The sequence below is a fragment of the Salinivibrio sp. MA440 genome, assembly GCF_001996265.1.
Classification (GTDB): domain Bacteria; phylum Pseudomonadota; class Gammaproteobacteria; order Enterobacterales; family Vibrionaceae; genus Salinivibrio; species Salinivibrio costicola.
Genome location: NZ_MUFI01000020.1, coordinates 1 through 57107, shown reverse-complemented (window position 1 = coordinate 57107; position 57107 = coordinate 1). Strand labels below are relative to the sequence as shown.

Sequence of the window (57107 nt, the reverse complement as noted above, 5' to 3'; positions counted from 1 at the left end):
TCTTGTGGTTAGAATCACGAATCATTTCCTCGATCTCTCGTGGGAATGAGTGTGTGTGTTTAGATGAAGTTGTATAGCGACCATTCTTTTTGTCGACACAAACAAGTTGTTTTGTATTTAAGTAGTTCGTTAGTAGCTCGTCATATCGTCCGTCCGTCGATTCAATGTACATGAGTTCACCAGCCATTTCTGATAGTGACTCTTGTTGTTGACCTTCATAACAGAAGCTGTTTGAGACCGCTAGTATCTCTGTGGGTACTCGTCTGGTTTGATTGTTGATCGGTAGTATGGTCGCGTATTCTTTTGGAGCTACTTTTCGAACGAAAGCATCAAGATCTTGGGGAAACTTGATGGCTTGTTTTGGATCTCCGATCATATACACATCAATATCGTTGCACCCTAGAACTTCGAAAAAACGTAGTGCATCTTTGTCTAAGTCTTGGACTTCATCGATGAATATCTTGTCAAAGCAGCTTCCTAGAATAGCCAATAGTCTGCGGACTTTTGCTTTCTTCGCTCTGTTATTGTGCTTGCTGATAGTTTCATCAACAATTTGTTTGGCGATGTTGTATACGCTCTCGGCATGAATGACGTTCTTATCTTTTAATCGTTTTAAGTGCCAGTTTTTGAATCTAGCATAGCTCGGTAACATCATTATTGATGCGTCGTTATACACATCCCCGAGAGTGAATGACGAGAATGGGTAGATGATTTCGTTTAACAGGAAACTATGTACGGTCTGTATACAGAGATTCGACGGAATAAAGCCATGTTGCTTGATTATCTCTTGCTCTATCTTCGCTGTTGCAGAGTTTGTGTACGTCAGTGCAAATGTCTTTTTGTGACTAGTACAAGCTTCGATGTGCTCTATCAAAGTCTTTGCTAAGCCATAAGTTTTCCCAGCACCTGCACCAGCAATCTGTACTTCTATCATGATACCGCCTCGATGACCTCAGCGATGTGAGCTGGTAACCTGATATCCAGTGGACTACCTTCATCAACCATCGCATCACATACATCAAGCATTCTTGCTGTCTTACCATTAATCATGTGCTTGGATACTGCGTCGAGGTCGCCTTCCATTTCGAATAAATCATTTAGTAAAGCTAGGTTGTCTTCTGCTTCTACTAAATCAATTTCAAGTGTGTAGTTTGTTGTTGTTCTTACAGTGACATTCGCATGTGCTGTGTCATAGGCATAATGTTTGGCTTTAGCCGCATCTGAATTGTCATAATCACGGACAACACCAATTTTCTTATTCTGGTTATCTTTGTTCAAGGCTAGCCATATATCTAAGAAAGTGGCGTAACCACGTTGACCGATTGGAATAATATCGATGTCGTTGAGGGCTGGTTGTTTAGACAGATAAGTGCTGATTAGCATTTCTTCAGTCGGCCCTTCTACGAGAATTACTTTGTTCGCAAACAGCAGCTTTAAGATGTCGAAGTTAGGTCTCTTTCTTAGGTAGTCAACTAGCTTAGTTGGAGTATCAGACAGACTAATTGCTTTCTCGCCAGTAAACGCCAACACATTAGAGATCTTCAACTTGTTGATGATCGATGGGTTATGGGTCGAAATGATAGTTTGTACAAGCGAGCCGCTGTTGCTTGAGCTTTTCTCGATGAAGTCTCTTACTAAACGAAGGTTGTTAACGCTCAAGTGTGCTTCTGGTTCTTCTATACAGCACAAGTTGAATGTATCACCACATGACTTGTAGTAAGCAAACAGGATGAGTACGTAGATAAGATTTCGTTGCCCTAAGCCTTTTTGGTACAGAAATTCATTACCGTATTTCAAAGTGATGTTCGATAAGATGTTCTTCAAATTAGGCAGGTTAGGAGTGCACTCAAGCTGTTTGATAATACTGTCGTAATTCTCAAAATCGTCATTAGCTCCAATGACTTTGTCGAATGTTTCAGTCTTTTCAATAGCACTAAAGAACTCAGAGTAGGCTGTATTGATCTGACCTTTGTCGTCATCGTTGAGAGTGTTCATAAGCAGCTTGGTGAAAATGCTATTGGACTTCATTGAACTGCTTTCTGAGAAGTCATCTCGCTCTGCATTGATACTATGGATACTGACGTGTTTTAACTCACTGTATGCGATAGGCTTTTCGTTGTTCACAGATACGACTTGGTAGTCGTAAAGCTCAACGGGTAGAGTAAACCAGTTAATATCATCTAAAGTCTTACCAGCGAGCGATTTCTTTACAACCTCAAGCAAGTCTTTGTCGTCTTTAGGCTTAAAGTCGTATCTAATTTTGTATGTTTCTTCGTCTCCATCAGCAACAATCCACTTAGCCAATAGAGATGTTTCATAAGCATCTTTCGGATCTGCGAACTCTACGGTTACGGATACTTTAGGGATCTTTGTAAGCTGATTCTCTTCAGTGTCATCATCGACAACAGACTTTAGAAAATCAATCACGGCATCTTTGTTAATGTCTGAGACACTCAATCGCTTCTGGTTGAAGTCTATTTGGTTGCCGCTTAACGGTAACGAAAGTGCGGTGAAAAAGTTCGTCTTACCAGTATCGTTTTCACCAATGACGACTGTTAGCTGCTGAAGCGGTGCTTCGAAAAAGCGGAAGCTACGGTAGTTTTTAATCGTTACCTTTTTGATGTACATAAGAATTTCCCTAAAAAGCATACAAGCGCATATGCCACTAATGTACTACAAGTCATGTGGTTACTGTATTGTTCCAACTACTTGTTGGTGCCTAAGTGTGATCGCACGTAACTCGGAAATGTCCAAAAATAATTTATAAATTGATTACTATAGCCCCTGCATTTGCCTTTAAAGAAGTCCACTCATTTCTTGCACGATGTTGGCTTGCTCTAGCAAGTATGCACACTCTGTTTGGATGAGTGACGCACATAGCTCTATGTGTTCACGCTCTCCATCATCTATTCCTTGAGCATCGGTAAGCTCAACCGCTTCCTTCAGGGCATTTTTTATAGCACCAACGATTTCTACCATTATGGAAGCCATTTTGGTACCTGAACAATCGAGCAGAGCGCCGATAACCTGGAGGTAAGTCAGTTGCCTGACAACCATCAATCACATGCTTTCGTTGAACGACATCACGAGTCGCGATATAGGCTCGATCGAACCGCTCTATGCTCAGTGTCCTCGTCTTCCCAATGCGAGTTAACTCAACATTAGCGACGTCCAAACCAGCTAGCTTGGCTAATGTCATGCAGAAGAACTCATTAACAGCAATACACTGTGCTTTACCGCTTTCAAACTTCAGAATGTAGTTTGAACTTAATTTGCCTTCCCCAAACCCCCATTCATCGCCGCGCTTAAGTACGTTTAACTTATTTTGCACACCTGCAACCGAAAGGCGAACCTTGCCATCCCAATAAACCAATGGCGCTAAGTTACGCTCTAATCGGTCTACCAACTCCTCATTAGGTACAGGTCTAAAGCTGGTTGCTTGAGGCTCCGAACCTGGCACTCGAAAAGATAATGCGCCAGATGTTTCTGCACCAAGCTTACGAATCAGCCCAAACGTGTGCCAATAAACACGTCTAGCTGTTGTAACTTACTCATACCAACCGTCCTCACTGCTTATCACGCTGTTTTCAGCGTGAGAGGTTATTTGGCTATGTGGACGAGCAAATAGGTTTAGGTCGATAAGGCGTAATGACAGCCCTAAGGTGTCCATGAGGACAAGTACATTGGCAAAGGTGACACTGGTATCGCCTTTTTCTATCTTCATGACTGTTCTGCGAGATAAATTGGCTTTTGAAGCGAGATCATCAATACGCCAGCCTCTATCGGTGCGCTTTGAGCGAATGGCGCTCCCCAGCGTTTCCATACTGAACTCGGTATTCAAATCAGGCATAGGTTGTGCCTTTACCCTCTTACCTTTTTTCATAAGTGCCTTTTAGTGTACTTTTGTCACTTTTAAGTTCGCCTCACCACATAAGTTCACTATAAATCACTTTTGCGATGAATGTATAAGAAATCACCTATAAGTGCATTTTAAGTTACTTATGATTGGTTTGCGAGTTCAATCTATCTTTGTGCGCTATGGGAGAGATTTATTCGCCAAAAGGACACATTTGGCAACAGCGTAATATTCGGATTAGTATTGGGAACAGACAGAGAAGAGTGCGTGATCGGGGCTTACCTGACCCATTACCTGACCCATTACCTGACCCAAAATCGTCAGGTATAAAAAAAGGTTAGTAAACACTACGCTTACTAACCTTCTAGAATCTGGTGGCCCCTCCCAGACTTGAACTGGGGACCAATCGATTATGAGTCGACTGCTCTAACCACTGAGCTAAGGGGCCGAGTGGATTGGGATTATAGGGGAAGGCAAACAGGGTGTCTAGTTGTAAGGGGGGTCAATTCAGTATGGTTTTTGAGCACTTAGCGCAATGGTGGCAAAACAAGCGCCGCCAGTGTGACGGCACTCATGCTTTGCTTACTGAGTTCTGTGACACCACTTACTGCATGGCGGGGTCTTCGCTGTTGTCATCGGCGGGCCAGGTTTCTTCTTCCGGTGGCCAGGCGCTGTTGTCGTCTTCTGGTATTGGCTGGGTGTCGCAATCCGTGCCACCTTCAGGGCAGGTTACCGCTGGCTGGCCGTCTGCAGGCTGCATAGGCTCGTCATTCGCCATTGCCGGGCCCGCTAGGCCAACTATCATCATCAGTGCGCTCAGAGTCAGTGCTTGGTTGTGTGTTTTCATGGTGTTCTCCTTCCTAATAGTGTCGTTGCCCTTGAGGACAGAAACACTATCTCGCACTCGTCGCACTGGCCTGTCATTCCCTCGCTATAAGGCGGTAAAAGGATTGTGTCGTTTGTCGCCAATTTATCAGCATTGTCAGTCCTTGATTAAATCCCCCTCCTGCGGTCAGAAAACCTTCAAAACGGTGTGTTAATGGTTAATTGATGGCCTTTACGCTCGGTTTTGTCGCTTGCATCTTGTTGACACGCACTTTACTATCAGAGAATAATTAAACATAAATATCGATTTAATATTCAATTTAGCGCGTTATTTAGGGATAAATATGAAAAGCGACCTCTACCAGCAATCACTGCTCACCTTACTCGACTTGTCACCTCAGCAAATCCACGATCTGATTGATGATGCCGCCGTCCTTAAAGCGGCCAAAGCCTGTGGTGAGGAAACCCCACAGCTGACGGGCAAAAACATTGCGCTGATTTTTGAGAAAACCTCAACCCGCACCCGCTGTGCGTTTGAAGTGGCGGCGTTTGATCAAGGCGCACAAGTCACGTATCTCGGCCCCAGCGGCAGCCAAATTGGCCATAAAGAGACCATGAAGGACACCGCGCGGGTGTTAGGGAGAATGTACGATGGCATTCAGTATCGTGGGTTTGGTCAAGAGGTGGTGGAAACCTTAGCCGCCCATGCTGGTGTGCCGGTGTGGAATGGCCTTACCGATGACTTTCACCCCACTCAAGTGCTGGCGGATTTACTCACCATGCAAGCGCACAGTGACAAGCCGCTCAATCAAATCGCCTTTGCGTATTTGGGTGATGCGCGCAATAACATGGGCAATTCGTTGATGGTGGGCGCGGCCAAAATGGGGATGGATTTACGCTTGATTGGTCCTAAAGCCTATTGGCCTGAGGCGGATTTGATTGCCACCTGCCAAGATATTGCCGCCAGTACTGGAGCAACGATCACACTCACGGAAGATACGGCGGCGGTGAAAGGCTGTGATTTTATTTATACCGACATCTGGGTGTCGATGGGCGAGCCAGAATCGGTTTGGGCGCAGCGGGTGGCGGATCTCACCCCTTATCAAGTCAACCCCGGTTTGATGGCCGCCACCGAGAACTCAGATGCCAAGTTCATGCACTGCTTGCCCGCGTTTCATAATGACGAGACCGGCGTGGGTAAACAAATTGCCGATCAATACGGGCTCAATGGCCTGGAAGTGACCGACGCGGTATTTGAATCGGCGCAGTCGATCGTCTTTGATCAAGCCGAGAACCGCCTCCATACCATCAAGGCTGTGATGATTGCCACACTCGTCAAAGCAAGCGCGTAAACGATTGCACTTTTGCTTGCACAGCACAAATAGGGGCGTATAATTCGGCCAGATTTCACTACACGGCCAGAAGTTATGTTGGTTATTCCACCCACAAACAGCGATTTATCCGCCCCATCGCGGGACGGCATTCGCATTGGTCGTGATCGTAAAAGCCTCCGTTTCGGAGGTTTTTTTTTGCCTGTAGCACACTGCAAAGAAAGGGACTCGCGTTATGGCCAATACGCTTTATCACAAACATATTATTTCCATTCCCGAGCTCAGCCGCGACGAGCTAGAGTTAATCGTTGCCACGGCGGGCGAACTTAAAGCCCGCCCGAACCCGACGCTGTTAAAAAATAAAGTGATTGCTAGCTGCTTTTTTGAAGCGTCAACCCGCACGCGGTTGTCCTTTGAAACCGCGATTCAGCGCCTTGGCGGCTCGGTAATTGGCTTTCCCGACGGCGGCAATACCTCGTCAGGCAAAAAAGGCGAAACCTTGGCTGATTCGGTCCGTGTGATTTCTTCTTACGTTGATGGCTTTGTCATGCGTCACCCAAAAGAAGGCGCTGCGCGATTAGCGTCGGAGTTTTCTGAAGGCGTGCCGGTGGTGAATGGTGGCGACGGCGCGAATCAGCACCCGACCCAAACCTTGCTCGATTTGTTCTCGATTTACGAAACCCAGGGCCGCTTGGATAACTTAAATATCGCCATGGTGGGAGATCTCAAATACGGCCGTACCGTGCATTCGCTGACCCAGGCGTTATCAAAGTTCGAGGGCAACCGCTTCTTTTACATCGCTCCTGATGCACTCGCCATGCCAGAGCACCTGCTTGATGAGCTTGCCGCGGGCGGCCACCCGTATAGCCTGCACAGTAGCATTAGCGATGTGGTGCCTGAGTTAGATGTACTTTACATGACACGGGTGCAAAAAGAGCGCTTTGATGAGTCAGAATACGCCCACATTAAATCAGCGTTTATTTTAAGTGCCGGCATGCTGCGTGATGCCAAGCCGAATATGAAGGTGATGCATCCGCTGCCACGCGTGGATGAAATTACCGTTGATGTCGATAAAACCCCGCACGCGTATTACTTTGAGCAAGCAGAAAATGGGGTGTATGCCCGAGAGGCTCTACTCGCGCTGGTGTTAAATGAACAGGTTGAAGGAGTTGCAAAATGAGCACGGATAATAAACTACAAGTCGAAGCGATCTGCCACGGCACTGTGATTGATCATATCCCCGCGCACATTGGCTTTAAGATCTTAAACCTGTTTCAAATGCATGGTAGCGATCAGCGGATCACCATTGGTTTGAATCTGCCTTCGTCGGCGCTCGGCAGTAAAGATTTGATCAAAATCGAGAACGTGGTAATCAGCGAAGATCAAGCCAGTCAGCTTGCCCTGTACGCGCCACAGGCAACGGTGAATCAAATTGAAGATTATCAAGTGGTCGCCAAGCTGCCGCTGACATTGCCTGAGGTGATTCAAGGGGTGTTTAGCTGCCCAAACTCTAACTGCATTACCCATGGCGAGCCGGCTGTCGATAGCTCATTCCGAGTGCTCACGGAGGCAGACGATGTGAAGCTCTGCTGCAAGTACTGTGAGAAGGTATTCTCACGCGAGATCATGACCGAGCGTCACTAGTCCTCGCTGTCTAGCCCTAGTGCGAGGGTGCTCGGTTGCGGGCGCGCTTGCACTGCGCCTGCCGCGCGCGTAACACATAAAAAAACCAGCATCGAGATGCTGGTTTTTTGTCATCGTTTTACCTGCCAAGTGGTTATTTCACCACGGTAAGCGTCGGCTTGCCTTTTTTACTCGGCGCCGCTGGCGCTTCTGGTTCGTCATCGGCCTGTGGCAGTGCGTCTGGATCGTCAACACTGTCAACAGAGACAAGCGATGGCTCGTCCTCTTCGGTCGGTGCCGGCTCGAACGTCTCGTCCTCGAACATCTCGTCATCAGCGTTGGCGTAGGCAGGCTCCATTTCAAACATGGTCCCGGCGCCATTTTCACGCGCATACAGTGCAAGCACGGCTGCCATTGGCACCATCACTTGCTGCGGTTTACCGCCAAAGCGCGCGTTAAAGCACACATGCTCGTTACTGAGTTCAAGATTACCGACTGCTCGAGGGGCGATGTTCAGTACAATTTGCCCGTCTTTGACGTAATCAAACGGTACTTGCGCCCCTGGTAAGGTCGCATCGACCACAATGTGTGGCGTGAGATCGTTGTCCAGTAACCAGTCGTAAAACGCCCGAACCAAATAAGGACGGCGCGGTGTCATGGCAAATTCAGATGTAGACATTATTGACCTGTTAGTCGCATTTCACGTTCAGCTTCTGTCAGTGAGGCGAGAAACGAATCACGCTCAAACAGACGCGTCATGTAGTCTTTGACTTGCTTTGAGCCCTGACCGGTCAGTTCGATACCCAGTGCAGGTAAACGCCATAAAAGTGGCGCTAAGTAGCAATCAACAAGGCTAAATTCTTCACTTAAGAAGTAAGGATCTTCGGCAAAGACAGGCGCCAGAGCCAGGAGCTCTTCACGTAATTGCTTACGGGCTTTATCCGCCTCATCCGCACTGCCCTGCATGATCTGATCCACCAAGGTATACCAGTTACGCTTAATGCGATACATCATCAAGCGGCTTTGTGCACGCGCGACAGGATAAACCGGCATCAATGGCGGGTGAGGGAAACGCTCATCCAAGTATTCCATGATGATGTCTGCGTTATACAGCGCTAACTCACGGTCAATCAAGGTTGGAACAGAGTTATAAGGATTTAAGTCAACCAGATCTTCTGGCAGATTATTCGGATCCACCAGCTCGATTTCTACACTGACACCTTTCTCTGCGAGGACGATGCGTACCTGATGACTATATAAATCAGATGCGTCAGAGAATAACGTCATCACCGAGCGTTTATTGGCAGCAACAGCCATCAACCCCTCCAGGATGTTCAATATCAATAGAAAGCAATGGGGACTCAAAGCCCCCATTGCGGATTAGCAACACACTAGATTAACCGATCAGTGCACATCGCGCCAATATTCTTTCTTGAGGAAGTAAGCCAAAATCAAGAATACCACGAAGAAACCGATCACCCACCAACCGAGTTGCTGGCGCTCAAGCTTCACCGGCTCACCGGAATACTCGAGGAAATTGACCAAGTCTCGGACGGCATTATCATACTCGCCCTCACTCAGCTCGCCATTGCCGTCAGACTGCAGGCCGACAAATTCCTCAACCGGCTCACCATCCACCATGCGTGTTTCGTACACTTTACGTGGGGTGCCTTGAAGCTCTTCAAGCACATGCGGCATGCCCACGTTAGGGAATACCGTATTGTTCACGCCAAACGGACGCGATGGGTCAACATAGAATGAACGCAGATAGGTATAGATCCAGTCAGTACCACGTACACGCGCGACCAGCGTCAAGTCAGGCGCTGGCGCACCGAAGTACTGTGCACCCGACTCTTGACTCATGGCGTTAGTCATTAACTCACCATAGTCCGCATTCTTGTCGACAATCAGGTGTTCTTCCATCAAGTCTTGTGGAATGTTCAGATCTTCTGCGACACGCTGATAGCGCTGATACTGCGTGGCATGACAGCCGAAGCAGTAGTTCATGAACATTTTTGCGCCACGTTGCAATGAGGCTTTGTCCGTTAAATCGTTGTTGGCGTCGTCCAAGTGAACGTTACCGCCCGCGGCCATTGCCAAAGAGGGCAACAGCGCGCACAAGATTACAATCCATTTTCTCATTTGAATGTCACCCTCTCTGGTAGCGGTTTTGTTGCCTCATTTTTGCTGTAGAAGAACAACAGCACAAAGAACATGAAGTAACAGAAGCTGAAGATCTGCGCCAGCAAGGTGTACGTTGGAGTCGCTGGCAACGCGCCCAGAATGCCGAGAGCTACAAACGCAATCACAAATTGCACAATGTTTGCCAAGTGCAGTTTGCTACGGTAGCGATACGAACGCACGCGACAACGATCTAACCATGGCAACAAGAACAGCACCACAATCGACGCACCCATGGCGATAACACCAATCAGCTTGTCAGGAATCGCACGCAAAATTGCATAGAAGGGCGTGAAGTACCAAACCGGAGCAATATGCTCAGGGGTCTTCAGCGGGTTCGCGGCCTCAAAGTTCGGTGGCTCAAGGAAGTAACCGCCCATCTCAGGGTTAAAGAAAATCACATACGCGAACAAGATACCAAACACACCCACGCCAATGAGATCTTTCACCGTGCCGTATGGATGGAAAGGAATCGAGTCGATGATCTTATATTTTTTGGTGTAATCAGGGTGGAACGTAAACTGTGACTGCTGGCCATCGTCATCCGCTTCGCCTTTAGGCAGTTTGGTGTCGATACCATCTGGGTTGTTAGAGCCCACTTCGTGCAACGCTAAGACGTGCAACGCGACTAACAGCAGCAACACAATCGGCAAGGCCACCACGTGAAGCGCAAAGAAGCGGTTCAAGGTTGCGCCTGATACCACGTAATCACCGCGGATCCAAAGCGTTAAGTCATCACCAATCACAGGAATCGCACCAAACAAGGAGATGATAACCTGTGCCCCCCAGTAAGACATCTGTCCCCATGGCAGCAGGTAGCCCATAAAGGCTTCTGCCATTAACACCAAGAAGATCAGCATCCCAAACAGCCACAGTAGCTCACGCGGCTTCTGGTACGAGCCATAAATGAGGCCGCGGAACATGTGCAGGTACACCACCACGAAGAACGCCGAGGCCCCAGTGGAGTGCATATATCGGAGCAGCCAACCGTACTCGACATCACGCATGATGTATTCAACAGAGGCAAACGCACCTTCCGCTGAAGGGTTGTAGTTCATGGTTAGCCAAATCCCGGTAACAATTTGGTTAACCAGAACAATCATCGCGAGCACACCAAACATATACCAGAAGTTAAAGTTCTTCGGCATTGGGTACTCGGTCATGTGCTTGCGATACGCATTCATCGCGGGAAGGCGTTTCTCAATCCAGTTAGCAAAACTTTCCATTACGCAGCCCCCTCATCTTGTCCCACCAGCACTCGCTTGTCGTCCAAGTACATATAAGGTGGAACGACCAGGTTAAGTGGTGCAGGTACGCCTTGAAAAACACGTCCAGCCATGTCAAATTTTGACCCATGACACGGACAAAAGAACCCGGCTTTCACTCCACTCACTTGCTCACTGAAGCTGTCTGGTAGATAGGTTGGTGAACAACCAAGATGGGTGCAGATACCAACCGCGACAAAAATTTCAGGTTTAATAGAGCGGAGCTGGTTGGTTGCATATTCCGGTTGTTGCGGCTGTGCTGATTGCGGATCGCGCAATTGGTCTTCAAAGCTTGAAAGCTCCTCAACCACGGCGTCGCTACGGCGCACAATCCACACAGGTTTTCCTCGCCACTCGACACGGATCATTTGTCCGTCTTGCAGCTTACTGATATCGACTTCGACCGGCGCGCCCGCCGCTTTGGCTTTCGCGCTTGGGTTCCATGACTTAATAAAAGGCACGGCAACTGCTACGGCCCCTAAACCGCCAACAACTGACGTCGTCGCAGTCAGGAAGCGGCGTCGGCCGGTATTCACTGGCGCATTGCTCATCCAACATTCTCCCATGTGCTCCCGCTTGGATTTTTATTTTGTCCTTTGCGTCCATGGAGCGTACGGCTTACTTAAAAACGAATATGTAATAACGGCTGACTGGGATCAGTTCGATTAAATCTTAGCTGCTATTACGTCGGCTAGATGATAGAGAAAACCCTACTTTTTGACAAGATAAAGCTACCTTTTTGTAACAAATGTGAGCGGTGTGCACAGAATTATGTAAAGGGTAATAAAAATGTTGGAAAGTGCGCGCTTATACACTGTTTTAAAAGGGAATAAAGAGGTAATGCCCTACCTTGTTACATCAGAAAAAATTGCATAAAAAAAGCCTGGCGTGAACACCAGGCTTTTTGTAGCAAATCTGACGATAACGTCGATTAACGCTTCGAGAACTGCGGGCTACGACGTGCTTTACGAAGACCCACTTTCTTACGCTCAACTTTACGCGCATCACGCGTCACAAAGCCAGCTGCACGTAGTGCAGGACGTAGTGACTCGTCATACTCCATCAAGGCACGAGTAATGCCGTGACGGATTGCGCCTGCTTGACCAGAGATACCACCACCAGAAACGGTGATGTACAGGTCAAGCTTCTCAGTCATTTCTACCAGCTCAAGTGGCTGACGAACAACCATGCGAGCGGTTTCACGACCGAAGTAAGTGTCGAGAGAACGCTTGTTGATCTCGATGTTGCCGCTACCCGGCTTGATGAAGACACGAGCTGCGGAGCTTTTGCGACGGCCGGTGCCGTAGTATTGTTCTGCCATTGCTTTATTCCTCTTAGATGTCTAGTACTTGCGGTTGTTGTGCCGCGTGCTTGTGCTCAGAACCTGCGTAAACTTTCAGTTTACGGTACATAGCACGACCTAGAGGACCGCGTGGCAACATACCTTTAACGGCTTTTTCAATCACCAGCTCAGGTTTTTGCGCGATCAGTTTTTCAAAGCTGATTGACTTGATGCCACCAATGTAGCCAGTGTGGCTGTAGTACATCTTGTCAGATTTTTTGCGGCCAGTTACAGCCACTTTTTCAGCGTTGATAACAACAATGTAGTCACCAGTGTCAACGTGAGGCGTGTACTCTGGCTTGTGCTTGCCACGCAGACGCGTTGCAATTTCAGTGGCCAGACGGCCTAGCGTTTTGCCTTCAGCGTCTACAACGAACCAGTCGCGTTTTACAGTTTCTGGTTTAGCAACGAAAGTTTTCATGCTAATAATTACCCGATTAATAAGTTTCACTTCAGGAGCCTAAGCTCCCACTGTTAAGCGTCCATACATCACCCCTTCGAGTGGTGGTACACCCGGCCAAAGCCTTTCAACAGTAACGGTGGGTCGCGAGATTATAGGGAAGAGTGGAGAAAAAATCACCTCCTTTTCGCAAAAAAATTCCGCCGTTTTTCTCAGTTGGTTATTGTTTGACTGTTCGCCAGCAGACAGCCTTAGGGCAAATGAGGCAATGCGAGATAGTCATGGCTTTGCATTTCAATCAAGCGTGACTGGCAACGCTTAAACTCAAACGCTAAACGGTCGCCATCATAGAGGCTATCGAGTGGCACCGCCGCTGAAATAATGAGTTTGACGCTACGCTCATAAAACTCGTCTACCAGCGCAATAAACCGACGCGCAGCATCGTCTTGTGTACTGTGTAATTGCGGCATGTCAGCGACTAATACCGTGTGATAAAGCCGCGCAATTTCCATGTAGTCGGTTTGACTGCGGGCGGACTGACACAGCTCAGCAAAACTAAAATGCGCTACGCCATCGCCATTTTCAATGGTCTGTAGCGGGCGGTTATTTACGTCTATCGCTTGGTCGCGCTGCCCCCCTTCCCCATTGAGTTTTTTGAAATACGCCTGCATCGTCTCGGTAGCGGTATCGCCAAGCGGGTGATAAAAAATAGCCGCTTGGGTCAGAGTACGCAGGCGATAATCAACGCCTGAGTCAACATTGACCACCTCACAGTGCTGATTGATTAAGTCAATGGCGGGCATAAAGCGTGCGCGCTGTAATCCGTTCCAATACAGTTCATCAGGCACGATATTTGAGGTCGCGACCAAGGTGATCCCGCGGGCAAATAGCGCTTCCATCAGGGTCCCTAAGATCATGGCATCGGTAATGTCCGAGACAAAGAATTCGTCAAAACACAGCACGCGGGTTTCTTGTGCAAACTTATCGGCGATTTGCGGCAATGGATCCGCTTCGCCATCCAGTATTCTTAGCTCTTGATGCACCCGATGCATAAAGCGATGAAAGTGCATGCGCATTTTGTTATCAAAAGGGAGTGCGTGAAAAAACGTATCCATTAAATAGGTTTTCCCGCGTCCCACACCGCCCCAAAAGTATAGGCCTTTTACTGGGGTTACAGAGGCCGGTTCGCGCTTTCGCCAAGGCAACCAGCTGCGCTTTTCCGGCGTAGTGGGGGTGATGGGATGAGCGAGTAAACGGTGGTAGAGCTCATCAAGTTTCTCGACCGCCATACGTTGCGCGGGGTCTTCGATATAATGGTGGTGGGTCAGATCGTTATTATAATGTTCTAAGGGCGTCATTCCTTGAAAGCCTCGTTGGTTATCGCCATCGTTTTCATAGTAACACGCGAGCGAGAAAGAGAAATACGCGCGTATAGGAGTACCACGTTCGCGATCTGGCATGTATAGTGAACACACGTTTCATCTTGCTAAGCCACCAGCAAATGTACGATATTATTATACGTAGGCAAGTGATTTCGCTTGCCCTGACTGACTCCCGGATACCCAGGGTGTTCAGTCAATGTGAGAGCACAAGGAGCAGTTATGGCCTGGATTAATAGCCTGATCTTTCTCGTCATCGGTATCGCGGTGGGCTTTTTTATTGCCCGTATGACCACGCGCGATCTCAAACAACAAAAAAATATGAAAAGGGAGCTAGAAAAGTCACGTTACGAGCTCGAGCAATACCGCCAAGAGTTGGTGGATCACTTTGCGCAAAGTGCTGAACTGCTTGATACCTTATCGAAAGACTACAATAAGCTCTATCAACATATGGCCAAGACATCGTCGGATCTGATGCCTGACTTGCCCGACCAAGACAACCCCTTTGCCAAGCGTCTAGGGAAAATCACCAACCTGGAAGTAGACACCGCCAGTCATCCACCTCGTGACTATTCTGGCAGCGCCTCGGGCTTGTTAAAAAGCGACGAAGGCTCGCGCGCCAGCTGATTGAGGATTGAACTTTTTCAGATTGCCCCCACTCTCAATTGGTACGTCGACAATTGGAGTTAACCCATGATGAAAAAGTCTTTACTCGCAATTAGCGTCGCCGCGCTGACTCTTGGCGCGGCCTTTTCTCCTCTACCGAGCTATGCCGCCTTGCCTCAAGCGGTTAGCGGTGAAGCCATGCCCAGTTTGGCGCCAATGTTGGAAAAAGTCTCACCAGCCGTGGTCAGTATTGCGGTGGAAGGCAACAAGGTGTCTAAGCAACGTATTCCTGATGCATTTCGGTTTTTCTTTGGTCCCAATGCCCCGTCTGAGCAAGTCCAAGAGCGCCCTTTTCGTGGTTTGGGATCGGGGGTGATTATTGATGCCGATAAAGGTTATATCGTGACCAACCATCATGTGATTGATGATGCGGATGAGATCCGTGTCCAACTCAAAGATGGCCGCGAATACGATGCGACCCTGATCGGCAGCGACGAAATGTCTGATATTGCCTTGTTGCAGCTCGATGAGAATGCGAAAGATCTGACGCAAATTCCACTCGCTGATTCGGATCGTTTACGTGTTGGTGACTTTGCCGTTGCGATTGGTAACCCATTCGGGCTCGGACAAACTGTCACCTCGGGGATCATCTCAGCACTGGGGCGCAGTGGTTTGAACTTAGAAAACTTCGAGAACTTTATTCAAACCGATGCGGCGATCAACAGTGGTAACTCCGGCGGTGCGCTGGTCAATCTCAATGGTGAACTGATGGGGATCAACACCGCGATTTTGGGCCCGAACGGCGGCAATGTCGGGATTGGCTTTGCGATACCGGTGAATATGGCGAAAAGCTTGGTCGACCAAATCATCGAATATGGCTCGGTACGACGCGGCATGCTTGGCGTGACCGGCCGTGAATTGACCGCCGAGTTAGCCGATGCCTTTGGGCTCGCCACCCAGCACGGCGCCTTTGTTAGTCAGGTAATGCCTGACTCTGCCGCTGACGATGCCGGGCTCAAAGCCGGTGACATTATTGTCTCTGTCAACGGTAAGAGTATTCGCAGCTTTAGTGAGTTACGCGCCAAAATTGCGACGTTAGGGGCAGGTAAAACCGTTGCGCTCGGCGTGATTCGTGACGGTGAAAGTCTCGAGATGGAAACAACCCTTAAAGAAGCGGCTCAAACGCAAACCAAAGCGGATAACCTGCACAAAGCTTTGGCTGGCGCAGAGTTGAAAAACCATGATGCGAAACCAGCAGGTGTCGAAGTTGCCACGATTGAAGAAGGCTCGCTTGCCGCTCGATATGGACTACGCGCGGGCGATGTCATTATTGGCGTCAATCGACACAAAGTAGAGAGCTTGGGCGATCTGCGCAAGCTGCTCGAGGATAAACCGGGTGTGCTCGCCCTTAATATTGTGCGTGATAACAGCTCGCTTTATCTCGTGATTCGATAAACCGGCGTCTATTCACACCTTAATATTGATGCCTGCCACGTCGGCAGGCATTTTTATTGGCTCATGGTTTTTTTATCCGCCCAGGACGGTGATGATTTCCACAACCCGACCTCACAATGCTATTCTCTAGCCTCGCTTTGTTTTGCTTGAGGATGGCATTGTTTATGCTGGCTTTACTTGTTCGTTCCGTGGTTATTGGCCTAGTCACGGCTGCCTTGCTATTAGTCGCGGTGCCTGATTTGCGCTCGGGCGTGTTATCCGAACTGTCTTTTATTGAAAGCGACGACCAAGACACGGCAGAACTGGTGTCATTTAGCTATGCGGTCAAGCGCGCCTCACCGGCGGTCGTCAATATCTACACCCGTAATTATACCGGTAACGATAAATTAGAGCTTAATACCCAAGGATTAGGCTCAGGGGTGCTCATGAGCGCTAAAGGCTATATCGTCACCAACTATCATGTTGTCGCCGAAGCCGACCAAGTGATCGTCGCCTTGCAAGATGGGCGCATTTTCACGGCACAAACAGTGGGTAAAGATGAGCGTACGGATTTAGCCGTGCTTAAAATTCAAGCAGACAATCTCCCCGTGATCCCGGTCAATCAAAACTATCAACCCACGGTGGGCGATACCGTACTCGCCATCGGCAATCCGTATAATTTAGGGCAAACCACCACCTATGGCATCATTTCCGCTACCGGCCGGACCGGGATGAGCTTTTATGGTCGCCAGGATTTTCTCCAAACCGACGCGGCCATTAACAGAGGAAACTCTGGCGGGGCACTGGTAAACAGTCGCGGTGAGCTCGTCGGCATCAATACCGCCTCTTTTCAACAAGCAACCGACCTTGAAACCTATGGCATTTCCTTTGCGATCCCTTACCGTTTAACCGCAAAAATCATGAATAAACTGATTGCCGATGGCCGAGTGATCCGCGGCTATATTGGTATTGATGGCCGTGATGTAAACCCGGTGATGGCCCGATTATTAGATGCCGAGCAGCAACGTGGGGTCATGGTCGCTGGGCTTGATAAAGACGGACCTGCAGAAAAAGCGGGGATTCAGCCTCAAGATTTGATTATTCAAATTAACGACAAGCCCGTGCGCGGTGCACGCGGTGCGATGGATATGGTGACCGATACACGTCCTGGCTCAACGCTTAACATTACGCTGATCAGAGACGGTGAAACCCTGACCTTGCCGGTCAAAGTGGGCGATGAACGCCAGCAGCGTTAATCAACGCATAGCGAAAATAGGCGCCCATAAAAAAACGCCAGCCTGTGAGGGCTGGCGTTTTTTGTGTTAAGGCATGAAGGCCAATTAGCCTGCGATATCACTGGACTCGTTCGCTTCATCGGCGTCAATGCGCTCTATTTTAGCTCCTAAAGCCTGCAGTTTATCTTCGATACGCTCATAGCCTCTATCGATATGATAAATACGATCCACCAAGGTTTCGCCCTTTGCAATACAGCCGGCAATTACCAAGCTGGCAGAGGCGCGCAGATCCGTCGCCATCACTTGTGCCCCGCTTAGGCTATCGGTGTCACCACAGATCACGGTATTGCCTTCAATCTCTGCATGAGCGCCCATACGTTGTAATTCCGGCACATGCATAAAGCGGTTTTCAAAGATGGTTTCGGTGATTATTCCAGTGCCTTTGGCCACCAAGTTCAGCAAGCTAAACTGAGCTTGCATATCGGTTGGAAAGCCCGGATGTGGCGCGGTACGCACGTTCACGGCTTTGAGCTCGCGGTCTGTCATATCTAATTCGATAAAGTCATCACCCGTCACCACCTTGGCACCGGCTTCTTCCAATTTATGAAGGACCGCTTCGAGTAACTCTGGCGAAGTATGGCGACACACAATATGCCCACCAGACACCGCGGCCGCGACCAAGAAGGTGCCGGTTTCAATGCGATCTGCCACCACGGTGTGCTTACCGCCGCCAAGACGCTCTACGCCTTCAATCTCAATGCGATCGGTGCCTGCTCCCGTGACGTTTGCCCCCAACATGTTGAGGAACTTGGCCGTATCGACAATTTCTGGCTCACGCGCCGCGTTTTCAATCACCGTAGTGCCTTGTGCTAACGTCGCCGCACTCATGATGGTGACTGTCGCGCCGACGCTGACTTTGTCCATCACGATATGCGCGCCTTGCAAGCGACCATCGACGGTTGCACGCACATAGCCCTCATCCAACGTGATGGTGGCACCGAGCTGTTCAAGGCCGTTAATGTGCAAATCCACGGGCCGCGCGCCAATCGCACAACCGCCAGGCAAAGACACTTCGCCTTTACCGAAGCGAGCGACTAACGGCCCAAGTGCCCAAATAGACGCACGCATGGTTTTCACGAGATCATAAGGCGCACAGAGCTCAGTAATCTCACTGGCATCAACATGCACTGACCCGTTGCGACTCACCTTGGCCCCTAAGCGTGATAACAGGGCCATCGTTGTGTCAATATCGCGTAACTTAGGGACATTCGCGACTTCGACTGGCTCTTCAGCCAGTAATGAAGCAAATAAAATCGGGAGGGCGGCATTTTTTGCGCCAGAAATGGCCACATCACCTTTAAGCGGGCCATTGCCCGTCACTCGAAACTTTTGCATCATATCCTCTTACAACTGCATCAGCTTTTTATCGCGTGCCCACTCAGCCGGTGTCATCGCTTTAATGCTGACCGCATGAATATCATTACGCGCAATATGATCCGTTAGCGGACCATAGATCGTTTGTTGCTTTTTTACGCGTGACATACCGTCAAACATCTCTGCAACAGCGATGACCTCAAAGTGGCTGCCATCACCTTTCACATGCAGCTCGTCCACTGACTGAGCCTGTTCTGAAAAAGCGGCCTCTAAAATGGCTTTAACGTCGCTTGCTTCCACGTTTAAACTCCTTGTTGATGCTCCGCATCGTCAAAAAATGTGTCTAAATTACTCAGCGTTAACAATAGTTTTAGCTGTTCAGGCATCCCTTGATACCGTACCTGCTGTCCTTGATGACGCAGCGTACGATCAAGGTGGAGCAACATCGCCATTCCTGCTGAATCCACACGTGATAACGCACTTAAGTCTAACGTTAAGGCGTTATCGGTTGGGATCCATTGGTGACGCTGACGCCAAAAGGCAGGCACTGTGTCACGATCAAGCCGTCCTGACAAGTGATAGTGCTGCTCGCTGCCAGCCGTCAAGTTGACGCTCATGATGCATCCTGTTTTTGTTTATCTTCACGACGGATGGGCCGCTTGGCGATCTCTTTTAATTGTTCGACCACGGCATCAATACCATCACGACGCAGTGGTGTCTTCCACTCAGACTGCTTCGATTGGATCATACTGACCCCTTCAGCCGTCACGTCATACGCTTGCCAATTTCCTGTCCGCGTATTTTTACGTAAGCTAAAATCCAGACGAATAGGCGGACGTGATGCGTCAGTCATATCGACGCGAACTTTGACAATTTTATCATTCGGATCAATCGGTTTATCCTTTTGAACCTCAATGGTTTGGTCGTCATATTCGAGTAAAATCTGTGCATAGGAGGCAATCATGTACTCGGTGAAGGCCTCGGTAAATGCATCGCGCTGTTCAGGCGTTGCCTTGCGATAATACTGGGCGCCTAATATCAGCGACGCCGCATAGCGCGTATGGATATAAGGTAGGAGTTCGTCTTTGACGACATCACGTAATAAATCGGGATCAGCACGGAGCAGGGTGCGATCTTTGCGTATGCGCGAAAACGTATTCTCTGCGACTTGTTCGATCAGCTGATATGGGTTGGATTGGTCGACCGGCTCACTGGCCTGTACCGTCTGTCCAAGGCTGACTAACATTAAGCTCAGCGCCGAGCCAAATGCGATAAGTGTCTTTCTCATGCCATTTACTCCTTGTCACCCATGCTGTAGAGGAACTGACCAATCAAATCTTCTAAGACAAGGGCCGACTTGGTGTCTTGGATTTTTTCTCCCGCCTCTAAATAGCCAATGCCGAGCGCTTCATCGACAAACCCTGGGGTAATACCGATATATTGCTCGCCCAGCAGCCCTGCAGTGTAGATCGACGCCGAGCTCGATTCCGGGAAACGTCCCGCTTCTTCACTGATTTGCAGTGTCACTTGTGGGACATAGGTGTCTGGATTGAGCGAAATATCCGTTACCTGGCCAACAGTAACGCCCCCCACTTTGACAGGGGAGCGCACTTTTAACCCACCAATATTGTCAAACTCAGCGGTGAGGGTGTAGGTGTCTGCCCGCCCCCAACGCTGAACATCGGCGACTTGAAACGCAAGGGCTAATAGCGCTGCAATCCCTGCGATCACAAAGCAGCCTACCCAAAATTCTGTTTTACGACTCTGTTGCATGATTAATTCCCAAACATGAGTGCAGTAAGGACAAAGTCTAAGCCGAGTACGGCCAGCGATGAATGTACCACAGTACGTGTGGTCGCGCGGCTGATCCCTTCCGAGGTTGGCGTGGCATCATAACCGTTAAAAAGTGCAATCCAGGTCACGGCGATAGCAAAAACGAGGCTTTTGATCAGCGCGTTACCCACATCGTAGCCAAGGTCGACCGATGCCTGCATCACCGACCAAAAGCTGCCATGATCAATGCCTTTCCAGTCTACCCCGACCAGCTCGCCGCCCCAAATCCCGACCAGCATAAAGATCACCGCCAGTAAGGGCATGGCGATGACGCCGGCCCAAAACCGGGGCGCAATAACACGACGCAGCGGATCAACCGCCATCATTTCTAAACTCGATAGCTGCTCGGTGGCTTTCATCAAGCCAATTTCAGCGGTCAGCGCGGATCCCGCCCGCCCAGCAAATAGCAGTGCTGTGACCACAGGGCCAAGCTCGCGCAGTAGCGATAAAGCAACCATTTGCCCAAGGCTGGTCTCGGCACCAAAGTCCGACAAGACTAAATACCCTTGCAGGCTTAATACCATGCCGATAAATAACCCGGAGACAATAATGATCGCGAGTGAGCGTACTCCGACAGAATAGAGTTGTTGAATAAGCAGTGGGAAAGTTTTACTCGGTTGAGGACGCCCCACCAGCGCACCGGTCATCACAAAGGTGGCGCGGCCCATTGACTCGGCCACACGCATGGTTCGACGACCCATGTCCGCGATTTGTGTTTTAACCACCGAAAATCTCCTGCTTTAACTCACCCGCGGGATAACGAAATGGCACGGGCCCATCGGCATGCCCTTCTAAAAACTGCTGCACCCAAGGGTCTGGATTATCTCGCAACGATTGCGGCGATCCACTGGCGATAATACGGCTATCGGCCAAAAGATACACTTTATCGGCAATGCTCATCACTTCAGGCACGTCATGTGAAACGACCACACACGTTAGTCCTAGTGCTTGGTTGAGTTGACGAATCAAGGTCACCAGCACGCCCATGGTAATGGGATCTTGTCCTACAAAGGGTTCATCAAACAAAATGAGCTCAGGATCAAGGGCAATTGAACGGGCCAGAGCCGCTCGACGGGCCATGCCGCCTGAGAGATCGCTGGGCATTAATGCGGCAGCCCCTCTTAATCCCACCGCCTCAAGCTTTAGCATTACAATGGTATGAATCATGGATTCATCCAAGTCTGTGTGTTCGCGCAGCGGGAAGGCAACATTATCGAATACCGACATATCGGTAAACAGGGCGCCTGATTGGAAGAGCATACTCATGCGCTGGCGGACATCGAATAATTGGCGACGCCCTAGCGAGGGAATGGAGTGGCCATCAAAAATAATATCACCGGCGTCTGGCTTTAGCTGGCCGGCGATCAAGCGTAGTAACGTGGTTTTACCGATACCTGAGGGCCCCATAATGGCGGTGATTTGCCCACGTGGTACCTGCAAGTCGACATGATCAAAAATGCATCGGTCACCCCGTGAGAATGTCATCCCATTGATATCTATCAGGCTCTTTGCTGCCATGGCCGCATCTCATGGTTGGAAAGGAACAAAATGAAGTGGCTGATAATAAGGTGTCACCCCGCCTAACACAAGCCAGCCTGCGTATCGGGCCAAGCAGGACGTGACCCACCCCTGATAATAGCAGCCAAGAAACGGTTTATATGTCAAGACGAGGTCAATGTGCGCCCCTTGCCCTGTGACGCGCCTTAGCCGCGATATAAGCCTTGGCGACGATACCAGCCTTAGCTGCAATACAAACCTTAACCGTGGCGCAATCGTTAATCGCGAGCAGGCGGCCGTTTATCGGTGGCCGTTCCACGGCGGCAACATCAAGATGATCCTGTCACAGCAACCCGCTTCATGGTGAACCATCTTTATCGTATCCGTAAGTCAGTGGGTGGAAAATGCCGGAATTGATAACTCACATGGGGGCTTTTTGCTTCACATTTCCCCCTTTAACCGTCAGAATTGCCCCTCATTTGAACCAAATTCACAACGCAAAGGATAAGTGTCATGGTTATAGCGGTTGCCATACTCATTGTTGGACTCATCGTGCTGGTATGGAGTGCCGATCGACTGGTCTTTGGCGCGGCTGCAATCGCGAAAAACTACGGCGTTTCGCCTTTAATCATCGGCATGACGATTCTCGCCATGGGATCGTCGGCACCGGAAATGATGGTATCTGCCAACGCAGCCCTCGCCGATAAAACCGATACCGCAGTGGGGAACGTTTTAGGCTCAAATATCGCCAACATAGCGCTTATTATTGGTTTTACCGCGCTGATCAAGCCGCTGTCGATTGGGTCGACCATTATTCGCCGTGAACTGCCACTGATGCTTGGGGTCACCGTCCTCGCGGGGGCCTTGCTTTGGAATAATCATCTAGGGTTTTTCGAAGGGGTGGGACTGATCACACTGTTTGTGATCTTTATTTTAATGATGATTAAAATTGGTAAAGATTCAGGTGATTCCGACCCAATATTGGCCGATCAGCAGTCTGACATTCCTAATGATGTTAGCAACCTGAAAGCGGCGATATGGATTATTATCGGCTTGCCTTTACTGTTGCTGTCATCGGATCAAGTGGTCGACTCCGCGGTTACCATCGCTCAGTATTTTGGCATGAGTGATCTGGTGATTGGCTTGACCATTATCGCCATTGGCACCAGCCTTCCTGAGCTTGCCGCTTCGATTGCCGGCGTCATGAAGGGTGAAGATGATTTGGCGGTGGGTAATATCATCGGCTCGAATGTGTTTAATATTCTCGCGGTCATGGCCATTCCTGGGTTACTCAACCCCTCAGCGATCAGCGAATATGCCATGAGTCGTGATTATTATATTATGCTGGTGCTGTCTATTATGTTGCTGGTGTTTGCGTTGGGCAAATCACGCAGTATTAATCGCATCGAAGGCGCCGTTTTCTTACTTTGTTATATCGGTTACCAAAGTTACCTATTTATTAACGCTGCCGCCTAAACGGACACAGTACAATGAGTGAATACAGTTTTGACTTTCGCCGCGCCGGGCTGGATGTCCTTAACATTGAGCAAGACGCGATTGCACAATTAAAAGCCGCCATTGATGATCGTTTTGAGGCGGCTTGCCAGCTGATGCTAAACGCCACCGGCAAAGTGGTGGTGATGGGAATGGGTAAGTCAGGCCATATTGGCAAAAAAATTGCCGCCACCCTCGCCAGCACTGGAACGCCTGCGTTTTTTGTCCATCCTGGCGAAGCAAGCCATGGTGATTTAGGTATGATCAACCAAGGCGATGTGGTGCTCGCGATCTCTAATTCCGGCGAGGCCGGTGAGATATTAACCTTGCTACCCGTGATTAAACGCTTGGGCATTCCGTTGGTCTGTATGACGGGCAATGCGCAATCTAGCATGGGGCAGTTAGCAAAAGTGAATCTCAACATTCATGTCCCGCAAGAAGCCTGCCCACTGGCATTAGCTCCTACCTCGAGCACCACTGCCACCTTAGTAATGGGCGATGCCCTTGCCATGGCCTTGATGCAAGCAAGGGGCTTTACCGCGAATGACTTTGCGCTTTCGCACCCGGGCGGTGCATTAGGACGCAAGCTGTTACTGCGCATTAGTGATTTGATGCATCAAGGCGCGCGTTTACCCGTGGTGCCCGAAACAGCCACCGTGCGCGATGCTTTATTAGAAGTGTCTGAAAAGGGCTTGGGAATGACCGCTATTGTCGATGCTGGACAACAGCTGACCGGCATTTTTACCGATGGTGACTTACGCCGCTTGTTAGATATGCGGATTGATTTGCATACCACCACCATTGGCTCGGTGATGTCAAAAGGCCCGGTGACGATTGAGCCGGAGTTGCTCGCGGCAGAAGGACTTAAACTCATGGAAGAGCGAAAAATTAACGGGCTGTTGGTTGCCAAAGACGGCCAGCTGCTTGGCGCCCTTAACATGCATGACCTTTTAAAAGCCGGAGTGATCTAATGGCCTCTACCGTAATTGAAACGCTGTACGGCCCTATCGCCGCCGATGTATTCCAGCGTGCCGCTGCCATTCAATTACTCATCTGTGATATTGATGGGGTTTTTTCTGATGGTCGCGTCTATATGGGCAATCAAGGCGAAGAGCTCAAAGCATTCCATACCCGCGACGGCTACGGCATAAAATCATTGATGAACGCCGGGATTGAAGTTGCTGTCATTACAGGCCGCCAATCTCAGATCGTTGAGAACCGAATGCGCGCACTGGGTGTCAAACATGTGTATCAAGGCCAAAGCGACAAGTTAGCCGCGTACCAAGATTTGTGTTCGCACTGTGATGTACTTCCCGCACACACAGCTTATATTGGTGACGATTTGATTGACTGGCCAGTGATGGAAAAAGTGGGGCTGTCTTGTTGCGTCGCAGATGGCCACCCACTGCTAAAATCGCGTGCTGATCATGTCACCCACATTGGTGGTGGGTTTGGCGCGGTGAGAGAGGTCTGTGATTTGCTGCTAGAAGCCCGTGGCGAGCTCGATCAACACAAAGGTTTGAGTGTATGACTCGGCGGCTAGGCCTGCTTCTGCTGATCGTGCTTTGTGCACTCAGCGGCTATTACCTATTGGCCCAGCACCGTTGGCAAAAGGTACAACAGGTCACCCCTGATGCAGAAAAGCCTTTGTTTACCGGCGAAGACATTGAAACGGTGCAGTATACTGCCGACGGTGTGCGTAGTTATACCGTTGAAGCCAAGCATCTTGAGCACTACGCCAAAATCGATGAGACCCATTTTAATGAGCCTGTACTTTGGACCTACCAAGACGGCCAAGATGAAGAGTGGCGTGTGAGCGCAAACTACGCCGTTTTATCGGACGAGCACCTGCTCACTATGACGGGCAATGTCCGTATTTTTAATTTACTGCCGAATGCACAAATTGATTCGGTAACCACCGACTCTGTGACCTTAAACCTCACAACACGAGATTTTTGGTCCGATAGTCCTACCACCATCACGGGCACCCGTTTTCAAACCACAGGAAAACGCGTGAAGGGCAACTTCGGTAGCCACCAGATGGAATTGTTAGACGATGTTAAAGGCCGATATGAAACGACCCCTCGTTAAAGCACTAGCAGGTGCGATGTTGCTATTTTCGCACTACTCACTAGCGCTGAGTAGCGACACCGAGCAACCTATTCACATTCAATCTGAAAGTCAGCATTTGGACATGGCCACCAGTACGGTGACCTTCACACAAGATGTCGTGCTCACCCAAGGCAGCATTAAAATCTTGGCCGATAAACTGATCGTTATCCGCCCGGAGGGGAAAGATGGCAGTGAAACCATCGAAGCCTATGGTAAACCGGCAACCTTTGAGCAAACCATGGATGACGGCAAACAGATTCATGGCGAAGCGAACAAACTGCGTTATGAAGTCGGTAATGAATATCTCAAAATGTCGACCAATGCGATGCTCGAGCAAAGTGGCAACCAGGTAGAGGGCAATGTGATCACCTACGAAATCGACAAACAACAATTGGTTGCCGAGAGTGATAGCAACAAACGGGTCACCACGATTTTACAGCCGACAAGTAAAAAAAATTCATCCAATAACGATTCATCTGAGTCAGACGCGGAATAAGAGGCCACATGGCAACACTGACAGCGGCCAACTTGGCAAAAAGTTATAAAGGGCGAAAGGTCGTCGCCGATGTAAGCTTGGAAGTGAAATCCGGTGAAATCGTCGGTCTGCTTGGCCCGAATGGTGCGGGAAAAACCACCTCATTTTATATGATTGTGGGCTTAGTGGCCCGTGATGAGGGGGCGATTTATATCGATGATAAAGACATCAGCATTCAACCCATGCACAATCGCTCTCGCTTGGGGATCGGTTACTTACCGCAAGAAGCGTCGATATTTCGTAAACTCAGCGTCTACGATAATCTCATGGCGGTGCTACAAACGCGTAAATCCTTGACTAAAGAAGAACGTCAGGACAAAGCCGAAGACTTGTTGGACGAGTTTAATATCCAACATATTCGTGACAGCTTAGGCATGGCGCTTTCTGGGGGCGAACGCCGACGGGTTGAAATTGCGCGCGCCCTCGCCGCGAACCCTAAATTTATTTTGCTTGATGAGCCCTTCGCTGGGGTTGATCCGATTTCGGTTATCGATATAAAAAAAATCATTGAACACTTACGTGACCGTGGTCTCGGTGTGCTCATCACTGATCACAATGTACGCGAGACGCTCAGTGTCTGTGAGCACGCTTACATTGTCAGCCAAGGTCACTTGATTGCACACGGCACGCCTGATGAGGTGCTCAATGATGATCACGTTAAACGGGTTTACTTGGGCGATCAGTTCAAATTGTAGGATCGGCTCACGCTAAAAAATGCCAATCAAGGCTATAGTTAAATAAAGCGCTTGCTCTGTCGACCAGAGCAAGCGTTTTTAACCTCTTTGGTCGTTGAAAAAGGAAAGGTGTAAAGCCTCTATGAAACCCACGCTTCAGCTTAAGCTTGGACAACAACTCGCAATGACACCACAACTGCAACAGGCGATTCGTCTGTTGCAGCTGTCGACGTTGGATTTGCAACAAGAGATCCAAGAAGCGTTGGAATCCAACCCTCTATTGGAACATGACGAAGGCCAAGAGCAAGACACGGATCAAAGTGATAGTCAGCACGATCAGCATGCGGCCTCACAAGAAACGGCAACCGCCAGTGCCGATACCATGGAAACATCCGATGCGTTCGAAAAAAACGAAATGCCGGATGATCTCCCAGTTGATACGACATGGGACCACTTATACTCTGCTGGCACCGGCAATACCGGTGTGGGTGGATATGATGATCAGCCCGTTTATCAAGGGGAAACCACGCAGACGCTATATGACTATTTAAAATGGCAGCTTGAGCTCACGCCATTTTCCGAAAACGATCACGTGATTGCCATGGCTATCATTGATGCGGTGGATGACCAAGGCTATCTCTCAGTCAGTACCGAGGATATTTTAGATAGCCTCGGCAGTGATGATATTGAACTGGATGAAGTTGAAGCGGTGCTTAAACGTGTCCAGCACTTTGATCCTCTGGGGATTGCGGCGCGTTCACTGCAAGAATGTTTAATGCTGCAACTGGCCACCTATGATGACAATACGCCCTGGCTGGCAGACGCGCGCAAGGTCTTGACCGAGCATATGGACTTACTTGCCAATCGCGATTATCGCCAACTCATGCGAGAAACCCGTCTAAAAGAGCCGGAGCTTAAAGCGGTGATGCAGCTCATCCACAGTTTAGAGCCTCGCCCGGGTAACTTAATTGTCACCAACGAAGCTGAGTACGTGGTCCCTGATGTATCCGTGTTTAAACACCAAGGCCAATGGGTGGTACAAATTAACCCAGATAGTGTGCCTAAACTGAAAGTGAACGAGCAATATGCCGCTTACGGACGCAATGGCTGCAGTGCATCTGATGGCCAATTTATTCGTTCACACTTACAAGAAGCAAAATGGCTGATTAAGAGCTTGGAAAGCCGCAATGACACCTTACTTAAGGTGACGCGCTGTATCGTTGAGCACCAACATGACTTTTTTGAATACGGCGAGGAGGCCATGAAGCCCATGGTCTTGAATGATATTGCCCTTGATGTGGATATGCATGAGTCGACCATTTCCCGTGTCACCACACAAAAGTATATGCATACGCCTCGCGGTATTTTCGAGCTGAAATACTTTTTCTCCAGCCATGTGAGCACCGACAATGGCGGTGAATGCTCATCGACGGCGATTCGCGCCTTCATAAAAAAATTGGTCGCTGACGAGCCGGCAAACAAGCCACTCAGTGATAGCAAGATTGCCGCATTGCTGGCCGAGCAAGGTATTAAAGTTGCAAGACGGACCATTGCCAAGTACCGAGAGTCACTTGGCATTGCGCCGTCAAACCAGCGCAAGCGTCTATTGTAGGCGCCTCAACAGAAGGAAAATGTGTATGCAAATCAACCTGACTGGACAGTCTGTCGACATCACGCCACCATTGCGCGAGTATGTGGAAACCAAATTTGCTAAACTCGAGCGCTTTTTCGAGCACATTAACAATGTCCATGTTGTACTGAATGTTCAAAAGCTTGACCAAATCGCAGAGGCAACGCTCCATGTAAATAACGGCGAGCTCCATGCGAAAGCACAGTCGCAAGACATGTATGCGGCCATTGACGGGTTGACCGATAAACTGGTTAAACAACTGAGTAAACACAAAGAAAAGCTCAAACAGCATTAGGCTATGGAACTTAAAGATGTACTTTCAGTGGACTGCACGCGTAGTGCTGTCCACTGCTCCAGCAAAAAACGCGCCCTGGAAATTATTAGTCAGGTTGCTGCGGATAAACTGGGCACTAACGCGCAAAAATTGTTTGAATGCATGCTAAGCCGTGAAAAACTCGGCACCACAGGCATTGGCGCGGGGATTGCTATCCCACATGGGCGAACACTTGAGAGCCAACAGGCTATCGGGGTGTTGTTGCAATGTGCGGAACCTATCGAGTTTGATGCAGTCGATAAACGTCCGGTGGATTTGCTATTCGCGTTACTGGTACCCGATGAGCAATGTAAGGTGCACTTACAAACCCTTTCGAGCATTGCGGAGAAGCTGAACGATAAACAGCTATGTCGTCAACTTCGCAGTGCTGACTCAGACCAAGAGCTCTACAACATTATTACGCAATAAGCCATCAGGCTAACGGGGAACATTATGATGCTAAAAATTGTCAGTGGCCGCTCTGGCTCAGGCAAGTCAGTGGCGCTAAGGGTACTCGAGGATCTTGGCTACTATTGCGTCGACAATTTACCCGTTAACTTACTGCGTGACTTTGTCGTGTCACAAGATGACGCCGACGCCAAAATCGCGGTGAGTTTAGATATCCGTAACCTTCCGAATGCGAAAGAGCCGATCGCGGATACCTTAGAGGCATTACGACAAGTCTGCGATGTGACACTTTATTATTTGGATGCGGATGACAAGGATCTGATCAAACGATTCAGTGAAACACGGCGTTTGCATCCGTTATCGCGACATAATTTGTCACTTGAGCAAGCGATCCAAGCCGAAAAGCAACAGATGGCACCGATAAAAGCTCATGCCGATCGCGTTATCAACACATCCGGGCTCTCTATCCACGATTTGAGTGAATCTGTGCGTGCCTTGGTGCTTGGCCGCACCAGCAGCGATCTTGTCATGGTATTTGAATCGTTCGGCTTCAAGCATGGCTTGCCCGCCGATGCCGATTATGTGTTTGATGTTCGCTTTTTACCCAACCCGCATTGGGAGCCCACGTTACGACCCCATACTGGCTTAGAAAAACCCGTCCGCATGTTTCTTGCCGCTCAGCCAGATGTCGCAATGGTGATCGCGCAAATTAAGGGCTTTTTAGAGTCTTGGCTCCCGGCGCTTAAAAATAACAACCGCAGTTATGTGACCGTAGCAATCGGCTGTACCGGTGGTAAACATCGCTCTGTCTATGTTGCCCAGTATTTATCTGATTATTTTCATGAGTTAGGCGAACAGGTGCAAATCCGTCATCGCACGTTGGAGCAACAAGGATGACCGCCTTGTCAGCACAGGTCTGTGTCCGTAATCGCCTTGGCCTCCATGCCCGCGCCGCGATAAAGCTGGTTGAGTTAGTGCAAGACTATGATGCGCAAGTCACCCTACAAACCGACACTAAGTCCGCTAATGCAGACAGTGTGATGGCGATGCTGATGCTCGAATCAGCACAAGGCGAAACGATCACAGTGTCGGCCGATGGCCCTCAGTCAGCGTTAGCCCTAGATGCAGTCAAAGCGTTATTTGATGCGGGATTTGACGAAGACACGGTCACCTCTCACGCCACGACGTAAGCCTGTGCGTTCATTGCCCACAATTCCCGCCTTCAACCGATTTGTCATGAGACAGACACCCCTGATTGGGTTAGAATTTTAGTCATTGCATTTGGGGGAGTGACCGATGGCAGAGTCAACAGAACAAGAACAAAGTAACCAAACCCACCAACGTCTCCAAGAAGTCACTCAACTCCTTGAGCAAGGGATGTTCGTACGCGTACGTCGCATGCTTGAGGACATGGAGCCGGAAGATACCGCCCACCTGCTAGAAGCATCGCCGCCAAAAGGGCGTCTTGTTCTGTGGCAATTAACCGATCCAGAGGATCAGGGGGAAATCCTTGATGAGCTCTCGGAGGACGTTAAAGACGGCATCATGGTGCGGATGGCGCCCGATCAGCTTGCGGCAGCCACCGAGGGCATGGAGACCGATGATGTCGCCTACTTGCTGCGTAGCTTGCCTCAGGACGTTTCTCAAGATGTGCTAGCGCAAATGGATGCCCAAGATAGGACGCGGGTGCAACAAGCCCTTTCCTATCCTGAGGAGTCTGCAGGCGGGATCATGAACACCGACGTCGTCACTATTCGTGATGATGTCACCGTGGACGTGGTCTTACGCTATTTGCGCATGCGCGGTGAGTTACCCGATACCACCGATACCTTGTACGTAATTGATCCCAATGGCCGATTAATCGGTAATTTGCCTATCAGTGCCCTCTTGGTGAATCAGCCGGATGTCGCCATTGCTGACATCATGGAGGATCCTGATGAAGCGATCAGCGTCACCATGGATGATGGCGATGTCGCCCATTTGTTTGAGCGTCGTAACTGGGTTTCCGCCCCTGTTGTCGACGAGCGTAATCACCTCGTCGGTCGGATTACCATTGATGATGTCGTCGATATTATTCGTGAAGATGCCGAGCATTCGATGATGAGTATGGCAGGCTTGGATGACGAGGAAGACACCTTTGCACCGGCTTTTAAAAGTGCACGTCGTCGTAGCATTTGGCTTGGGATCAATGTGCTCGCCGCCCTAACCGCGGCGTCCGTCTCTAATATGTTTGAAGGCACCCTGGATAAAATGGCGGCAATCGCCGTTTTAATGACCATCGTCCCTTCTATGGGTGGTGTAGCGGGTAACCAAACGGTCGCACTGGTGATCCGAGGGCTTGCCGTCGGCCATATCGGTGATTCCAACACCCGCTGGTTACTGGCCAAAGAAGCCACCGTGGGGTTGATGAACGGGCTGATTTGGTCCGCTATTATTGGTGGCATTGTGGTGGTTTGGAAAGGCAGTATTGAGTTAGGGTTAATTATTTCCGGTGCAATGCTGGTCAACCTATTTATCGCGGGCATTGCTGGGGTCGCAATACCGACATTGCTGAAAAAATACAATATCGATCCGGCGTTAGCGGGCGGCATGGCGCTCACCACCATCACCGATGTGGTCGGCTTGCTTGCCTTTTTAGGCTTGGCGACGTTGTTTATTACTTAACGCAGATAAGGTTAATCGGCCACGATGTGTGGGGTTGGTCCACGAGAAAAATCACGACAATAAACCCAAAAAAAGGCGAGCCACTGGCTCGCCTTTTTGTTATTACACTAAACCGCTGCTGTGCTAAACAGCTGTTACGCTTAACCGCTGTCCGCTAAACAGGTATCACTTTATTCGTCCAAGAAGCTGCGCAGTGTTTCTGAGCGGCTTGGATGACGAAGTTTACGTAGCGCTTTCGCCTCAATCTGACGAATACGCTCACGAGTCACATCAAACTGTTTACCCACTTCTTCCAGCGTATGGTCAGTATTCATTTCAATACCAAAGCGCATACGCAGTACTTTCGCTTCGCGTGGCGTAAGACCGGCTAAGACATCATTGGTTGCCATCTTAAGGTTGTTCGACGTCGCCGAATCCATAGGCAGTTCCAACGTGGTGTCTTCGATAAAATCACCTAAGTGTGAATCTTCATCATCACCAATCGGTGTTTCCATCGAGATCGGCTCTTTGGCAATTTTCAGCACTTTGCGGATTTTATCTTCTGGCATCAGCATCCGCTCTGCCAATTCTTCCGGTAACGGCTCGCGGCCCATTTCCTGCAGCATTTGGCGCGAAATACGGTTGAGCTTGTTGATGGTCTCAATCATATGCACCGGAATACGAATGGTCCGTGCTTGGTCTGCAATCGAGCGTGTGATCGCCTGACGAATCCACCAAGTAGCATAGGTTGAGAATTTATAACCACGGCGGTATTCGAACTTATCCACCGCTTTCATCAAGCCAATGTTACCTTCTTGAATCAGATCCAAGAATTGTAAGCCACGGTTGGTGTATTTTTTCGCAATCGAAATCACCAAACGCAAGTTCGCCTCAACCATTTCTTTCTTGGCACGGCGTGCTTTCGCTTCACCAATGGACATGCGACGGCTAATATCTTTGATACGCTCGACCGACAGGCCAGTTTCGTCTTCGATAATTTTTAGCTTCTGCACACAACGGCGTAGATCTTCTTCGTAACGTGCGACACGCTCTGCGTAAGGCTTGCCTGAATTAAGTGCTTGGTCAATCCATGCATCTGACGACTCGTTACCGCCAAACAGTTGCACAAAGGTTTTCTTCGGCATTTTCGCCTGATCGACACAAAGACGCATCACCAAACGCTCTTGGGTGCGAACCTTGTCCATGGTCTGACGCATGTCTTTTACCAAACGATCAAACTGTTTGGGGATCAGACGGAACTGTTTAAATGTCTCAGACAATTCTTCGATCGATGATTTAGTGCGGTCGTCATAACGCCCGTACTTCTGAATCGCGGTTTCCATTGCCGAATAAGTACGACGCAATTCGCTGAACTTTTCACGTGCGAGCTCAGGATCGATACCGACATCTTCCTCACTCTCATCGTCTTCGTCGCTATCGTCTTTGTCGTCGTCTTCATCTTCGTCATCCAGCTCTTTTTCACTGAGTTCGGAGCCGATATGGGTCGCGGTCGGGGCGACATTGTCCTGTTCGGGATCGATAAATCCCGAAATGATGTCGGTTAAGCGAAGCTCTTCGGCTTCAACTTTGTCGAATTGATCAAGCAGTGAAGCAATCGAGGCCGGATATTCCGCCACCGAACACTGCACCTGATTGATGCCATCTTCGATACGCTTGGCAATATCGATCTCGCCCTCACGGGTCAACAGCTCGACTGTCCCCATTTCACGCATGTACATGCGAACGGGATCCGTGGTGCGACCAATCTCGCTCTCCACACTCGATAGAGCTGCCGCCGCGGCTTCTGCTGCATCTTCGTCGGCCACGGTTTCTGACATCATTAACTCATCGGCATCTGGCGCGGCTTCCACCACTTGAATGCCCATGTCATTAATCATCTGAATGATGTCTTCTATTTGGTCGGAATCGACAATGTCTTCCGGGAGGTGGTCATTAACTTCGGCATAGGTCAGATAGCCTTGCTCCTTGCCTTTTGCGACAAGCAACTTTAGCTGTGACTGCGGATTTTGATCCATAGACGATATCCAACTTCGGGTCTGAGTGAAGAATTTAGTATGCGGAAACGCAAACCGCCAATTTTAACAAATGTCACCTTTGCTGGCTACTTTCTAAACGGACTGGCTCTGTATAAGGAGCATCAGTTCCCGCTTCTCTTCGACTGATAAGCCGACGGTATTTGACTTCGCTTGCAACTTGGCTATTTGTTGTTCGACACACTGGGCGAGTATTCTATCCAGTGAATCGCAAAAAAGTTCTGACGCATTTTCATCGTCAACATGTAGGTCCCAGCCAGCCAAACGGGCTAACAAGGCTTCTTGTTTGGTTCCCCGCCAGTGCTCTAGCAACTGGCCGGTAGTGATATGGGGGCGCTGTCGACAGATCTCAAGGATCGGGTTTAACAACGCTAACCCGGGTAAATCAATGGTGTCTGCCGAGGGTAACGGCGGCACTTCTTGACCAAGCATGGGGTACTGCACCAATAAGGCAATCACCTCACGCATGGGTGTACGCTTAATGTCAGGCTGACCATGGACCTTAACAGGTTGTCCTTGCCGGCTGATTAGCGTATCCAACTGGTGATCATCCATAATACCGAGCTTTTGCCCTAACGTATTACGTAAATAAAGACGCAACGTATCACCCGGCACTTTCTCAATCAGTGGCACGGCTAAGTTAGCTAGCTTGGCTTTGCCCTCTCGGCTACTGGTATCCACCTGCTTGAGCAAGGTATTAAACATAAAGGTCGATAAGCTTTGCGCCTCGCTTAAGCGCTGCTCAAAACCTTCTTTCCCTTCTTGGCGGATCATGGAGTCAGGATCATCGCCATCGGGCAAAAACATAAACTTCAGCTGCCGACCATCATGAATATAAGGCAGGGCTTGCTCCATCGCACGCCATGCCGCATCACGACCGGCACGATCACCATCGTAGCAACACAGTATAGTACTGGTTTGCCGGAACAGGGTTTGAATATGTTCACCTGTGGTAGAGGTCCCCAATGAGGCAACCGCATAGTCAACGCCAAATTGCGCCAACGCCACCACATCCATGTAGCCTTCAACCACCAAAATACGTTCGGGGTGGCGGTAAGACTGCATCACCTCATACAAACCATACAACTCACGACCTTTATGAAAGATCGGGGTTTCAGGTGAGTTAAGGTATTTAGGCGTGCCATCTCCCAATACCCGGCCACCAAAACCAATCACACGACCACGTCGATCGCGAATCGGGAACATAATGCGGCCACGAAAACGGTCATAAGTATGGCCATTGTCATTTTCAATCAGCATCCCTGCCGTTAACAGTTGCTGCTGATCGGCTTGGCTGCGCCCAAAACGTCGCTTAATCGTATCCCATTGGTCAGGAACGAACCCGACACCAAACTGTTTTACCACTTCTCCGGATAATCCGCGCTGTTTGAGATAATCGATGGCCACTTGCCCAGCATCGGTGCGTAATTCACCGCTGTAGGTACGCGCAATGGCTTCCATCATCTCGTAGATTTGGCGCTTATCATCACTTGGCATGCTGGGCCGTGCGGAACCACCCGACGATTGCTCGCGAGGTACCTCTAAACCCAGACCACTGGCTAGCTCTTCGATCGCTTCCGGAAATTCGAGCCGTTCGAATTCCATCATAAAGTCAATCGCATTACCGTGCACACCACATCCGAAGCAGTGATAAAACTGCTTATCCTGGCTCACACTGAATGAGGGGGTTTTCTCGTTATGGAACGGGCAACAGGCACTATAGTTTTTGCCTTTTTTCTTGAGCTTGACCCGTGCATCTATGATCTCAACGATGTCGAGACGTGAAAGCAAGTCATCAATGAATGCGCGCGGGATTCTGCCTGCCATAACCTGAAATTTATAAGGAGAGAAGCAAACAAGCCGCGCCGTCCATAATGGAAAGCACGGCTTGTTATAAAGTGAGGAATATCTAGCCTAGGTGCGCTTTAACACGCTGGCTTACTTTCCCCATATCAGCACGGCCCTGCACTTGGGGTTTTAATACCCCCATGACGTTGCCCATGTCTTGCATTGACGAAGCACCCGTTGTTTCAACGGCTGCTTTCACCAATGCGTCGACGTCGTCATCGCTCAGAGGCTGGGGTAGAAATTCTTCTATCACCGCGATCTCAGCAAGCTCTACATCGGCAAGGTCGTCACGACCGGCTGCTTGGTACTGGGCTACGGAATCACGGCGCTGCTTTACATTTTTGGTCAACACAGCCAGGATTTCATCATCGCTTAGCGACTGACGCGTATCCACTTCTTGCTGCTTGATTGCTGCCATTACCAGACGAAGCGTACCGAGGCGCGCTTTGTCTTTTTGTTTCATCGCCGTTTTTTGCGCGTCTTTTAGACGTTCAAGCAATTCCATAGCATTTTCCTGAATCTATCGTTATTAGTACATACGTACGCGGCGTTGGTTTTCGCGTGCCAACTTTTTCAGGTGACGCTTTTGAGCAGCGGCTTTAGCGCGTTTGCGAACGGTAGTTGGCTTTTCATAGTTCTCACGACGGCGAACTTCAGAAAGAATACCTGCTTTTTCACAAGAGCGCTTAAAGCGACGCAGTGCTACGTCAAATGGTTCGTTTTCACGTACTTTAACTACTGGCATGTGCCTTTCACCTCGGGGGTTGTCAGTTACTGCTGGCGAACAATTGGCCAGCCTTGATTAAAAATGGTGCGAAATTCTAATCCGAAGAAGGGGTGAATGTAAAGCGCATCTAGCGAATTACTTCTAAGCCATGTAAGATTGCGCGCACGGTCAGTCTATTCTGACCCTCTCTTCTCCGCTTCGATCATCACATTATATCATGTGGGCAATGATCTTAAATACACAATCTATTGGCTGTTAACCTGAGGTTATGATGCGCATTTTAGGCATAGAGACATCTTGTGACGAAACCGGCGTTGCGATCTACGACGATCAGGCAGGGCTTTTGTCACACCAACTTTACAGTCAGGTAAAACTGCATGCCGATTATGGCGGCGTTGTTCCCGAGCTGGCCTCACGCGATCATATCAAAAAGACCTTGCCCTTAATTAAAGCGGCCATGGCGCAAGCGAACCTTACGCCCGACCAACTCGATGGCATCGCCTATACTGCCGGCCCAGGTTTAGTGGGTGCGTTACTGGTTGGATCCACCATTGGCCGCAGTCTTGCGTATGCATGGCAAGTGCCCGCCGTGGGTGTTCACCATATGGAAGGTCATTTACTCGCGCCCATGCTTGAAGACAATCCGCCCGCTTTTCCTTTTGTCGCCTTGCTGGTGTCAGGCGGCCACACCTTATTAGTAGAGGTGAAAGGCATTGGCCAATACCGTATTTTAGGTGAATCGATTGATGATGCTGCCGGTGAGGCGTTTGATAAAACCGCCAAGCTAATGGGCCTTGACTATCCGGGAGGGCCCTTGCTGTCGAAACTCGCCGAAAAAGGCACCCATGGCCGCTTTACCTTTCCGCGTCCGATGACTGACCGCCCAGGGTTAGATTTCAGCTTTTCTGGCCTGAAGACCTTTGCGGCCAACACCATTGCGGCCAACGACACCGATGATCAAACACGAGCAGACATTGCCTATGCATTCCAAGATGCAGTCGTCGATACGCTGGCAATTAAGTGTAAACGCGCCTTAGACCAATGTGGCCTGAATCGTTTGGTGGTTGCCGGTGGAGTCAGTGCTAATCGTTATCTACGTGAAAAGCTCGATGTGCTGACCAAAAAACGTGGCGGCGATGTATTCTATCCTCGCCCTGAATTTTGCACCGATAATGGCGCGATGATCGCCTACGCGGGCATGCAGCGACTTAAAAACGGTGAGCATATGGGACTCGGGGTTAAAGCTCAGCCTCGTTGGCCACTAGACACACTCGCGGCTGTTGATAGTGAACAGACAGACTCATGACATGACGCGATAACCCGTGGCGAATCAATAAGTCGCACCATCGCGAAAATAGTGCAATCATCCCCAAAAGGCAGCCATCGGCTGTCTTTTTTGATTTAGGCACGGTGGTATCTCGCTCGGTGCATCGCGCTTGTATCGCGCTCTATCGCTCTCGCCGCCACCAACGAAGTAAAACAGGCTTTTCTTCTCCATCCAATAACCGTCGGATATTGTCGTAATGGCGAAATAAAATCAGGCAAGAAAGCATGGCTACGGGCATGGTAAATTGCGGCTTAATCCACCAGGTAAACAGCGGGGCGACAATCGCGGTGACGATCGCGCTTAATGACGAATAGCCGGTTAAGACCAAGACTAGCCCCCAGGTGGCGACCAGCAATCCAGTGAGACTTAACCCGATCGGTGCCATTGCGCCGAGCGCGGTAGCAACCCCTTTCCCGCCTCGAAAATGAAAAAACACCGGATAAATATGACCAAGGCATGCAGCAATCGCGATTAGCCCCAGTAAAAAAGGATTGATCCCGACTAAGTAACTAAGCCACACCGGGATCGTGCCTTTGAGCATGTCGCATAACAGCACCAGTGCCGCCGCAAACCGTCCACCGAGCCGATAAACATTGGTCGCGCCTGGATTTTTAGACCCTTGATCTCTGGGGTCGGGTAAGCCAAAGGCACGACAAACCAGAACGGCACTAGAAACAGAGCCGAGTAAGTAGGCAGCGATGATGATGGCAATGGCCAGTGCAGTCATGTGAAATCCCTAGAGTTTGTGCCGCATTCGTTGCTATAGTGCGCCCACGTTCATCGATAAACCTATCATGGATCGGAACGTATCACGTATCCATCTGTCAATGGACACATCCAATGATACGAACTTTCTTACCACAGTGGTATCCGACCTGTCACGGAGTGTGAAAAAACATGGATTCCGTATTCATAGAACAACTCGACGTGTACACCACTATCGGTGTTTACGATTGGGAACAAACCATCCAGCAAAAGTTGGTGTTCGATATTGAAATGGCGCACGACAATCGCCCTGCGGCCCAACAGGATGACGTCACCCTTGCGCTTGATTATGCTAGCGTCAGTGACGCCGTTATTGCCCACGTTCAAGCCAGCCGCTGCGCACTCATCGAGCGCGTCGCCGAAGAGGTTGCGAGCCTGATCCAATCTCAATTTGGCGTGCCTTGGGTGAAAATCCGCGTCGCCAAACCCGGCGCTGTGGCGCCCGCACAGTCTGTAGGCGTTGTTATAGAGCGAGGCACACGGTGACACAAGCATTAGTCAGTATCGGCTCGAACATTGAGCGCGATTTTCATATTGAAGCGGCCGTTCACGCTCTGCGTCAACTCGATCCACAGTGTCGGTTTTCTCGCATTTTTGAAGCCGAGCCGGTCGGGTTTGAAGGCCCTAACTTTTATAATCTCATTGCCGAACTTCATACCGCCCAGCCATTAGAGACCTTTTGGCAGGCCATCCGCGATATCGAACGGCAGCATGGCCGTCAGCGTGATGACATTAAGTATCGCGATCGTACCTTGGATATCGACTTACTCATCTTTGGTGATCACTGTCAACCCAGTGGCCCTACCTTACCCCGCAACGATATCTATAAATTTGCTTTTACCCTTTGGCCGCTCGCCGAACTGTGTCCAACACAAGCGGTGCCGGGAGATGGTCGTACCTTCGCTCAACTTTGGCAGGCATTTGACCAGCACCAACCACTATGGCCTATTGATACGCCGGCCTATTTGAAGGATCAATCATCATCATGAGCCTATTCGAAGCCTTCTTTTTAGCCTTGATTCAGGGACTGACTGAGTTTCTTCCCATTTCCAGCTCCGCGCACCTGATCCTCCCTTCCCAGTTATTTGGTTGGGCCGATCAAGGGTTAGCGTTTGATGTGGCCGTGCATGTGGGCACGTTGGCGGCAGTCATCGGCTATTTTCGCCGTGAAGTCCGGAATTTGCTCGGCGCGTTTTTCGCATCCTTAGCAGGAAAACACAGCCGCGATAGTCAATTAGCTTGGATGATCGTCTTAGCGACTATCCCAGCTTGTCTTGCCGGGCTGTTCCTAAAAGACTTGATAGAATTGTACTTACGCTCGGTATGGGTGATCGCAGCCACTACCTTGGTATTTGGCGCCCTATTGTGGTGGGCCGATCGTCACGCGCGGCTTGCCAATGACGAATACCAAACCACCCAGTCGCGGGCATGGTTGATTGGTATCGCACAAGCGCTGGCATTAATCCCAGGGACATCTCGCTCTGGCGCGACCATCACCGCCGCCTTAATGCTGGGCTACACACGCGAAGCCGCGGCAAGATTCTCGTTTTTGATGTCGATTCCGATCATCACTCTGGCGGGTTCCTACCTTGGTTTGCAACTGGCAACGAGTCCTGAGCCGGTTGCGTTAGAGCCAATCGGTGTGGGCGTGTTGGTTTCGTTTGTCAGTGCATATGCCTGTATCCACGCGTTTTTGAAATTGGTCACGCGCGTGGGAATGCTTCCTTTTGTTATCTATCGTCTGGTACTCGGCGCGGTCTTAATCGCTTTTATCGCCGGATAAAACAGGCACCGCTGAGTAAAAAAAACCAAGCACGAGAGCGCTCGTGCTTGGTTTATTTTTTTGCCTCGGCTTTTTTACCTCGTCCTAATTGCAGCGCTACGTCCTGATTGCAGAGGGTCGTGGTCGAGTGGCTAAAACACCTTACTCGCCAGCCACCTTCATTGAATCTATAATGATCGACCCGGTTTGAATCTGACTACGGGTTTCAATGTCAGTGCCGATGGCGACGATATTGGCAAACATGTCATTCAAGTTACCAGCAATGGTGATCCCACTGACTGGGTACTGTATTTCGCCCTTTTCCACCCAAAAACCAGCGGCACCGCGTGAGTAATCGCCGGTGACTGGGTTAACACCTTGCCCCATCAGTTCGGTAACCAGCAATCCGGTTCCTAATGTTTTAAGCATGGCATCCGTATCTTGGCCTGTGTGGCTTACGTACCAGTTATGAATCCCGCCGGCATGACCTGTGGGTGCCATATCTAGCTTACGGGCGGCATAACTGGTCGCTAGGTAGGTTTTCAAGATCCCTTGCTCAATAATGCGTCTGTCTTGTGTGATCACCCCTTCGCTATCAAACGGCGCACTGGCGGCCCCTTTACGCACATGGGGCAATTCATTGATAGTGAGCCAATGCGGAAATATCTGCTCGTCCTTTTTGTCTAATAAGAACGAGGATTTGCGGTACAGTGCCGATCCGCTAATAGCCATGACCAAATGACCAAACAACCCCGTTGCGACACTACGATCGAACATCACGGGCACTTGGCATGTCGAAACACTGCGCGGGTTCAAACGGGCAACCGCATGTTTGGCCGCTTCAACCCCGACAAATGCAGGGGTCCATAAATCGGCTTTGTCACGCGCCACTGTGTAGCTCATGTCACGCTCCATGCCGCCCTCGCTTTGCGCAATCACCGAGCAGCTTAGCGCCTGTTGACTTGACGGATAGCTCCCGAGCATACCGTGGCTATTGCCATATACTCGGATCCCATAGTGACTGTCATAGCTGGCACCATCACTGAACTTGATCCGGCTGTCATGATTCAGGGCTGCTTGCTCAGCTTCAATCGCCAATGCCGCGGCGGTATCCGGTTCGGGCTCATCCGGATAAAACAAGTCCAAATCCGGGTAGTCGAACGCCATCAAGTCTTTCGGCGCCGGACCACCAAAGGGATCGGGCGAGGTATAGCTCGCGATTTCTAACGCGGCTTCGACCGTTTTAGCTATCGCTTTTTCAGATAAATCGGTGGTGGAGGCGCTGCCTTTACGCTGATCGCGATACACGGTGATGCCGAGCGCACCATCTTGATTAAATTCAACGTTTTCGACTTCGCCCATTCGCGAGCTTACACTGATGCCGGTACTTTTGGTGATAGCGACTTCGGCTTGATCACTTCGCGCCGACGCCATATCTAGCGCACGACTTACCGCTTGGCGAAGCTGCTGCTCTTGTTCAGCGACCTGTTGTTTCACACTCATAGTTGACCTTTTTGATTCGCATTCGAGTTCGACATCGTGAGCTCAGCGAGGCTATGATAAAAAAGCCCGCGTTTGGGCGCGTTTCTTGTTAACATACGTGTCATTGCACATTCTCACTGAGGTTGAACATGGGCCGTAAAAATAAACCCGCTCCCTGGGAGGAAGAGGAAGAAATCATCTGGGTTAGCAAGTCCGAGATGAAGCGCGATATGCTTGCTTTACAATCGCTCGGCGAAGCGCTGGTTAAACTCAAACCCGCGGTATTAGAAAAATTCCCGCTTGATGACAACTTGCTCTCTGCGATTCTCGACGCACAACGTTTAAAAAACGAAGCCCGTCGACGCCAGCTCCAGTACGTGGGCAAATTGATGCGATCGCGCGATCCTGAACCGATACAAGCGGCGCTCGATAAGTTGCAGAACAAACATGCTCAACATAGCATGGCGCTACAAAAAATTGAGCAGCTACGCGATCGTATTATCGATCAGGGCGATAGTGCGATTAGTGATGCGCTCTTACAGTATCCTGATGCTGACCGTCAGCGTTTACGCCAGTTGGCACGTCAGGCTCAAAAAGAGCAACAGCAAAATAAGCCGCCCAAGGCCTATCGCGAGATCTTCCAATATCTCAAAGGCTTTTACGACCAAAGCCTATAAAACAATACGCCAGTGCCTCGCACTGGCGTAGATTGGTTAAGATTCGGTGCCACCGACGGTCATCGCATCTAATTTCAATGTCGGTTGCCCAACACCAACAGGCACGCTTTGCCCGGCTTTCCCGCAAACCCCAACGCCAGGATCAATCGCCAGATCATTGCCCACCATCGATACCTGCTGCATGGCTTCAACACCACTGCCAATTAAGGTCGCGCCTTTCACCGGAGTAGTGATTTCACCCTTTTCAATCAGGTAAGCTTCTGACGTAGAGAATACAAATTTCCCCGAGGTGATATCGACCTGCCCGCCGCCAAAGTTCGGCGCATATAAGCCTCGCTCAACACTGGCAATGATCGATTCAGGGGTACTGTCTCCACCTAACATATAGGTATTGGTCATGCGTGGCATCGGCAAGTGTGCATAAGACTCGCGACGACCATTCCCGGTGGGCGCCACACCCATGAGTTTGGCATTGTGCTTATCTTGCATATAGCCTTTGAGTACGCCATTTTCGACCAATACATTGTACTGGCCTGGCACCCCTTCATCATCGATGCTCAACGAGCCGCGACGATCGTTCATGGTGCCGTCATCAACGATGGTACACAGAGGAGAGGTTACTTGCTCACCAAGGCTACCGGTAAATACCGATGACTCTTTGCGGTTAAAGTCCCCTTCTAACCCGTGACCGACCGCTTCATGCAGCAACACGCCCGGCCAACCTGCGCCCAACACCACGGGCATCGTCCCTGCTGGTGCCGCGTCTGCACGAAGATTGACCAGCGCGAGACGGATAGCTTCATCAGCAAATTGCAACGCGCGCGACTTACCCGCCTGCTCGTGCAAAAAGACCTCGTAACCATAGCGGCCACCGCCACCAGCACTGCCGCGCTCACGACGACCATCTTGCTCAACTAACACTGAGACCGATAAGCGCACCAAAGGACGAATGTCGGCGCCATAGGTACCGTCCGTCGCCGCAATCAGCACTTGCTCATACAAGCCGTTTAAACTGGCATTCACTTCTTTGACGCGTGGCTCTTTAGCACGAATATAGCTATCGATTTCTTTTAATAAATCAATTTTCTGCTCACGCGTCAGGCTTCCCAGCGGATCAATGGGCCCATAGTAAGGGGTCGCTTGGACGGCACGAAAGGCGCTGACCTTACCGTGTCCACCCACAGGTGCAATGCCCCGCGCCGCAGTCGCACTTTGCATCAGCGCATCAATGGTAAGTTGATCAGAATACGCGAAGCCGGTTTTTTCTCCGCTAATTGCTCTGACACCAACACCTCGGTCGATATTAAAGGAGCCGTCTTTAATAATGCTGTCTTCCAGCGCTAACGATTCATGCCAAGTGGATTGGAAGAAAATATCGCCATAGTCAATCTGGCGACCGCTTAAGTGCGCCAGCGTCGCATGAAGCTGCGACTCACTCACGCCCGCCGGGCGCAGTAAGGTTTCTTCGACCTGTTCCAGACTCATTCGCTTACTCTTGGTTGTGGCCGCCGAGCTGGCAGCCGAAAGAAAAAGATAACGCGCCGAGGGTGCGCTATTTCAGTTGGCTTTGCAACCGGGTATGAGACAGTACGGGCATCTTGCCCCGAATGGATTCACTGACACTAAAATCAAGCTCTGCCCACGTCACCCCAGGTTCACGCCCCAGGGATGTGACCACTTGCCCCCAGGGATCAATAATCATCGAGTGCCCCCAGGTTTGCCGCCCTTTACTGTGCTCGCCACACTGGCCTGCGGCAATAATCCAACACTGGGTTTCAATTGCCCGAGCGCGTAGCAGGGGCTCCCAATGCGCTTGACCGGTCACGCGGGTAAAAGCTGCCGGCACGGTGATGACGTCGGCCCCTTGCGCGCGTAGCGCTTGGTACAAAGGCGCGAACCGTAGATCGTAACAAATGCTCAACCCTAGGCAACCGAAGGGCGTATTCACCGTCGACAGTTGGTCGCCCGCGGCAAAGTAATCTGATTCTCGATACCGGCCATGCGCATCAGCCACCTCGACATCAAACAAATGTAATTTATCGTAGCTGCCCCGAAGATGCCCGGCATTATCGAACACTAAACTGGTACTGCTCAGCAGCCCGTTGTCATTTTGGATGGGAAAAGCGCCCACCACTAACCAAAGGTCGTACTGGTGCGCCAACTTGGCAAGCTGTTGCTGTAACGGGCCATGGCCCAATCGTTCAGCATGACGTTGATAATCACGTTTCCCGCCAAACACTAACGCATTTTCTGGGGTCAGCACCAGTTTCACGCCTTGATCACTGAGTCGGTGCAAACTGGCTTGCAGTGTCTTCATGTTATGGGCGGGATCGGCACTGGATGTCATTTGGATAACACCGGCTTTCATCATGCTCACTCCTTGGCTTTTTCTGCCTGCTCGCGCAATCGTTCAGTCGCTTCGGGGGGAAGGGCTAACGCTTCTTGGTTACGCGACACTTCCCGAATATCTGGTGTGCCAATCGAACCTGTCACTTGGTAGCGTACTTGGGTAAACACATCCATCACCGGAGAAATTGCTGTCGTCACCGCGAGTACATACAGCGCGGTTTGCGGCGTAACCGCAAAGGCACTTAATACCGGGATCCCTGAGGTAATATCCGGCGTAAAACGCACATCCGCATTGACTTGGTTTTCCACTAAATTGGCAATACCTTTGATAACCATATCACCGGCAATGCCATCCATGCGGATATTATCGGTGACCAAGACGCCATTTGTGATCACGGCCCGCCCCGTGATGTCATCAAACGCCAGCCCATCGTCAAACACGCCCGAGAAATCGAGCTGAATTTTACGCAAAATAGAATCTAAGCTAAATAACCCTAACAGTTTGCCCGCGCCACCAACACCACTGATATAACCGTCTTGGATATCCGCACTTACCTCGCCATTGAGGCTGGATATATCAGCTTGCCAAGGTAAACCGGCATAATTCAGTGCGGCTTGGGTGGTAAAGCTTGCATCTTGGATCCCACCACTGACGCCAAATCGTCCCATGAGATCCGAGGTACTTTCGCCACCCAGTGCTAACGTCAATGCGGTTTGATGGCGCCCTTGTTTATCTATCCGCCAATGCCCATTGACCGCTGCATGGTTATTGCCGCTTTTTACCGTCAGTGGCGACAGTGTTAGCTGCTGATCGTGTTTATTGACAACGGCCTCGACACGTCCCAGTCGATACCCTTCTAACCAAAGATCATCAATCGTGAGGCGTGATGGTGGAATGGCGGCCAGTAAGGCTTTGTCTGCAGACGTGGCTTGGGGATCCACAGGCTGAAAGAGTGGTGCGTCGGTAGGTTGGGTCTGGTCGGACGGCTGTCGATTGATATGCCAGTGATCAATATCGACAGCTAAACGACCTTCTATTGGCCAGTTTGCTTGTCCGCTGAGCTCTTGACTGCCGACCAGCACATGCCATCCCTTCGCTTTTTGACGCGCGGCCACTGATAAGTCATGAAAAGCGAGCTTCCCGGCCGAGAGTTGATCGACTTTGACATTCACACGTTGCGGTATCGGTAAGCCAGGGTATTGATGTTGCCGATCCGGCCATGCTTGCCGCACGTGTTTCCACACTGCGTGCCACGCGTCTACATCCAAGTGTTCAAGTGCCAGATCAAAGCGATGACCGCGAGTGGCGAGGAGTGTGGGTTGTTTATCGCCAACTTGCCACTGACTGGACACAAATTCTGGGGTCGCACCTTGGGTATTAATTCGTGCTTGATAATTCACATTTGGCAATTGCACGCGTCCCGTCAACCCTTCACGGTTACCGCTTGCTTCTATATGCGCCTGCCCTTTTTGCCAACGCGGTTTGTGAAGCGGCGCAGGCAGCGTTGATTGCAGTGGTGTCGTATCGACATCAATGCCGAGCTGGTAGTCAAACCCCGTATCATGAAGGGTAAGATCGAGCCCAGCCTGCCAACGTGCGCCTCCAGAAAGGTAAGGCTTGAGCGGCAGCGATAACTGGTTCAGCAATGGCACTATATCCCAATCCGCCTCGATACCTACATCCAACTGATAGCCGGCAGAGGCAGCTTCGCCCGCAAGATCTAGGTTGATAGCTTGCCCCAGCCACTGAGCACTCATCGATTGGGCCGTGATGCCATCGTCGTCAAACGCCAGTGCCCCCGAGACATTGTCCAAGGCCATAGCAGGCGTTTGAATCCTGACTTGGTTACCCGCAAAGTCCACCTTGCCGCTTGCATGAGGTTGCTCACCATCAAGCGGGATCGATAAACCTAACTGCGCATTGACTAATCCGTCGACGTTGATATGGGTTAAGGCGGCACCGACCGTATCCACTAATGGGGTGGCCAGCATATAGCGGTGCACCGCGTCTCCTGTCGCCGAGAGCGAGGCCTTGAGTTCAAGGCGACTGTCTGCCTCGGTCATGTCGACAATGTTTGCCTGAACCTGACGACTGACGGCATCGTTTAAGCGAACATGATCACCCTCAATCGTCAGGCCTGCGTTGTCGAACAAGAGTGTCGCATCAAGCTCTGTCAGCGTCGGCCAGGCGGTATCAAAGCTAAATGCCCCATTGCGCAGCGGCACTTTGGCTTGAAAAATGCCATCATGCTCACGGTATGGAAAACTATCTAGGGCACCAAACCAAAGGATTTCACTACCCTCGGCTTGGCCTCCTTGAATGGCACGTGATAAATATCCGGTCAATGATTCAGGCAGGGCGCGCGTTGGCAAATAACGCCACGTTTGTCCGGCATCGGTCACATCGGCATGGGCGTAAAGCGCAAGAAATGGCGCCCCCTGCTTGGGAATATCAAGACGAAAGGCGCCGGTTCCGTGAACATCTGCACTGGTGACCGCTGCCTTTTCGCTCCAAATCGATACGCCTTGGCTCGTCGGTTGCCAATTGAGGGTGAGCTGACCTTGTTCAAGTGGCAAAGGCGCTTGAAAAAAGTCGCCGTATGGCAGCGACTGCGCGCCAAGTTCAAGCTGTGCCTGACCACGTCCTCCCTCGCCAGATAGGGTAGCATTTAAGCCATGAAACGCCGGGAAATACCCCCAGCGTTCGGCCGACACCTCGGTCAGTGTCGCTTGATAGCGTAGCGGCGTTGTCGGTTTTTTGCTCAATGCGAGGGATTCAACCTGGCCCGCCGGTGCCAGCGCGGCCGCTATACGGTGCTGTTGTTCCGACTGACTGACCAAGCCGAGCAAAGGCTGTAATAAGGCAATATCCAGGTCGGCCGCATTGAGACGCCAACGCTCGTTCGTTCCTTGCCATGACAGCCGAGAAATCGCAGGGGCTGTGGTGGCATTTTGCTTCACCCATATTCCGTCCGTATCCACGCGCCACGCACGTTTGCCTTCTGCGGTCAGTTGGACTTGGCTATCTTTCACCGCCCAGGTTTTTGCCTCTTCCGCGCTGTCATGCCATTTAAGCGCGAGATCATCAATCGATAACAACGCATCACGGGGTTGGCCGCGTTCCACGCGCACCCAAGCTTGGGCATCTAAACGCGCCGCATCAATGGTCACTGAGGGCGTTAATGTTTGCGTGAGCCACGGCGCGAGATCCATCGCTTCACTGGCAAGATAAAAATCGCCAGTCAGGGTGTCGACGCCGTGGGTTTCAGTAAAAGCGGCTTTAACACGTACGGCTTCTAGCTGGGTGCCTTTCACCCCAATTCGCGCTTGTACCTGATGTTGTCCTGCTTGATTACGCCAAAAGAGATCCTTGAGGGTTAATACTTCTGTTTCAAGCGATGGGGTCACCAGGATGACTTTGGCGTTCGGTATCGAGAATTGGCCCAAACGAGCAAGGAAGAGATCTTCAAGCCGGGCACGCACATTGGTACCCGTGTCTTTTTCTGGCAACTGACCGGTATCCAGCACCAGGCCATCGAGTGTTACATGAGAAAAAACCGGTTGCCAACGCATCAGTGTTGCGGAGACATCAAGCTGTAAATCAATATGCTGAGCCGTCAAAAGCGCCGAACCATTATCGCTCGTCGCTAGAGAGACATTTTTTAATGTCAGTGAAGGGGTCAAATTACGCCACTGCCCGGCGATGCCCTCAAGTTGCGCACTGAACCCCGTCTGCTCAGACACCCATTGCCGTAACGGCGCTTGCAAAAGCTCAACATTGGGCAATAGAAAGCGCAAACCGCCTATCAATAAGGCGGTGATGACTATCATGCTGATCACGCTGGTCATTAACCAGCTGACACTTTTTCTTACCCAAGCCATGGCTTACATCATTACTACGTCAAACTGTTCTTGTGTATACAAAGGCTCTGACTTCACTTTGACTTGCTTACTAATAAATATTTCCAATTCAGCCACAAGGTGAGAGTCTTCACCCGCAAGGGCTTCAATGACTGCCGGCGCAGCATAGACAACAAACTTATCCGCATCATAGGTACGATTGACCCGAGTGATTTCTCGCAGCACCTCATAACAGACGGTTTCCACGGTTTTGACCGAGCCACGCCCGTCACACGTCGGACACCCGCCACACAGCACGTGTTCGATGCTTTCTCGTGTCCGCTTACGGGTCATTTCGACCAAGCCTAACTGGGTAAAGCCATTAATGTTGGTTTTTACTCTGTCTTGGCTCAATGCCTGCTCAAGCGAGTGCAGCACGCGACGGCGATGCTCATCCGTGCTCATATCGATAAAGTCGATAATGATGATCCCGCCCAGATTTCTCATCCGAAGCTGGCGTGCAATAGCGCGAGTGGCTTCAATGTTGGTATTAAAAATGGTTTCATCGAGGTTGCGGCGTCCAACAAAGGCGCCGGTATTAATGTCGATGGTGGTCATCGCTTCCGTCTGGTCGATGATCAGGTAGCCGCCCGATTTTAGCTGTACTTTACGCTCTAACGATCGTTGAATTTCGTTTTCCGTGTCATACATATCAAAGATGGGCGCTTGTCCGTCGTAATACGCCAACTTATCGGCTAATTCAGGCACAAATTCGGAGGTAAACTCTTGTAGCTTTTCATAGGCCTGTTTGGAATCGACCCGAATCAAGTCTAACTCAGTGCCGACAAAGTCACGGACAATGCGCTGCGCCAACGCAAGCTCGCCATACAGCATGGACTTGGTTTTATATCGGGCGCGTCGCTCTAATACCTTGTTCCATAATCGCTTTAAAAAGGCGGCATCTTGCGCCATTTCATTATCTGTTGCGCCCTCAGCGGCCGTGCGAATAATAAAGCCACCCAGCTCGTCACAATACTCACTGACGATGCTTTTTAGGCGTTTGCGCTCATATTCGCTCTCGATCCGTTGCGATACGCCCACATGGGCAGCGCCAGGCATGAAAACCAGATAGCGCGAGGGCAAGGTAATGTCAGTGGTTAAACGCGCGCCTTTTGTGCCTAGCGGATCTTTCACCACCTGCACCACAATATCTTGCCCTTGACGGACAAGTTCGGAGATATCGCGAACTTGAAATTGCTGTTTCTCGTTTTCTGATACGCATTCGGTATGAGGAACAATATCAGAGGCGTGTAAAAACGCGGCCTTCTCTAAGCCAATATCGACAAAGGCTGCCTGCATTCCAGGCAAAACACGACTGACCTTACCTTTGTAGATATTGCCTACAATTCCGCGTTTCGCTTCACGTTCTATGTGAATTTCTTGGAGGTTGCCCCCCTCTACCATCGCCACCCTCGTTTCACTGGGTGTGACGTTTATTAACAGTTCCGCACTCATGGTTTCCCCGATGTCTCAAAAGTGGGGCCTAGCGCCACTCGTTGGTGCGCTCAGACCGAAAATTGTTTGAGCAGTTGCTCGGTTTCATACAGTGGCAAACCAACGACGGCGTGATAGCTTCCATCGATACGGGTCACAAACTTACCGCCCAATCCTTGAATCGCGTATGCACCGGCTTTATCCGCGGGTTCCCCCGACTGCCAATAAGCATCAATCATCTTATCCGTCAGTGAACAAAACCAGACTTTGGTGGTGACAACGGTGGTGACTTGCTTGATGGCATTTGCCACTGTCACGGCCGTCATCACTTGATGCTCTCGCCCAGACAGCTGTTTAAGCATCCGGGTTGCATCGGCTTGATCTATCGGCTTTTCCAGTACTTGGTCACCATCAACCACAATGGTATCCGCGCCAAGTACCGGGATGTGCCCACCCGTTTGTATCACGCCGGCTCGCGCTTTATCTTGCGACAAGCGTGAGACATAGGCATAGGGCGATTCGCTCGCGTTTTGTTTTTCCTCTACATCGATGACGACACGGGAAAAGTTGACGCCCATTTCGGTGAGCAGTTCATGGCGTCGAGGCGATCCCGAGGCCAGGTATAAATCACAATGCATAGTCCCTCGCTAACGAATGGCAAACCGACGGCGTAACCGGCGCAATAGTAAGAACACCCAGGGCCACAGTATGAAGTTAAGCACACCCGCCCAAAGCTGTTCAGGGTTAAACTGTACGTTAGAGACTAAATACTCCGCCCAGAACTCGATCAATTTTCCAGCCAAGGTCAGTAAAGACAGTAAAAGCGCTTGGTGCCAATAGGACATATTGCGCAGTAATTGAAAATTAAGCGCGACAATATATATCAAAATGGCCATGGTCATCCCTCGAACGCCCAAGGTGGAGCCCAACATCAGATCCCATAACAACCCGACCACTAACGCTGTCCCGACATTCACTCGATGTGGCAACGCCAGAACCCAGTAAAATGCGACGAGCAAGACCCAAGAAGGACGAAAAGGCGCCAGTTCACCGGGCCACGGAGCGGCCTGCAAAATCAACGCAACCATGAAGGAGAGCCAAATAACCAATTGGCCACGAAATGTCACATTTGCCATTATGGTGATTCTCCCTCGCTACCTGACGACGGCGCAGAGTCAGATGGCGGGTTTTCTTGCTCAGATGACGATTGACTCATAGGCCGATCGGAGGGCGCATTATCGGCTTTTTCTGGGGTTGGCCAGACTAAAAGAAGATAACGTAACCGATCGAATTTTACTGCGGTTGTCGCGGTGACTTGCGCAAAGGGACGTTTATTATCAAACGAGAATTCTGTCACCGTGCCCACTGGATAGCCTTCAGGAAAGACGCCGCCAAGCCCGGATGTCACTAATTTATCGCCCACTTTAATATCCGTGCTACTCGGAATATTATCCAAACCGATATAGGCGGTGGTCCCACGGCCAGACGCTATCACGCGAATATCATTGCGCATCACTTGAACTGGCACCGCATGAGTAGGATCAGTGAGTAACAAGACACGGCTATTATGCGCACCGACATAAGCAACCTGTCCGACGACCCCGTGTTCATTGATCACTGGCTGCCCTTCATACACACCATTGGTGCGTCCTTTATCGAGCATCACTTGGTGTTTATAGGGATCAGAATCGACCGCCATCACTTCGGCGACCATTTTTCGTTCATCACGAATAAACGACGATCCGAGTAGCTCACGTAAGCGTTGATTTTCGCGCTCTGTCTGTGCCAATAGAAGCTGATCACTTTCGAGCTGCAACACTTGTTTGCGTAAGGCGCGATTTTCAGCCACTACACGTTGATGAGCGCGAAACTGCATCACTAATTCATCAAGGGTGTCACGAGGCACATTCGATGCATACTGAAGCGGTGCAACCAAGGTGTTGAGGAAATAGCGGACCCCGGCAAAAGCATCAAGACGACTATCAGCCAGCATAAGGCTGACTGATAGTAGAAGCGCGAAAAACAGGCGTAATTGCAGAGACGGTCCTCTGCCAAACATAGGTTTCATAATGAAAACAACCTGTTTGTTGGCACAGTCACGTTAATCTTCGCTAAAAAGATCGCCGCCATGCATATCGATCATCTCAAGCGCTTTACCCCCACCACGTGCAACACAGGTCAGTGGATCTTCCGCCACAACCACCGGAATCCCCGTTTCTTCGGTCAGTAAACGATCGAGATCGCGCAGAAGTGCGCCGCCGCCGGTAATCACCATGCCGCGCTCGGAGATATCGGACGCAAGCTCTGGTGGGCACTGCTCTAACGCCACCATCACTGCCGAAACGATACCGCTCAGCGGCTCTTGTAGCGCTTCCAAGATTTCGTTGGAGTTAAGCGTAAAGCTACGTGGCACACCTTCAGCAAGGTTACGACCGCGAACTTCAATTTCGCGCACTTCATCGCCCGGATAGGCTGAACCAATCTCGTGCTTAATGCGCTCTGCCGTCGCTTCACCAATCAAGCTGCCATAGTTACGGCGAACATAATTGATAATGGACTCGTCAAAACGGTCACCACCAATACGCACTGATGAGGAATAAACCACACCATTAAGCGAGATGACCGCCACTTCGGTGGTACCACCACCGATATCAATCACCATCGAACCGGTCGCCTCGGAAACCGGCAGGCCAGCGCCAATCGCCGCGGCCATCGGTTCGTCAATCAGATAAACTTCACGCGCACCCGCGCCCACGGCTGATTCGCGAATGGCACGGCGTTCAACTTGGGTAGAACCACAAGGCACCGCCACTAGCACTCGTGGGCTCGGACGCATGTAGCTATGATCATGCACAGACTTAATAAAGTGCTGTAACATTTTTTCGGTGACATAAAAGTCAGCAATGACGCCGTCTTTCATCGGGCGGATCGCGGCAATATTACCTGGCGTTCTACCCAGCATTTGCTTCGCATCATGACCCACAGCAGCCACACTCTTAGCAGAACCCGCGCGGTCTTGACGAATAGCGACAACAGACGGCTCATCCAGAACAATGCCCTGTTCTTTTACATAAATCAGTGTATTGGCGGTTCCCAAATCAATCGATAGATCGTTGGAAAACATCCCGCGAAGTTTCTTAAACATGATGGTCAGTTAATCCTGCAAGCTGTGAAATCAGACAAATTGAGCTAAATGTATCAACGCGCACGGTAAGCAGCAAGATACGGTGCTTTAAACCTGAATGAGATCTGTGTTTTTTTTCAATGCGCTGTCATTTTGATGATTTTTCCATCAAAAACGCATCATTCCCTTTGTTTTTCTGCCGCGGGTGACTGGCATGATTCACCGATCACCAACGTCGTGGACGCTTGTTGTGAAGCCGTTGCCTCCTGATACATCAAATAACACGCGGGCGCTGGCTGCTCATGGAACAACCAAATAAAGTCAACGCGGTTTTGTTCAGGGTATCGTCGTATCTGCCAACGTGTGGTGTCCTGCAGCGCGCTCACTAACTTAGGCAGCGCACTGATTTGGGGATAGCCATATGTTACGCCTATGTCGATACCGTCGACGGTCAGTGATTGAGCAGGCTGATCGGTGATTTTCTCAGCTTTCGCCAAGGAATACGTCCGTGTCGAGGCACTATCAATACCACTTTTTAACCCTTTCAGCGCTGACACATTCGCATCGGCTTCATAATCATAGAACTTAGGTACCGCAATGACGACAAGAACTGACAAAATACTGACTAATAATACGGCTTCTAACCATCCACGTCCCTGTTGAAGTGCTTTTTTTTCCCTCAGCGTCATCGTTTTCCCCAACGGCGTCGCTTTTTCTGGGCAGGATGCGGTGACATTTCGGCACCCAGCAAACGCCCTTGCCCACCTGCCACACCAAGATCTTTCACCACGGACCACTCCTCATTCGTTTCCACACCGACGGCAAGCACCTCCGTGCTGGTTGCTTCACAAGCGCCCAACACACTGCGCAAATACAGCTGGTTTTCAGGGCGTTGGTGAATATTGCGGACCAGGCTACGATGCAGCTTGATATAAGCCGGTTGAATATCTTTTACGTAGTGAGTGCTCACTATCGTTCTGCCTGCTTGGTCAACGACAAGTCGGCACCCTAACGCGGCAATCATTCGTAAGCAAGGTCGCGCGGCATCAAAGTGCGAGACTAAAGCGCCCTCCGAGACTTCCACCAGCAGTCGATTTAATGTACTGCGTGGAGTTTGTAGCAAGGCATCACGCAGCCAAATCACAAATTCGCGCTGACATAGTGAGTATGCACTAACATTCACTGCATAGTTATCAATATAATCACGCGTTTTTAGCCACCATAACGCACGTCCTACGGTAGCCTTGTCGAAAGTAACATCCATGCCGACCCACTCGACCCCGGGCCAAAAGCGCGATGCTTTTAACACTTTACCTTTTTCGTCTTTAATTCGACCCAAAAGTTCATAATGGAGACGGGTTTTGCCATCTCGTGCAAACACGGGTTGGCGGTAGAGCATGGGGCCTTCACCCGCCATTACCGACTCGAGTAAGGTTCGCCAACGTACACTGCCGCGTTTATCCAAACGGCTGAGTTGTTTATCAAACTGTGACCAGCCATTTTGTCCTGTTAGCTCCGCCGCTTTTAGCGCTCGCTCAGCTTCATCCATTAATCGGCCACGCCGCTCCCCCGCGCCAAAAGAAGTCATGCCCAAATGAAACCAGTTATCTTTATCCAACGCCTCTGACGGTGTCAGTTTATCTAAAGCGTTGGTGATTTGCGCCAAGAAAGGATGCACTTCATCCCCTGCCTGGTTGACCAATAAGATGGCAAAATCAGACGCAAAGTAACGCGCAAGCACGGCATCGGGAAAACGCTGAGTCGCATTAGAGAGCACGTTACCGATAGCTTGAATCAAGTGATCCGCGGCCTCTTGACCATGTTGCGCGACCAACTCATCCCAGTCGGCGACACGGACTAAAATAACACTGCCTTGGCTCGCATCATCGGTGGCCAGTGTATGCAGCCGGTTATCAAACATCACGCGGTTCGCGGCTCCCGTCAGCTGATCGAGAAAGGTATTAGTGCGGATAAAGGTGTCAAAACGACTCCGCTCTTGCCGAGCCTCTTTAAGCTCCTCAATGAGCTGACTCAACGCAGCACTCGCGGGAATAGGCCATTCTCGAGGGTCGCCTTGCTGTGCCTCATCCAGGCGGCCCGCCAAAACTAATCGGCCACGCTGTTCCAATACTTCACTGCCATACAGTTGCCGCCGCAACCATCCGATCCCCCACGCTAAACCAAGGACAATCACCAAAATCGCCGCCGACAACGAAAAGAGGGGGCCAATCGAATACGCAAACTCGGCATAAGGCGGGACAAATGTGAGTTTCACGGCATAACCAGGATGACTGTCGAGCGGAATATCTCGCGTGATAACTTGTTGTGTGGCGATCGTTTGATATTGGATTTGTTCGTATTGATACAAGATCCCGGTTTCTGAATAGATGGTCAAAGAGGTCACGTCACTGGCTTTGAGCATTTTGGGCAACCAGCGTGAAAAATACTGATTGTCTCGTTGCTCGCTCGCCATCTCTTGATCAATCACCTCGACCATGCCATCGACGTAATGCGAGATAAAGTCGATCCCCAGCTGGCGAAAACTGATAGCGCCACCAATAAATAAGACGAAAATGGCGCACACCACGATTAAGGTGACAAATGCAACGAGTCGGTTGGTCAGCTTCATTCCGCTGACTTTAATCGCATTAGCTGTTCTATCCATGATTCTCTGCTGACTGAGGTCGCCTTTTGGGGCTCGTAGCCGCTATTATCAGGCTTAGTGATCATAATGTGAATGCCTAGCCACCATCCGTGGCTACCTTTTCTTCCCCAAGAGGACTCATGGACTGGATTACCTGTACCAAAAGCTTTATTTGTGTGGTCGATCAGGGCTCGTTAGCACAAGCTGCCACGCAACTACATACCTCAAGCTCAGCCTTATCCAAACGCCTGAGTTGGCTTGAGCGCCAGCTTGGCGTGCAACTGTTAAAACGCACCACCCGAAGCTTGTCGATGACCGATGCCGGTGATCTTTTTTATCACCGAGCAAAAACCTGGGTCGACGATTGGCAACAATTAGTCAGTGAAACCACGTCTACCTTTGGGGAAGTCAGCGGCATATTACGTATTGGTGCGCCATTGGTGACAGGGAACCGTTTTCTGGTCAACTTTATTGCTGAGTTTCTTGAGATTTATCCGAAAATCAAGGTTGAGCTCACCACCTTGACCCCAGGACAGCTCCCTGATCTTAATCTTGATGTGGTGATCAGCCGCGAGCTCGAGTACTTCAACTCTGCCAGCTATATTGCGGCAAAGCTGTTTGATTTTCAGCCTGGCTTTTTTGCCTCACCCACCTATCTTGCTCGGCACGCGCCGATAACCCACCCTGACCAACTAAGCCAACATAATATTTTGCTCTATGGTCACTCCCATCAGCCTCAAGAGCGGGTCTTCGAAGATGGCACACGTTTGCAGTTATCGGGGAACTTTGTCTCGCCTAACCCTGAAGCCTTAGTGAGCGCCGCGGTCATTGGCATGGGCATTATTTTAGGAGGGGCTGGCACCGTGCAAAAAGAAATTGATCAGGGCTTATTGGTTCCCGTATTGCCTGCACTCAAGCAGCCACGCTCATCGGCTTATGCGTATTACCCCAAGTTGGAATACAACCACACGAAGACCAAGCTATTTATCGATTTTATTAAACAAAAAGTTAAACAGTTGTACAT

General features: G+C 50.3%; 59 protein-coding genes, 1 tRNA gene and 1 pseudogene (1 of these 61 running past the window's edge). 24 read left to right on the top strand and 37 right to left on the bottom strand.

Translation table 11 applies throughout. From position 1 onward, the window contains the following. The 6 genes and pseudogenes from BZG80_RS08255 to BZG80_RS08230 all read right to left on the bottom strand — a co-directional run. Positions 1 to 934, bottom strand: the 5' portion of a protein-coding gene (locus BZG80_RS08255) for a UvrD-helicase domain-containing protein (protein WP_077679111.1). 443 nt of this gene lie to the left of the window's left edge; the window shows 934 of its 1377 coding nt (coding positions 1-934); it begins with the start codon at positions 932 to 934; the stop codon falls past the left edge of the window. Continuing rightward, complete coding sequence (locus tag BZG80_RS08250) at positions 931 to 2628, bottom strand: ATP-dependent nuclease (RefSeq protein ID WP_077679110.1); 1698 nt, start codon at positions 2626 to 2628, stop codon at positions 931 to 933. The genes BZG80_RS08255 and BZG80_RS08250 overlap by 4 nt, the downstream gene beginning before the upstream one ends. Positions 2629 to 2796: 168 nt before the next feature. Then, positions 2797 to 3520 (bottom strand): annotated as a pseudogene (locus tag BZG80_RS16255) (HipA domain-containing protein); the annotation flags it as partial. A 27-nt stretch (positions 3521 to 3547) separates the two neighbouring features. Further along, entirely contained in the window at positions 3548 to 3883 is a 336-nt protein-coding gene (locus BZG80_RS08240) for a helix-turn-helix domain-containing protein (RefSeq protein ID WP_077679109.1), read from the bottom strand. A gap of 345 nt (positions 3884 to 4228) precedes the next feature. Further along, positions 4229 to 4304, bottom strand: a tRNA-Ile gene (locus BZG80_RS08235). A 156-nt stretch (positions 4305 to 4460) separates the two neighbouring features. Beyond that, a complete protein-coding gene (locus BZG80_RS08230; RefSeq protein ID WP_021022648.1) occupies positions 4461 to 4703 on the bottom strand; it encodes a hypothetical protein in 243 nt (80 codons plus the stop codon). Between the two features lie 322 nt (positions 4704 to 5025). Between BZG80_RS08230 and argF the strand changes: the two genes are divergently transcribed. From argF to pyrI, 3 genes are all read left to right on the top strand, one after another. Beyond that, a complete protein-coding gene (gene argF / locus BZG80_RS08225; RefSeq protein ID WP_077676592.1) occupies positions 5026 to 6033 on the top strand; it encodes an ornithine carbamoyltransferase in 1008 nt (335 codons plus the stop codon). 214 nt (positions 6034 to 6247) lie between these two features. Beyond that, a complete protein-coding gene (gene pyrB, locus BZG80_RS08220; RefSeq protein WP_021022650.1) occupies positions 6248 to 7192 on the top strand; it encodes an aspartate carbamoyltransferase in 945 nt (314 codons plus the stop codon). Continuing rightward, positions 7189 to 7656: an aspartate carbamoyltransferase regulatory subunit gene (gene pyrI, locus BZG80_RS08215; protein ID WP_021022651.1), complete on the top strand. Its 468-nt coding sequence runs from the start codon at positions 7189 to 7191 to the stop codon at positions 7654 to 7656. Before pyrB ends, pyrI begins: the two co-directional genes overlap by 4 nt. Before the next feature lie 133 nt (positions 7657 to 7789). On the opposite strand, the gene sspB is transcribed toward pyrI, so the two are convergent. The 8 genes from sspB to zapE form a co-directional block, all read right to left on the bottom strand. After that, complete coding sequence (sspB, locus tag BZG80_RS08210) at positions 7790 to 8314, bottom strand: ClpXP protease specificity-enhancing factor (RefSeq protein ID WP_077679108.1); 525 nt, start codon at positions 8312 to 8314, stop codon at positions 7790 to 7792. Further along, on the bottom strand, positions 8314 to 8952 hold the full coding sequence (sspA, locus tag BZG80_RS08205) for a stringent starvation protein SspA (protein WP_021022653.1): 639 nt from the start codon (positions 8950 to 8952) through the stop codon (positions 8314 to 8316). The genes sspB and sspA overlap by 1 nt, the downstream gene beginning before the upstream one ends. A gap of 87 nt (positions 8953 to 9039) precedes the next feature. After that, positions 9040 to 9777 (bottom strand): cytochrome c1, encoded by a 738-nt coding sequence (locus tag BZG80_RS08200; RefSeq protein WP_021022654.1) that lies wholly within the window; start codon positions 9775 to 9777, stop codon positions 9040 to 9042. Further along, positions 9774 to 11042, bottom strand: a complete 1269-nt coding sequence (locus tag BZG80_RS08195) for a cytochrome b (protein ID WP_021022655.1) — start codon at positions 11040 to 11042, stop codon at positions 9774 to 9776. The genes BZG80_RS08200 and BZG80_RS08195 overlap by 4 nt, the downstream gene beginning before the upstream one ends. Continuing rightward, positions 11042 to 11632, bottom strand: coding sequence for a ubiquinol-cytochrome c reductase iron-sulfur subunit (petA, locus tag BZG80_RS08190; RefSeq protein ID WP_021022656.1), 591 nt, complete (start codon positions 11630 to 11632; stop codon positions 11042 to 11044). The genes BZG80_RS08195 and petA overlap by 1 nt, the downstream gene beginning before the upstream one ends. Before the next feature lie 380 nt (positions 11633 to 12012). Further along, complete coding sequence (rpsI, locus tag BZG80_RS08185; RefSeq protein WP_021022657.1) at positions 12013 to 12402, bottom strand: 30S ribosomal protein S9; 390 nt, start codon at positions 12400 to 12402, stop codon at positions 12013 to 12015. A gap of 13 nt (positions 12403 to 12415) precedes the next feature. Then, positions 12416 to 12844: a 50S ribosomal protein L13 gene (gene rplM, locus BZG80_RS08180; protein ID WP_025674468.1), complete on the bottom strand. Its 429-nt coding sequence runs from the start codon at positions 12842 to 12844 to the stop codon at positions 12416 to 12418. A gap of 230 nt (positions 12845 to 13074) precedes the next feature. After that, the gene (gene zapE / locus BZG80_RS08175) at positions 13075 to 14181 is read right to left on the bottom strand and encodes a cell division protein ZapE (protein WP_077679114.1); all 1107 of its coding nucleotides are present in this window, start codon (positions 14179 to 14181) and stop codon (positions 13075 to 13077) included. A gap of 243 nt (positions 14182 to 14424) precedes the next feature. On the opposite strand from zapE, the gene zapG reads away from it, so the two are divergent. The 3 genes from zapG to degS all read left to right on the top strand — a co-directional run bounded on the left by zapG (position 14425) and on the right by degS (position 17498). Then, positions 14425 to 14829 (top strand): Z-ring associated protein ZapG, encoded by a 405-nt coding sequence (gene zapG / locus BZG80_RS08170; protein ID WP_077459892.1) that lies wholly within the window; start codon positions 14425 to 14427, stop codon positions 14827 to 14829. Between the two features lie 69 nt (positions 14830 to 14898). Next, a complete protein-coding gene (locus BZG80_RS08165) occupies positions 14899 to 16263 on the top strand; it encodes a Do family serine endopeptidase (protein WP_108744110.1) in 1365 nt (454 codons plus the stop codon). A 164-nt stretch (positions 16264 to 16427) separates the two neighbouring features. Beyond that, positions 16428 to 17498, top strand: coding sequence for an outer membrane-stress sensor serine endopeptidase DegS (degS, locus tag BZG80_RS08160; protein ID WP_077679106.1), 1071 nt, complete (start codon positions 16428 to 16430; stop codon positions 17496 to 17498). An 84-nt stretch (positions 17499 to 17582) separates the two neighbouring features. Here degS and murA read toward each other — a convergent pair whose 3' ends face one another. The 7 genes from murA to mlaF are packed head-to-tail and all read right to left on the bottom strand — an operon-like array spanning position 17583 to position 22202. Next, complete coding sequence (gene murA, locus BZG80_RS08155; protein WP_021022663.1) at positions 17583 to 18872, bottom strand: UDP-N-acetylglucosamine 1-carboxyvinyltransferase; 1290 nt, start codon at positions 18870 to 18872, stop codon at positions 17583 to 17585. 9 nt (positions 18873 to 18881) lie between these two features. Next, complete coding sequence (locus BZG80_RS08150; RefSeq protein ID WP_425271618.1) at positions 18882 to 19127, bottom strand: BolA family protein; 246 nt, start codon at positions 19125 to 19127, stop codon at positions 18882 to 18884. Positions 19128 to 19153: 26 nt separating this feature from the next. After that, positions 19154 to 19468: an STAS domain-containing protein gene (locus tag BZG80_RS08145; RefSeq protein WP_021022665.1), complete on the bottom strand. Its 315-nt coding sequence runs from the start codon at positions 19466 to 19468 to the stop codon at positions 19154 to 19156. After that, positions 19465 to 20139, bottom strand: a complete 675-nt coding sequence (mlaC, locus tag BZG80_RS08140; protein WP_077459895.1) for a phospholipid-binding protein MlaC — start codon at positions 20137 to 20139, stop codon at positions 19465 to 19467. Before mlaC ends, BZG80_RS08145 begins: the two co-directional genes overlap by 4 nt. Positions 20140 to 20144: 5 nt before the next feature. Further along, entirely contained in the window at positions 20145 to 20624 is a 480-nt protein-coding gene (mlaD, locus tag BZG80_RS08135) for an outer membrane lipid asymmetry maintenance protein MlaD (protein ID WP_021022667.1), read from the bottom strand. 2 nt (positions 20625 to 20626) lie between these two features. Beyond that, positions 20627 to 21409: a lipid asymmetry maintenance ABC transporter permease subunit MlaE gene (gene mlaE / locus BZG80_RS08130; protein WP_077679105.1), complete on the bottom strand. Its 783-nt coding sequence runs from the start codon at positions 21407 to 21409 to the stop codon at positions 20627 to 20629. Next, positions 21402 to 22202 carry a phospholipid ABC transporter ATP-binding protein MlaF gene (gene mlaF, locus BZG80_RS08125; RefSeq protein WP_077679104.1) on the bottom strand — a complete coding sequence of 267 codons (801 nt, stop codon included), beginning with the start codon at positions 22200 to 22202 and terminating at the stop codon, positions 21402 to 21404. Before mlaF ends, mlaE begins: the two co-directional genes overlap by 8 nt. A gap of 492 nt (positions 22203 to 22694) precedes the next feature. Here mlaF and BZG80_RS08120 point away from each other — a divergent pair, with 492 nt between their 5' ends. From BZG80_RS08120 to mgtE, 12 genes are all read left to right on the top strand, one after another. After that, the gene (locus BZG80_RS08120) at positions 22695 to 23657 is read left to right on the top strand and encodes a calcium/sodium antiporter (protein ID WP_021022670.1); all 963 of its coding nucleotides are present in this window, start codon (positions 22695 to 22697) and stop codon (positions 23655 to 23657) included. A gap of 14 nt (positions 23658 to 23671) precedes the next feature. Continuing rightward, the gene (locus BZG80_RS08115; RefSeq protein ID WP_077576235.1) at positions 23672 to 24646 is read left to right on the top strand and encodes a KpsF/GutQ family sugar-phosphate isomerase; all 975 of its coding nucleotides are present in this window, start codon (positions 23672 to 23674) and stop codon (positions 24644 to 24646) included. Beyond that, positions 24646 to 25206, top strand: a complete 561-nt coding sequence (kdsC, locus tag BZG80_RS08110; RefSeq protein WP_077576237.1) for a 3-deoxy-manno-octulosonate-8-phosphatase KdsC — start codon at positions 24646 to 24648, stop codon at positions 25204 to 25206. Before BZG80_RS08115 ends, kdsC begins: the two co-directional genes overlap by 1 nt. After that, positions 25203 to 25766, top strand: coding sequence for an LPS export ABC transporter periplasmic protein LptC (gene lptC, locus BZG80_RS08105; protein WP_077459898.1), 564 nt, complete (start codon positions 25203 to 25205; stop codon positions 25764 to 25766). The genes kdsC and lptC overlap by 4 nt, the downstream gene beginning before the upstream one ends. Then, on the top strand, positions 25747 to 26283 hold the full coding sequence (lptA, locus tag BZG80_RS08100) for a lipopolysaccharide transport periplasmic protein LptA (protein ID WP_077679113.1): 537 nt from the start codon (positions 25747 to 25749) through the stop codon (positions 26281 to 26283). Before lptC ends, lptA begins: the two co-directional genes overlap by 20 nt. 8 nt (positions 26284 to 26291) lie before the next feature. Then, the gene (gene lptB, locus BZG80_RS08095; protein ID WP_021022675.1) at positions 26292 to 27017 is read left to right on the top strand and encodes an LPS export ABC transporter ATP-binding protein; all 726 of its coding nucleotides are present in this window, start codon (positions 26292 to 26294) and stop codon (positions 27015 to 27017) included. Positions 27018 to 27138: 121 nt separating this feature from the next. Next, entirely contained in the window at positions 27139 to 28608 is a 1470-nt protein-coding gene (locus BZG80_RS08090; RefSeq protein WP_021022676.1) for an RNA polymerase factor sigma-54, read from the top strand. A gap of 25 nt (positions 28609 to 28633) precedes the next feature. Next, entirely contained in the window at positions 28634 to 28921 is a 288-nt protein-coding gene (gene hpf / locus BZG80_RS08085) for a ribosome hibernation promoting factor (RefSeq protein ID WP_021022677.1), read from the top strand. A gap of 3 nt (positions 28922 to 28924) precedes the next feature. Beyond that, positions 28925 to 29368 carry a PTS IIA-like nitrogen regulatory protein PtsN gene (ptsN, locus tag BZG80_RS08080; protein ID WP_077645737.1) on the top strand — a complete coding sequence of 148 codons (444 nt, stop codon included), beginning with the start codon at positions 28925 to 28927 and terminating at the stop codon, positions 29366 to 29368. A gap of 24 nt (positions 29369 to 29392) precedes the next feature. Beyond that, positions 29393 to 30244 carry an RNase adapter RapZ gene (rapZ, locus tag BZG80_RS08075; RefSeq protein WP_077459901.1) on the top strand — a complete coding sequence of 284 codons (852 nt, stop codon included), beginning with the start codon at positions 29393 to 29395 and terminating at the stop codon, positions 30242 to 30244. Then, positions 30241 to 30537 (top strand): HPr family phosphocarrier protein, encoded by a 297-nt coding sequence (locus BZG80_RS08070; protein ID WP_077459902.1) that lies wholly within the window; start codon positions 30241 to 30243, stop codon positions 30535 to 30537. The genes rapZ and BZG80_RS08070 overlap by 4 nt, the downstream gene beginning before the upstream one ends. 106 nt (positions 30538 to 30643) lie before the next feature. Next, positions 30644 to 32011 carry a magnesium transporter gene (gene mgtE / locus BZG80_RS08065; protein ID WP_021022681.1) on the top strand — a complete coding sequence of 456 codons (1368 nt, stop codon included), beginning with the start codon at positions 30644 to 30646 and terminating at the stop codon, positions 32009 to 32011. Between the two features lie 170 nt (positions 32012 to 32181). Here the strand turns inward: mgtE and rpoD are convergent, their stop codons facing one another. From rpoD to rpsU, 4 genes are all read right to left on the bottom strand, one after another. Then, positions 32182 to 34026 carry an RNA polymerase sigma factor RpoD gene (gene rpoD / locus BZG80_RS08060; RefSeq protein ID WP_077576240.1) on the bottom strand — a complete coding sequence of 615 codons (1845 nt, stop codon included), beginning with the start codon at positions 34024 to 34026 and terminating at the stop codon, positions 32182 to 32184. A gap of 93 nt (positions 34027 to 34119) precedes the next feature. After that, on the bottom strand, positions 34120 to 35871 hold the full coding sequence (gene dnaG, locus BZG80_RS08055) for a DNA primase (protein WP_021022683.1): 1752 nt from the start codon (positions 35869 to 35871) through the stop codon (positions 34120 to 34122). 82 nt (positions 35872 to 35953) lie between these two features. Then, positions 35954 to 36397: a GatB/YqeY domain-containing protein gene (locus tag BZG80_RS08050; protein ID WP_021022684.1), complete on the bottom strand. Its 444-nt coding sequence runs from the start codon at positions 36395 to 36397 to the stop codon at positions 35954 to 35956. 24 nt (positions 36398 to 36421) lie between these two features. Beyond that, the gene (gene rpsU, locus BZG80_RS08045; protein WP_021022685.1) at positions 36422 to 36637 is read right to left on the bottom strand and encodes a 30S ribosomal protein S21; all 216 of its coding nucleotides are present in this window, start codon (positions 36635 to 36637) and stop codon (positions 36422 to 36424) included. Positions 36638 to 36890: 253 nt separating this feature from the next. On the opposite strand from rpsU, the gene tsaD reads away from it, so the two are divergent. Then, positions 36891 to 37925 carry a tRNA (adenosine(37)-N6)-threonylcarbamoyltransferase complex transferase subunit TsaD gene (gene tsaD / locus BZG80_RS08040; RefSeq protein ID WP_077679103.1) on the top strand — a complete coding sequence of 345 codons (1035 nt, stop codon included), beginning with the start codon at positions 36891 to 36893 and terminating at the stop codon, positions 37923 to 37925. Positions 37926 to 38067: 142 nt separating this feature from the next. Here tsaD and plsY read toward each other — a convergent pair whose 3' ends face one another. Beyond that, the gene (gene plsY, locus BZG80_RS08035) at positions 38068 to 38673 is read right to left on the bottom strand and encodes a glycerol-3-phosphate 1-O-acyltransferase PlsY (RefSeq protein ID WP_077676588.1); all 606 of its coding nucleotides are present in this window, start codon (positions 38671 to 38673) and stop codon (positions 38068 to 38070) included. A gap of 170 nt (positions 38674 to 38843) precedes the next feature. On the opposite strand from plsY, the gene folB reads away from it, so the two are divergent. From folB to BZG80_RS08020, 3 genes are read left to right on the top strand one after another with little or no spacing between them, the layout of a single operon-like run. Then, on the top strand, positions 38844 to 39197 hold the full coding sequence (gene folB / locus BZG80_RS08030; RefSeq protein ID WP_021022688.1) for a dihydroneopterin aldolase: 354 nt from the start codon (positions 38844 to 38846) through the stop codon (positions 39195 to 39197). After that, positions 39194 to 39700 (top strand): 2-amino-4-hydroxy-6-hydroxymethyldihydropteridine diphosphokinase, encoded by a 507-nt coding sequence (gene folK, locus BZG80_RS08025; protein WP_021022689.1) that lies wholly within the window; start codon positions 39194 to 39196, stop codon positions 39698 to 39700. The genes folB and folK overlap by 4 nt, the downstream gene beginning before the upstream one ends. Beyond that, positions 39697 to 40494 carry an undecaprenyl-diphosphate phosphatase gene (locus BZG80_RS08020; protein WP_077679102.1) on the top strand — a complete coding sequence of 266 codons (798 nt, stop codon included), beginning with the start codon at positions 39697 to 39699 and terminating at the stop codon, positions 40492 to 40494. The genes folK and BZG80_RS08020 overlap by 4 nt, the downstream gene beginning before the upstream one ends. A 141-nt stretch (positions 40495 to 40635) precedes the next feature. Here the strand turns inward: BZG80_RS08020 and pmbA are convergent, their stop codons facing one another. Then, entirely contained in the window at positions 40636 to 41976 is a 1341-nt protein-coding gene (gene pmbA / locus BZG80_RS08015) for a metalloprotease PmbA (RefSeq protein ID WP_077459905.1), read from the bottom strand. Positions 41977 to 42104: 128 nt separating this feature from the next. Here pmbA and yjgA point away from each other — a divergent pair, with 128 nt between their 5' ends. Next, entirely contained in the window at positions 42105 to 42632 is a 528-nt protein-coding gene (gene yjgA, locus BZG80_RS08010; RefSeq protein WP_021022692.1) for a ribosome biogenesis factor YjgA, read from the top strand. Positions 42633 to 42668: 36 nt separating this feature from the next. Here yjgA and tldD read toward each other — a convergent pair whose 3' ends face one another. From tldD to csrD, 10 genes are all read right to left on the bottom strand, one after another. Beyond that, positions 42669 to 44117, bottom strand: coding sequence for a metalloprotease TldD (tldD, locus tag BZG80_RS08005; RefSeq protein WP_021022693.1), 1449 nt, complete (start codon positions 44115 to 44117; stop codon positions 42669 to 42671). 67 nt (positions 44118 to 44184) lie between these two features. Continuing rightward, positions 44185 to 45003, bottom strand: coding sequence for a carbon-nitrogen hydrolase family protein (locus BZG80_RS08000; protein ID WP_021022694.1), 819 nt, complete (start codon positions 45001 to 45003; stop codon positions 44185 to 44187). Positions 45004 to 45005: 2 nt separating this feature from the next. Further along, the gene (locus tag BZG80_RS07995) at positions 45006 to 48863 is read right to left on the bottom strand and encodes a YhdP family protein (RefSeq protein WP_077679101.1); all 3858 of its coding nucleotides are present in this window, start codon (positions 48861 to 48863) and stop codon (positions 45006 to 45008) included. A gap of 3 nt (positions 48864 to 48866) precedes the next feature. Beyond that, positions 48867 to 50336, bottom strand: a complete 1470-nt coding sequence (gene rng, locus BZG80_RS07990) for a ribonuclease G (protein ID WP_021022696.1) — start codon at positions 50334 to 50336, stop codon at positions 48867 to 48869. A 50-nt stretch (positions 50337 to 50386) separates the two neighbouring features. Next, positions 50387 to 50953, bottom strand: coding sequence for a Maf family protein (locus BZG80_RS07985; protein WP_021022697.1), 567 nt, complete (start codon positions 50951 to 50953; stop codon positions 50387 to 50389). Between the two features lie 9 nt (positions 50954 to 50962). Then, positions 50963 to 51451: a rod shape-determining protein MreD gene (mreD, locus tag BZG80_RS07980; RefSeq protein ID WP_021022698.1), complete on the bottom strand. Its 489-nt coding sequence runs from the start codon at positions 51449 to 51451 to the stop codon at positions 50963 to 50965. Continuing rightward, complete coding sequence (gene mreC, locus BZG80_RS07975) at positions 51451 to 52383, bottom strand: rod shape-determining protein MreC (protein ID WP_021022699.1); 933 nt, start codon at positions 52381 to 52383, stop codon at positions 51451 to 51453. Before mreC ends, mreD begins: the two co-directional genes overlap by 1 nt. A 33-nt stretch (positions 52384 to 52416) precedes the next feature. Continuing rightward, a complete protein-coding gene (locus BZG80_RS07970) occupies positions 52417 to 53460 on the bottom strand; it encodes a rod shape-determining protein (RefSeq protein ID WP_077459908.1) in 1044 nt (347 codons plus the stop codon). A gap of 158 nt (positions 53461 to 53618) precedes the next feature. Then, complete coding sequence (locus tag BZG80_RS07965) at positions 53619 to 54128, bottom strand: hypothetical protein (RefSeq protein WP_021022701.1); 510 nt, start codon at positions 54126 to 54128, stop codon at positions 53619 to 53621. Then, positions 54125 to 56104, bottom strand: a complete 1980-nt coding sequence (csrD, locus tag BZG80_RS07960; RefSeq protein ID WP_021022702.1) for an RNase E specificity factor CsrD — start codon at positions 56102 to 56104, stop codon at positions 54125 to 54127. Before csrD ends, BZG80_RS07965 begins: the two co-directional genes overlap by 4 nt. Positions 56105 to 56223: 119 nt before the next feature. Here csrD and BZG80_RS07955 point away from each other — a divergent pair. Beyond that, positions 56224 to 57107: LysR family transcriptional regulator (locus BZG80_RS07955; protein ID WP_108744109.1), on the top strand; the 884-nt coding region annotated here is incomplete at its 3' end.

Excerpts from the sequence above, each read along its gene's own strand:
- BZG80_RS08250 (WP_077679110.1), bottom strand. The coding sequence starts at position 2,628 with ATGTACATCAAAAAGGTAACGATTAAAAACTACCGTAGCTTCCGCTTT.
- BZG80_RS08240 (WP_077679109.1), bottom strand. The coding sequence starts at position 3,883 with ATGAAAAAAGGTAAGAGGGTAAAGGCACAACCTATGCCTGATTTGAAT.
- BZG80_RS08230 (WP_021022648.1), bottom strand. The coding sequence starts at position 4,703 with ATGAAAACACACAACCAAGCACTGACTCTGAGCGCACTGATGATGATA.
- argF (WP_077676592.1), top strand. The coding sequence starts at position 5,026 with ATGAAAAGCGACCTCTACCAGCAATCACTGCTCACCTTACTCGACTTG.
- pyrB (WP_021022650.1), top strand. The coding sequence starts at position 6,248 with ATGGCCAATACGCTTTATCACAAACATATTATTTCCATTCCCGAGCTC.
- pyrI (WP_021022651.1), top strand. The coding sequence starts at position 7,189 with ATGAGCACGGATAATAAACTACAAGTCGAAGCGATCTGCCACGGCACT.
- sspB (WP_077679108.1), bottom strand. The coding sequence starts at position 8,314 with ATGTCTACATCTGAATTTGCCATGACACCGCGCCGTCCTTATTTGGTT.
- sspA (WP_021022653.1), bottom strand. The coding sequence starts at position 8,952 with ATGGCTGTTGCTGCCAATAAACGCTCGGTGATGACGTTATTCTCTGAC.
- BZG80_RS08200 (WP_021022654.1), bottom strand. The coding sequence starts at position 9,777 with ATGAGAAAATGGATTGTAATCTTGTGCGCGCTGTTGCCCTCTTTGGCA.
- BZG80_RS08195 (WP_021022655.1), bottom strand. The coding sequence starts at position 11,042 with ATGGAAAGTTTTGCTAACTGGATTGAGAAACGCCTTCCCGCGATGAAT.
- petA (WP_021022656.1), bottom strand. The coding sequence starts at position 11,632 with ATGAGCAATGCGCCAGTGAATACCGGCCGACGCCGCTTCCTGACTGCG.
- rpsI (WP_021022657.1), bottom strand. The coding sequence starts at position 12,402 with ATGGCAGAACAATACTACGGCACCGGCCGTCGCAAAAGCTCCGCAGCT.
- rplM (WP_025674468.1), bottom strand. The coding sequence starts at position 12,844 with ATGAAAACTTTCGTTGCTAAACCAGAAACTGTAAAACGCGACTGGTTC.
- zapE (WP_077679114.1), bottom strand. The coding sequence starts at position 14,181 with ATGACGCCCTTAGAACATTATAATAACGATCTGACCCACCACCATTAT.
- zapG (WP_077459892.1), top strand. The coding sequence starts at position 14,425 with ATGGCCTGGATTAATAGCCTGATCTTTCTCGTCATCGGTATCGCGGTG.
- BZG80_RS08165 (WP_108744110.1), top strand. The coding sequence starts at position 14,899 with ATGAAAAAGTCTTTACTCGCAATTAGCGTCGCCGCGCTGACTCTTGGC.
- degS (WP_077679106.1), top strand. The coding sequence starts at position 16,428 with ATGCTGGCTTTACTTGTTCGTTCCGTGGTTATTGGCCTAGTCACGGCT.
- murA (WP_021022663.1), bottom strand. The coding sequence starts at position 18,872 with ATGCAAAAGTTTCGAGTGACGGGCAATGGCCCGCTTAAAGGTGATGTG.
- BZG80_RS08145 (WP_021022665.1), bottom strand. The coding sequence starts at position 19,468 with ATGAGCGTCAACTTGACGGCTGGCAGCGAGCAGCACTATCACTTGTCA.
- mlaC (WP_077459895.1), bottom strand. The coding sequence starts at position 20,139 with ATGAGAAAGACACTTATCGCATTTGGCTCGGCGCTGAGCTTAATGTTA.
- mlaD (WP_021022667.1), bottom strand. The coding sequence starts at position 20,624 with ATGCAACAGAGTCGTAAAACAGAATTTTGGGTAGGCTGCTTTGTGATC.
- mlaF (WP_077679104.1), bottom strand. The coding sequence starts at position 22,202 with ATGGCAGCAAAGAGCCTGATAGATATCAATGGGATGACATTCTCACGG.
- BZG80_RS08120 (WP_021022670.1), top strand. The coding sequence starts at position 22,695 with ATGGTTATAGCGGTTGCCATACTCATTGTTGGACTCATCGTGCTGGTA.
- BZG80_RS08115 (WP_077576235.1), top strand. The coding sequence starts at position 23,672 with ATGAGTGAATACAGTTTTGACTTTCGCCGCGCCGGGCTGGATGTCCTT.
- kdsC (WP_077576237.1), top strand. The coding sequence starts at position 24,646 with ATGGCCTCTACCGTAATTGAAACGCTGTACGGCCCTATCGCCGCCGAT.
- lptC (WP_077459898.1), top strand. The coding sequence starts at position 25,203 with ATGACTCGGCGGCTAGGCCTGCTTCTGCTGATCGTGCTTTGTGCACTC.
- lptA (WP_077679113.1), top strand. The coding sequence starts at position 25,747 with ATGAAACGACCCCTCGTTAAAGCACTAGCAGGTGCGATGTTGCTATTT.
- lptB (WP_021022675.1), top strand. The coding sequence starts at position 26,292 with ATGGCAACACTGACAGCGGCCAACTTGGCAAAAAGTTATAAAGGGCGA.
- BZG80_RS08090 (WP_021022676.1), top strand. The coding sequence starts at position 27,139 with ATGAAACCCACGCTTCAGCTTAAGCTTGGACAACAACTCGCAATGACA.
- hpf (WP_021022677.1), top strand. The coding sequence starts at position 28,634 with ATGCAAATCAACCTGACTGGACAGTCTGTCGACATCACGCCACCATTG.
- ptsN (WP_077645737.1), top strand. The coding sequence starts at position 28,925 with ATGGAACTTAAAGATGTACTTTCAGTGGACTGCACGCGTAGTGCTGTC.
- rapZ (WP_077459901.1), top strand. The coding sequence starts at position 29,393 with ATGATGCTAAAAATTGTCAGTGGCCGCTCTGGCTCAGGCAAGTCAGTG.
- BZG80_RS08070 (WP_077459902.1), top strand. The coding sequence starts at position 30,241 with ATGACCGCCTTGTCAGCACAGGTCTGTGTCCGTAATCGCCTTGGCCTC.
- mgtE (WP_021022681.1), top strand. The coding sequence starts at position 30,644 with ATGGCAGAGTCAACAGAACAAGAACAAAGTAACCAAACCCACCAACGT.
- rpoD (WP_077576240.1), bottom strand. The coding sequence starts at position 34,026 with ATGGATCAAAATCCGCAGTCACAGCTAAAGTTGCTTGTCGCAAAAGGC.
- dnaG (WP_021022683.1), bottom strand. The coding sequence starts at position 35,871 with ATGGCAGGCAGAATCCCGCGCGCATTCATTGATGACTTGCTTTCACGT.
- BZG80_RS08050 (WP_021022684.1), bottom strand. The coding sequence starts at position 36,397 with ATGGAATTGCTTGAACGTCTAAAAGACGCGCAAAAAACGGCGATGAAA.
- rpsU (WP_021022685.1), bottom strand. The coding sequence starts at position 36,637 with ATGCCAGTAGTTAAAGTACGTGAAAACGAACCATTTGACGTAGCACTG.
- tsaD (WP_077679103.1), top strand. The coding sequence starts at position 36,891 with ATGCGCATTTTAGGCATAGAGACATCTTGTGACGAAACCGGCGTTGCG.
- plsY (WP_077676588.1), bottom strand. The coding sequence starts at position 38,673 with ATGACTGCACTGGCCATTGCCATCATCATCGCTGCCTACTTACTCGGC.
- folB (WP_021022688.1), top strand. The coding sequence starts at position 38,844 with ATGGATTCCGTATTCATAGAACAACTCGACGTGTACACCACTATCGGT.
- BZG80_RS08020 (WP_077679102.1), top strand. The coding sequence starts at position 39,697 with ATGAGCCTATTCGAAGCCTTCTTTTTAGCCTTGATTCAGGGACTGACT.
- pmbA (WP_077459905.1), bottom strand. The coding sequence starts at position 41,976 with ATGAGTGTGAAACAACAGGTCGCTGAACAAGAGCAGCAGCTTCGCCAA.
- yjgA (WP_021022692.1), top strand. The coding sequence starts at position 42,105 with ATGGGCCGTAAAAATAAACCCGCTCCCTGGGAGGAAGAGGAAGAAATC.
- tldD (WP_021022693.1), bottom strand. The coding sequence starts at position 44,117 with ATGAGTCTGGAACAGGTCGAAGAAACCTTACTGCGCCCGGCGGGCGTG.
- BZG80_RS08000 (WP_021022694.1), bottom strand. The coding sequence starts at position 45,003 with ATGATGAAAGCCGGTGTTATCCAAATGACATCCAGTGCCGATCCCGCC.
- BZG80_RS07995 (WP_077679101.1), bottom strand. The coding sequence starts at position 48,863 with ATGGCTTGGGTAAGAAAAAGTGTCAGCTGGTTAATGACCAGCGTGATC.
- rng (WP_021022696.1), bottom strand. The coding sequence starts at position 50,336 with ATGAGTGCGGAACTGTTAATAAACGTCACACCCAGTGAAACGAGGGTG.
- BZG80_RS07985 (WP_021022697.1), bottom strand. The coding sequence starts at position 50,953 with ATGCATTGTGATTTATACCTGGCCTCGGGATCGCCTCGACGCCATGAA.
- mreD (WP_021022698.1), bottom strand. The coding sequence starts at position 51,451 with ATGGCAAATGTGACATTTCGTGGCCAATTGGTTATTTGGCTCTCCTTC.
- mreC (WP_021022699.1), bottom strand. The coding sequence starts at position 52,383 with ATGAAACCTATGTTTGGCAGAGGACCGTCTCTGCAATTACGCCTGTTT.
- BZG80_RS07970 (WP_077459908.1), bottom strand. The coding sequence starts at position 53,460 with ATGTTTAAGAAACTTCGCGGGATGTTTTCCAACGATCTATCGATTGAT.
- BZG80_RS07965 (WP_021022701.1), bottom strand. The coding sequence starts at position 54,128 with ATGACGCTGAGGGAAAAAAAAGCACTTCAACAGGGACGTGGATGGTTA.
- csrD (WP_021022702.1), bottom strand. The coding sequence starts at position 56,104 with ATGGATAGAACAGCTAATGCGATTAAAGTCAGCGGAATGAAGCTGACC.